At 60.3% G+C, this 56,697-nt stretch carries 60 protein-coding genes and 2 tRNA genes (2 of these 62 cut by a window edge); 16 read left to right on the top strand and 46 right to left on the bottom strand.

Going from position 1 to position 56,697, the window contains the following annotated elements; genetic code table 11:
* Positions 1-1,574, bottom strand: the start of a protein-coding gene (locus EH165_RS08280; RefSeq protein WP_124799046.1) for an ATP-dependent helicase. It extends 1,714 nt beyond the left edge of the window; the window shows 1,574 of its 3,288 coding nt (coding positions 1-1,574); its start codon is at positions 1,572-1,574; the stop codon falls past the left edge of the window.
* A gap of 85 nt (positions 1,575-1,659) precedes the next feature.
* On the opposite strand from EH165_RS08280, the gene EH165_RS08285 reads away from it, so the two are divergent.
* Positions 1,660-1,974, top strand: coding sequence for an MGMT family protein (locus EH165_RS08285; protein WP_124799047.1), 315 nt, complete (start codon positions 1,660-1,662; stop codon positions 1,972-1,974).
* An 87-nt stretch (positions 1,975-2,061) separates the two neighbouring features.
* A complete protein-coding gene (locus EH165_RS08290; RefSeq protein WP_124799048.1) occupies positions 2,062-3,141 on the top strand; it encodes a DUF4192 domain-containing protein in 1,080 nt (359 codons plus the stop codon).
* Position 3,142: 1 nt separating this feature from the next.
* On the opposite strand, the gene EH165_RS08295 is transcribed toward EH165_RS08290, so the two are convergent.
* From EH165_RS08295 to EH165_RS08310, 4 genes are all read right to left on the bottom strand, one after another.
* On the bottom strand, positions 3,143-3,976 hold the full coding sequence (locus EH165_RS08295; RefSeq protein WP_206425864.1) for a TIGR02569 family protein: 834 nt from the start codon (positions 3,974-3,976) through the stop codon (positions 3,143-3,145).
* A 125-nt stretch (positions 3,977-4,101) separates the two neighbouring features.
* Positions 4,102-5,301 carry a molybdopterin-synthase adenylyltransferase MoeB gene (gene moeB, locus EH165_RS08300; protein WP_239020492.1) on the bottom strand — a complete coding sequence of 400 codons (1,200 nt, stop codon included), beginning with the start codon at positions 5,299-5,301 and terminating at the stop codon, positions 4,102-4,104.
* Between the two features lie 48 nt (positions 5,302-5,349).
* Positions 5,350-6,255, bottom strand: a complete 906-nt coding sequence (locus EH165_RS08305) for a DUF3152 domain-containing protein (RefSeq protein WP_206425865.1) — start codon at positions 6,253-6,255, stop codon at positions 5,350-5,352.
* A gap of 432 nt (positions 6,256-6,687) precedes the next feature.
* A complete protein-coding gene (locus tag EH165_RS08310; protein ID WP_124799050.1) occupies positions 6,688-7,698 on the bottom strand; it encodes an alpha/beta fold hydrolase in 1,011 nt (336 codons plus the stop codon).
* A 167-nt stretch (positions 7,699-7,865) separates the two neighbouring features.
* On the opposite strand from EH165_RS08310, the gene EH165_RS08315 reads away from it, so the two are divergent.
* The 3 genes from EH165_RS08315 to EH165_RS08325 all read left to right on the top strand — a co-directional run bounded on the left by EH165_RS08315 (position 7,866) and on the right by EH165_RS08325 (position 10,579).
* Positions 7,866-8,147 carry a hypothetical protein gene (locus EH165_RS08315; RefSeq protein ID WP_124799051.1) on the top strand — a complete coding sequence of 94 codons (282 nt, stop codon included), beginning with the start codon at positions 7,866-7,868 and terminating at the stop codon, positions 8,145-8,147.
* Positions 8,147-9,745: an alpha/beta hydrolase gene (locus tag EH165_RS08320; RefSeq protein ID WP_124799052.1), complete on the top strand. Its 1,599-nt coding sequence runs from the start codon at positions 8,147-8,149 to the stop codon at positions 9,743-9,745. The genes EH165_RS08315 and EH165_RS08320 overlap by 1 nt, the downstream gene beginning before the upstream one ends.
* A gap of 213 nt (positions 9,746-9,958) precedes the next feature.
* Positions 9,959-10,579: a TetR/AcrR family transcriptional regulator gene (locus EH165_RS08325; protein ID WP_124799053.1), complete on the top strand. Its 621-nt coding sequence runs from the start codon at positions 9,959-9,961 to the stop codon at positions 10,577-10,579.
* Between the two features lie 106 nt (positions 10,580-10,685).
* Here the strand turns inward: EH165_RS08325 and EH165_RS16180 are convergent, their stop codons facing one another.
* Together EH165_RS16180 and nucS are read right to left on the bottom strand one after the other, a co-directional pair.
* Positions 10,686-11,054: a DUF3107 domain-containing protein gene (locus EH165_RS16180; RefSeq protein ID WP_239020493.1), complete on the bottom strand. Its 369-nt coding sequence runs from the start codon at positions 11,052-11,054 to the stop codon at positions 10,686-10,688.
* A gap of 24 nt (positions 11,055-11,078) precedes the next feature.
* Positions 11,079-11,741, bottom strand: a complete 663-nt coding sequence (gene nucS, locus EH165_RS08335) for an endonuclease NucS (protein WP_124799054.1) — start codon at positions 11,739-11,741, stop codon at positions 11,079-11,081.
* Between the two features lie 62 nt (positions 11,742-11,803).
* Here nucS and EH165_RS08340 point away from each other — a divergent pair, with 62 nt between their 5' ends.
* Complete coding sequence (locus tag EH165_RS08340) at positions 11,804-12,706, top strand: sucrase ferredoxin (RefSeq protein WP_124799055.1); 903 nt, start codon at positions 11,804-11,806, stop codon at positions 12,704-12,706.
* 13 nt (positions 12,707-12,719) lie between these two features.
* On the opposite strand, the gene murA is transcribed toward EH165_RS08340, so the two are convergent.
* Positions 12,720-13,979 carry a UDP-N-acetylglucosamine 1-carboxyvinyltransferase gene (gene murA / locus EH165_RS08345; protein ID WP_124799056.1) on the bottom strand — a complete coding sequence of 420 codons (1,260 nt, stop codon included), beginning with the start codon at positions 13,977-13,979 and terminating at the stop codon, positions 12,720-12,722.
* Between the two features lie 66 nt (positions 13,980-14,045).
* Here murA and EH165_RS08350 point away from each other — a divergent pair, with 66 nt between their 5' ends.
* The gene (locus EH165_RS08350) at positions 14,046-14,618 is read left to right on the top strand and encodes a cob(I)yrinic acid a,c-diamide adenosyltransferase (RefSeq protein ID WP_124799057.1); all 573 of its coding nucleotides are present in this window, start codon (positions 14,046-14,048) and stop codon (positions 14,616-14,618) included.
* 37 nt (positions 14,619-14,655) lie between these two features.
* On the opposite strand, the gene EH165_RS08355 is transcribed toward EH165_RS08350, so the two are convergent.
* The 24 genes from EH165_RS08355 to argS form a co-directional block, all read right to left on the bottom strand.
* Complete coding sequence (locus EH165_RS08355; protein ID WP_124799058.1) at positions 14,656-15,099, bottom strand: DUF2550 domain-containing protein; 444 nt, start codon at positions 15,097-15,099, stop codon at positions 14,656-14,658.
* 24 nt (positions 15,100-15,123) lie between these two features.
* Positions 15,124-15,510, bottom strand: coding sequence for a F0F1 ATP synthase subunit epsilon (locus EH165_RS08360; RefSeq protein WP_124799059.1), 387 nt, complete (start codon positions 15,508-15,510; stop codon positions 15,124-15,126).
* 171 nt (positions 15,511-15,681) lie between these two features.
* A complete protein-coding gene (gene atpD, locus EH165_RS08365; RefSeq protein WP_124799060.1) occupies positions 15,682-17,100 on the bottom strand; it encodes a F0F1 ATP synthase subunit beta in 1,419 nt (472 codons plus the stop codon).
* A gap of 1 nt (position 17,101) precedes the next feature.
* The gene (locus EH165_RS08370; protein WP_124799061.1) at positions 17,102-18,037 is read right to left on the bottom strand and encodes a F0F1 ATP synthase subunit gamma; all 936 of its coding nucleotides are present in this window, start codon (positions 18,035-18,037) and stop codon (positions 17,102-17,104) included.
* A 45-nt stretch (positions 18,038-18,082) separates the two neighbouring features.
* Entirely contained in the window at positions 18,083-19,726 is a 1,644-nt protein-coding gene (gene atpA, locus EH165_RS08375; protein ID WP_124799062.1) for a F0F1 ATP synthase subunit alpha, read from the bottom strand.
* Between the two features lie 80 nt (positions 19,727-19,806).
* Entirely contained in the window at positions 19,807-20,628 is an 822-nt protein-coding gene (locus EH165_RS08380) for a F0F1 ATP synthase subunit delta (RefSeq protein ID WP_124799063.1), read from the bottom strand.
* Positions 20,628-21,161: a F0F1 ATP synthase subunit B gene (locus tag EH165_RS08385; RefSeq protein WP_124799064.1), complete on the bottom strand. Its 534-nt coding sequence runs from the start codon at positions 21,159-21,161 to the stop codon at positions 20,628-20,630. The genes EH165_RS08380 and EH165_RS08385 overlap by 1 nt, the downstream gene beginning before the upstream one ends.
* 52 nt (positions 21,162-21,213) lie before the next feature.
* Complete coding sequence (gene atpE / locus EH165_RS08390) at positions 21,214-21,459, bottom strand: ATP synthase F0 subunit C (protein WP_124799065.1); 246 nt, start codon at positions 21,457-21,459, stop codon at positions 21,214-21,216.
* A gap of 135 nt (positions 21,460-21,594) precedes the next feature.
* Complete coding sequence (gene atpB / locus EH165_RS08395) at positions 21,595-22,404, bottom strand: F0F1 ATP synthase subunit A (RefSeq protein ID WP_124799066.1); 810 nt, start codon at positions 22,402-22,404, stop codon at positions 21,595-21,597.
* Between the two features lie 111 nt (positions 22,405-22,515).
* The gene (locus tag EH165_RS08400) at positions 22,516-22,863 is read right to left on the bottom strand and encodes an AtpZ/AtpI family protein (protein ID WP_124799067.1); all 348 of its coding nucleotides are present in this window, start codon (positions 22,861-22,863) and stop codon (positions 22,516-22,518) included.
* Between the two features lie 139 nt (positions 22,864-23,002).
* Complete coding sequence (locus EH165_RS08405; protein ID WP_124799068.1) at positions 23,003-23,488, bottom strand: Cg1360 family ATP-synthase-associated protein; 486 nt, start codon at positions 23,486-23,488, stop codon at positions 23,003-23,005.
* Complete coding sequence (locus EH165_RS08410) at positions 23,481-24,722, bottom strand: glycosyltransferase family 4 protein (protein ID WP_124799069.1); 1,242 nt, start codon at positions 24,720-24,722, stop codon at positions 23,481-23,483. The genes EH165_RS08405 and EH165_RS08410 overlap by 8 nt, the downstream gene beginning before the upstream one ends.
* Positions 24,723-24,753: 31 nt before the next feature.
* Entirely contained in the window at positions 24,754-25,404 is a 651-nt protein-coding gene (locus EH165_RS08415) for an L-threonylcarbamoyladenylate synthase (RefSeq protein ID WP_124799070.1), read from the bottom strand.
* Positions 25,405-25,482: 78 nt separating this feature from the next.
* The gene (gene prmC / locus EH165_RS08420) at positions 25,483-26,358 is read right to left on the bottom strand and encodes a peptide chain release factor N(5)-glutamine methyltransferase (protein WP_124799071.1); all 876 of its coding nucleotides are present in this window, start codon (positions 26,356-26,358) and stop codon (positions 25,483-25,485) included.
* Between the two features lies 1 nt (position 26,359).
* Positions 26,360-27,445 (bottom strand): peptide chain release factor 1, encoded by a 1,086-nt coding sequence (gene prfA / locus EH165_RS08425; RefSeq protein WP_124799072.1) that lies wholly within the window; start codon positions 27,443-27,445, stop codon positions 26,360-26,362.
* 99 nt (positions 27,446-27,544) lie between these two features.
* Positions 27,545-27,757 carry a 50S ribosomal protein L31 gene (gene rpmE / locus EH165_RS08430; RefSeq protein WP_124799073.1) on the bottom strand — a complete coding sequence of 71 codons (213 nt, stop codon included), beginning with the start codon at positions 27,755-27,757 and terminating at the stop codon, positions 27,545-27,547.
* A 177-nt stretch (positions 27,758-27,934) separates the two neighbouring features.
* Complete coding sequence (locus EH165_RS08435; protein ID WP_124799074.1) at positions 27,935-28,327, bottom strand: PPOX class F420-dependent oxidoreductase; 393 nt, start codon at positions 28,325-28,327, stop codon at positions 27,935-27,937.
* Between the two features lie 126 nt (positions 28,328-28,453).
* The gene (rho, locus tag EH165_RS08440; RefSeq protein ID WP_239020494.1) at positions 28,454-30,727 is read right to left on the bottom strand and encodes a transcription termination factor Rho; all 2,274 of its coding nucleotides are present in this window, start codon (positions 30,725-30,727) and stop codon (positions 28,454-28,456) included.
* Positions 30,728-31,003: 276 nt separating this feature from the next.
* A complete protein-coding gene (gene thrB / locus EH165_RS08445; RefSeq protein WP_124799076.1) occupies positions 31,004-32,008 on the bottom strand; it encodes a homoserine kinase in 1,005 nt (334 codons plus the stop codon).
* The gene (gene thrC / locus EH165_RS08450) at positions 32,008-33,105 is read right to left on the bottom strand and encodes a threonine synthase (RefSeq protein WP_124800405.1); all 1,098 of its coding nucleotides are present in this window, start codon (positions 33,103-33,105) and stop codon (positions 32,008-32,010) included. Before thrC ends, thrB begins: the two co-directional genes overlap by 1 nt.
* A 77-nt stretch (positions 33,106-33,182) precedes the next feature.
* Positions 33,183-34,490, bottom strand: coding sequence for a homoserine dehydrogenase (locus EH165_RS08455; protein WP_124799077.1), 1,308 nt, complete (start codon positions 34,488-34,490; stop codon positions 33,183-33,185).
* On the bottom strand, positions 34,487-34,708 hold the full coding sequence (locus EH165_RS08460) for a hypothetical protein (RefSeq protein WP_124799078.1): 222 nt from the start codon (positions 34,706-34,708) through the stop codon (positions 34,487-34,489). The genes EH165_RS08455 and EH165_RS08460 overlap by 4 nt, the downstream gene beginning before the upstream one ends.
* Positions 34,705-36,123, bottom strand: a complete 1,419-nt coding sequence (gene lysA / locus EH165_RS08465; RefSeq protein WP_124799079.1) for a diaminopimelate decarboxylase — start codon at positions 36,121-36,123, stop codon at positions 34,705-34,707. Before lysA ends, EH165_RS08460 begins: the two co-directional genes overlap by 4 nt.
* Positions 36,120-37,784, bottom strand: coding sequence for an arginine--tRNA ligase (gene argS / locus EH165_RS08470; RefSeq protein ID WP_124799080.1), 1,665 nt, complete (start codon positions 37,782-37,784; stop codon positions 36,120-36,122). The genes lysA and argS overlap by 4 nt, the downstream gene beginning before the upstream one ends.
* A gap of 73 nt (positions 37,785-37,857) precedes the next feature.
* On the opposite strand from argS, the gene EH165_RS16515 reads away from it, so the two are divergent.
* Positions 37,858-37,983 carry a hypothetical protein gene (locus tag EH165_RS16515; RefSeq protein ID WP_277870488.1) on the top strand — a complete coding sequence of 42 codons (126 nt, stop codon included), beginning with the start codon at positions 37,858-37,860 and terminating at the stop codon, positions 37,981-37,983.
* Positions 37,974-38,048 (top strand) — tRNA-Arg (locus tag EH165_RS08475). Before EH165_RS16515 ends, EH165_RS08475 begins: the two co-directional genes overlap by 10 nt.
* Before the next feature lie 66 nt (positions 38,049-38,114).
* On the opposite strand, the gene EH165_RS08480 is transcribed toward EH165_RS08475, so the two are convergent.
* The 3 genes from EH165_RS08480 to EH165_RS08490 form a co-directional block, all read right to left on the bottom strand.
* Positions 38,115-38,387, bottom strand: a complete 273-nt coding sequence (locus EH165_RS08480) for a hypothetical protein (protein ID WP_206425866.1) — start codon at positions 38,385-38,387, stop codon at positions 38,115-38,117.
* Between the two features lie 59 nt (positions 38,388-38,446).
* Positions 38,447-39,331, bottom strand: coding sequence for an MYG1 family protein (locus tag EH165_RS08485; RefSeq protein ID WP_124799081.1), 885 nt, complete (start codon positions 39,329-39,331; stop codon positions 38,447-38,449).
* An 80-nt stretch (positions 39,332-39,411) separates the two neighbouring features.
* Entirely contained in the window at positions 39,412-40,245 is an 834-nt protein-coding gene (locus EH165_RS08490) for an alpha/beta hydrolase (protein ID WP_124799082.1), read from the bottom strand.
* A gap of 246 nt (positions 40,246-40,491) precedes the next feature.
* Here EH165_RS08490 and ku point away from each other — a divergent pair, with 246 nt between their 5' ends.
* The 3 genes from ku (at position 40,492) to EH165_RS15430 (ending at position 42,373) form a co-directional block, all read left to right on the top strand.
* On the top strand, positions 40,492-41,505 hold the full coding sequence (ku, locus tag EH165_RS08495; RefSeq protein ID WP_124799083.1) for a non-homologous end joining protein Ku: 1,014 nt from the start codon (positions 40,492-40,494) through the stop codon (positions 41,503-41,505).
* Positions 41,506-41,523: 18 nt separating this feature from the next.
* On the top strand, positions 41,524-42,144 hold the full coding sequence (locus tag EH165_RS08500; RefSeq protein ID WP_206425867.1) for a VOC family protein: 621 nt from the start codon (positions 41,524-41,526) through the stop codon (positions 42,142-42,144).
* 73 nt (positions 42,145-42,217) lie between these two features.
* Complete coding sequence (locus EH165_RS15430) at positions 42,218-42,373, top strand: hypothetical protein (protein ID WP_164479162.1); 156 nt, start codon at positions 42,218-42,220, stop codon at positions 42,371-42,373.
* A 139-nt stretch (positions 42,374-42,512) separates the two neighbouring features.
* Here EH165_RS15430 and EH165_RS08505 read toward each other — a convergent pair whose 3' ends face one another.
* Genes EH165_RS08505 through EH165_RS16185 form a run of 3 tightly spaced genes read right to left on the bottom strand, consistent with a single transcriptional unit; the run spans position 42,513 to position 44,194 of the window.
* Positions 42,513-43,097 carry a DoxX family protein gene (locus EH165_RS08505; RefSeq protein WP_124799084.1) on the bottom strand — a complete coding sequence of 195 codons (585 nt, stop codon included), beginning with the start codon at positions 43,095-43,097 and terminating at the stop codon, positions 42,513-42,515.
* Positions 43,098-43,109: 12 nt separating this feature from the next.
* Positions 43,110-43,484 (bottom strand): nitroreductase family protein, encoded by a 375-nt coding sequence (locus EH165_RS08510; protein ID WP_239020496.1) that lies wholly within the window; start codon positions 43,482-43,484, stop codon positions 43,110-43,112.
* Positions 43,485-43,486: 2 nt separating this feature from the next.
* Positions 43,487-44,194 carry a nitroreductase family protein gene (locus EH165_RS16185; RefSeq protein WP_239020497.1) on the bottom strand — a complete coding sequence of 236 codons (708 nt, stop codon included), beginning with the start codon at positions 44,192-44,194 and terminating at the stop codon, positions 43,487-43,489.
* Between the two features lie 289 nt (positions 44,195-44,483).
* Between EH165_RS16185 and EH165_RS08515 the strand changes: the two genes are divergently transcribed.
* The 3 genes from EH165_RS08515 to EH165_RS08525 all read left to right on the top strand — a co-directional run bounded on the left by EH165_RS08515 (position 44,484) and on the right by EH165_RS08525 (position 47,271).
* The gene (locus EH165_RS08515; protein WP_277870490.1) at positions 44,484-46,013 is read left to right on the top strand and encodes a sensor histidine kinase; all 1,530 of its coding nucleotides are present in this window, start codon (positions 44,484-44,486) and stop codon (positions 46,011-46,013) included.
* Positions 45,992-46,645, top strand: coding sequence for a response regulator (locus EH165_RS08520; RefSeq protein ID WP_239020498.1), 654 nt, complete (start codon positions 45,992-45,994; stop codon positions 46,643-46,645). The genes EH165_RS08515 and EH165_RS08520 overlap by 22 nt, the downstream gene beginning before the upstream one ends.
* Before the next feature lie 149 nt (positions 46,646-46,794).
* A complete protein-coding gene (locus EH165_RS08525; RefSeq protein WP_124799087.1) occupies positions 46,795-47,271 on the top strand; it encodes a universal stress protein in 477 nt (158 codons plus the stop codon).
* 98 nt (positions 47,272-47,369) lie between these two features.
* Here the strand turns inward: EH165_RS08525 and EH165_RS08530 are convergent, their stop codons facing one another.
* The 8 genes from EH165_RS08530 to EH165_RS08565 all read right to left on the bottom strand — a co-directional run bounded on the left by EH165_RS08530 (position 47,370) and on the right by EH165_RS08565 (position 54,500).
* On the bottom strand, positions 47,370-48,431 hold the full coding sequence (locus tag EH165_RS08530; RefSeq protein WP_124799088.1) for a TerC family protein: 1,062 nt from the start codon (positions 48,429-48,431) through the stop codon (positions 47,370-47,372).
* Positions 48,432-48,567: 136 nt separating this feature from the next.
* The gene (locus EH165_RS08535; RefSeq protein ID WP_124799089.1) at positions 48,568-49,791 is read right to left on the bottom strand and encodes a PucR family transcriptional regulator; all 1,224 of its coding nucleotides are present in this window, start codon (positions 49,789-49,791) and stop codon (positions 48,568-48,570) included.
* A gap of 144 nt (positions 49,792-49,935) precedes the next feature.
* Positions 49,936-50,256 (bottom strand): histone-like nucleoid-structuring protein Lsr2, encoded by a 321-nt coding sequence (locus tag EH165_RS08540; protein ID WP_124799090.1) that lies wholly within the window; start codon positions 50,254-50,256, stop codon positions 49,936-49,938.
* Between the two features lie 83 nt (positions 50,257-50,339).
* A complete protein-coding gene (locus tag EH165_RS08545; RefSeq protein ID WP_206425868.1) occupies positions 50,340-51,818 on the bottom strand; it encodes a DHA2 family efflux MFS transporter permease subunit in 1,479 nt (492 codons plus the stop codon).
* A 571-nt stretch (positions 51,819-52,389) separates the two neighbouring features.
* Complete coding sequence (locus EH165_RS08550; RefSeq protein ID WP_124799091.1) at positions 52,390-53,283, bottom strand: peptidoglycan-binding domain-containing protein; 894 nt, start codon at positions 53,281-53,283, stop codon at positions 52,390-52,392.
* 126 nt (positions 53,284-53,409) lie between these two features.
* Positions 53,410-53,481: transfer RNA gene (locus EH165_RS08555), tRNA-Val, on the bottom strand.
* Positions 53,482-53,544: 63 nt separating this feature from the next.
* Positions 53,545-54,009, bottom strand: coding sequence for a peroxiredoxin (locus EH165_RS08560; RefSeq protein ID WP_124799092.1), 465 nt, complete (start codon positions 54,007-54,009; stop codon positions 53,545-53,547).
* 59 nt (positions 54,010-54,068) lie between these two features.
* Positions 54,069-54,500 carry a DUF3052 domain-containing protein gene (locus EH165_RS08565; RefSeq protein ID WP_124799093.1) on the bottom strand — a complete coding sequence of 144 codons (432 nt, stop codon included), beginning with the start codon at positions 54,498-54,500 and terminating at the stop codon, positions 54,069-54,071.
* A gap of 318 nt (positions 54,501-54,818) precedes the next feature.
* On the opposite strand from EH165_RS08565, the gene aceE reads away from it, so the two are divergent.
* Positions 54,819-56,697, top strand: the 5' portion of a protein-coding gene (gene aceE, locus EH165_RS08570) for a pyruvate dehydrogenase (acetyl-transferring), homodimeric type (RefSeq protein WP_124800410.1). The gene runs 872 nt beyond the window's last position; only the first 1,879 of its 2,751 coding nucleotides appear in the window; it begins with the start codon at positions 54,819-54,821; the stop codon falls past the right edge of the window.

Genomic DNA, 56,697 nt, shown 5'->3' on the forward strand with positions numbered 1-56,697 from the left:
GGAATCGGAGCGCCCGCCAACACCGAGGCAAGCAAGTCTGTCGTGCCGCCTTCGTCAGGTCTGGCAACTTTGAGCGCGCGTCGCAGCCGCCGAAGAGACAGCAAGTCCAGGCCAGCCAACGGTGACGTCATCAATTCAACCGCTCTCGGACCCGTCAACGACGCGGGAGTCGTTGCGGCCTCGAGCACCATCAGGAGCGCAGATACCGTGGCATCGGCAACCATCGACCGGCTGTCCGCGGGTTGAGCGAGCGGTACGCCCATCACGGTAAAGGCCCTGCGCAAGGCTGGTAGCGACGCCTGCGGGGATCGCACCAAAACAGCCATCTGCGACCAGGCAATGCCCTCGCGAAGGTGAGCCCGGCGAAACCCGTCCGCGATATAGGACGCTTCCGCGGCTGCACTGGAAAATACTCGCACGTCGATCAAGCCGACCCCCGCAGATTCCACGCCCGCTGACTGCATGCCCCCAGGCCCCACGCCAGCAGGCCCGAGCGCGGCCGCCAAAACCGGCTGACCAGGTTCCCGGTCCACGCTCTGAGTGGGCACCACCACGAGCGCGCGATGTTCCGCAGGGCCGGGAAGTAGCGCGGCGACCCTACGCGTTGCCCGGGTGATTTCGGCTGACATCCGCCGCCCCTGCGTCAAAGCCACCGTCCTATCTACGATGACGTTTTTCATCGCAGCAGGATCAGATCCGCGAAACGCGTAAATCGATTGGTCGGGATCCCCCACGACCATGAGCTCATCCGCTCCCGTGGCGAGGGCCGCGATGACAGCAGCTTGTGCCGGGTCAACATCTTGATACTCGTCCACAAAAATTCGGCGGATCTGAGCTTGTTGCACTGCGAGTATTTCGTCATTCTTCAACAGGCCGAGTGCCACCCCCATTAATTCGGCCTGGTCAAGAGCCTGACCCTGGCGTGTGGTGCCCGTGCGTAGATCCAGAACCTTGGAGTATTCGGTGGCAAATTGACCAGCTGCCACCCACTCCGGCCGCTCCTTCCGGCGGCCCCAACTGATGATGTCTGCTGGTGCCAGACCAGATTCTGTGCTGCGCGCCAACAGATTTCGAAGCTCCGCGGCAAACCCGCTCATCCCCAATGCCCGGTGCAGGAACTCCGGCCATGGCCCGCCTCCCTGGTCGACGTGTCCGGAAAGCATTTCGCGAATCATCTGATCCGACTCGCCCGCTCCGAGAAGCCTGGGCTCCTGCTCGCCCATCCGCCTGGCCTGCGTGCGCACCAGGGAATAGGCATACGAGTGCAAGGTCCGCACCATCGGCTCTCGGGTGGTGATCCCTAAACGCGACACCATTCGGGCCGTTAACTCCGCGGCCGCTCTCTTTGAAAATGTCAACACCAAAATCTGACTCGGATTGACGCCGCGGTTGATGACCCGATCCGCCACACATTCCACCAAGGTGGCGGTTTTGCCTGTGCCAGGCCCTGCGAGCACGCGCAGCCGCGGGCTTATGTTGGCGATGATGTCGGCTTGCTCCGGTGTAGGCGTCATTACAGTGGGCACGCGACGACTTCGCGTCAGAACATGCGTCACTGCAGCGGGAGTCGACATACGAACATCAGACCACGCAGCACCGACATCGCATTATTCGGCCAAAACCTCAGCGTTGTGCAAACGACTCGTTCAGGAGGAACGAATGGACATTCCCCTGGCGCGCAGGATGTTGGATATTGTTGCGTCGATCCCGCCGGGTTCCGTTGCGACCTACGGTGAGATTGCAGTGTCAGCTGGAAGTCGGTCGCCCCGGTTGGTGGGTCGAGTGCTGTCGGAGATGGCCGATGACGACCTGCCCTGGCATCGAGTGCTTCCCGCGAGCGGAAGACCCGCACCGCACATAGCCGCCGAGCAGTTGGCGCTACTGGCAGCTGAAGGCGTCTTGGCCGTTGACGGCCGCATCTCGGTGAAGCAGTTCCGTGACCGTCGTGCCGGGCCTAGCGGCCCGGGTCACTAGCCAGCATCAGGTATCCACAAGCACGTTTTGATCCACATCGTCACACTCCGAGCTCCAGGGTTGACGCCAAGGCAGCATCGTGAAGTGATGACAACCTCATCAACTCACACAGATGTCGTACGGGTCAGCGGAGCGGAAGGCGTCATCGCCTCGGTCCCCTATCTCCTCGGCTTTCACCCCCGCGAGTCACTTGTACTGCTGTGCATGCGTAATCCGCGCAATCGGATTGGGCCAGTAATGCGAATTGACTTGCCTGCACCCGACGCACCCCGCGAAGAGCGCTCCGCACTCGCGTCGTACGTTGCTCTGCAAGCTCGCGCGCATGCTGATTCGGTGGTGCTTATCTGTTACACCGATGGCGAAGACACCGGACCAGTGTCACGTCGGCGCTTTGCGCAGCACGCGTTGATGCAGGACTGCCGGCGAGCGATCAAAGGCGCTGGGATCCGAGTTTTCGACCTCTACCTGGTTCGTGAGAAAACTAGCCTTTCGTATCAGCAACATCGGCCAGGCACCCCTGGGTACCCGCTGCTAGCGGAAAGCAATTCAGAGATCGCGAAGTTGAGTAGCGCGCATGCCTGTGCCGGGCGTCGCGTTTTGGCCGACCGCGACGCATTGCGTACCTCCATTGCGGGACCGGTTGGCGGCATTGCTCAAGATGCTGTGGACCAGATTGCTCGGGCTCAGTCCCGACGCGTTGATCATGCAGCGCGTTCACCACACGCCAGCCGGGCTCCGGCCAACACTGAAAATCTGAGTACCAAACTCCACCAGGCACGATCACTACGGGTCGCCGGAGATCCCCTGGGAGAGGAGCTAATCGCCGACTTGGTGGTGGCATTCGATGACCCGCTACTGCGGGACCAAGCTATTTACTGGGCTTTGAAAAACCATGACGAGTCTGTGGTGGCTCTCTTTGTCGATCTTGCGGTCTGGACCCCCTCAACGGCATGCGCCCAAACATGCGCGGTGCTCGCCGTGGTCGCTTATCGGGCCGGTGATGGTGCGCTGGCCCAGGTCGCGCTCGACCGAGTGTTTGCTGCTGATCCCCACCATCGGCTTGGCGGTCTTCTTCTAGCGACGATGCAGGCGGGAATTGAACCAAGGCACCTCGACGGCATGCTTCTTGACCAGCAATTCGTCTGTGACAGAGAAGAATCCGAATAAGTCAGTGAGCGCCGAGCCCCGGCAGATTCTCATTCATCATGGGTTCCAGCAGTTGCACTGCTGATAAGACACCGACAAGAGATTCCGACGTACTCCTCGGGTGCGCAAGGCTGATCGCCAGCCGAAACATCAAGGCGCGTCGCAACATTTGGCGCCAGTGGGTTTGTTGCTGCAGCGCCGCCGCCATCTCCGGGTCGGCGCCGCCCCATGCAACGGCATCGACGACGGCCACTGCGCTAGCCCACAGGGGTGGGCGCCAAAACGGAGTGATATCGATGACGGCGGGCGGCGCCGATCCCGCGAACAACACATTGCCCACAAGATCGCCATGCACGACCTGGGATGGCAAATCCACGTCATGACGTCCGGCAGCGAGAGCGGCGAAGGTGTCGGCGCCAACGCCTTCGCCCAGACCTTCGGTGGAGGCTGCACTTTCACCCCAGGAAATTCTATCGGCCCAGGAGTAGAGGCCCTCTGCATGATCAAGAAACTTGGGCCGTGGCAGACCTGCGAGCGCGCGATGCAGTTCCACACCCACAGAAATGATTTCGCCGAACCTGGGTGCCGGGCGCCCTGAGACGAAGCGCTGCGCACTCCACCCGGAGACTACCCACCGGCCGTCAGAGGACCTCACGGGCCGAGCAATCCGAATCCCATCGACGCGCAGCTGCTCGAAGGCCGCCGCCAACCAAGACGCTTCTGCCGCGTTGTCCACCGGCTTCAACACCACATCCCCACACCGGAATGCCAGAGAGCGACCACCAGGCAGATGCTGAGGTTCAGCGGCGGCGACGGCAAAGGCCGAGCGCACATGTTCAGGGGGCGGGCTGGTCACCACAATGACGCTACCGGTACACCTTCGTTGCCAAAGCATCAGCCGCGTTCCCCGCGGATCGGTTCGCACACACCGGCCACACCCAGAATTGCGCCAGTGGCATTCCCGCCCTCTGGAGTGCGACCCTAATACGTGGGCAAACTCTGATCGAGGAGCGAAATCCACTCCAGAATTCCACCCTTCAAATGGGTCACATTACACAGACCTGCCTCTTGCAGGACCTGCACCGCGGAGGCGGAGCGTGCCCCGGATTTGCAATACACCACGAGGTCTCGGGAAGCCGCGAGATCGCGCAATCGCGGCATTTCGCGGCCACTCGTTATCTCCCCCAATGGCACCAGCACGGCACCCGGCAGCGCCACGATGTCGAACTCAGCGGATTCTCGGACGTCAATGAGCCACGGTGGTTGTTGGCTGTCCAGCAATAGGCGCAGCACCTGCGCTGCGACTTGCGAATCAGGACAGGCCATAGTGGTTGCTTCGGGGTCGATCTCGCACAGCTCTTCGTAGTCCGCAAGGTGCGACACGGGCTCACCCTGAGGGTCTGGGCGTACATGGATTAGGCGATGGGACATCTCCAATGCGTCGTACACCAGAAGACGGCCGAGCAACGGCCGACCAATCCCGCAAATCATCTTGATCGCCTCAGTAGCCATCGTGGAACCAATTGACCCGCACAACACCCCTAGCACTCCACCTTCAGCGCAACTCGGAACGGATCCGGGCGGCGGGGGATGCGGGAACACATCGCGATACTGAGGTCCGTGATTGGCCCAAAAGACGCTCACCTGTCCCTCAAATCGGAAAATCGATCCCCAGACGTACGGGAGCCCCAAAATTACGCACGCATCATTGACGAGGTAGCGGGTTGCGAAGTTGTCTGTGCCATCTACGACCAAGTCATAATCGCCTAAAACCTGCAGTGCATTGGTCGCATCGAGCCGCAGCCGATGCTCTACGACAGTCACCAACGGGTTGATGGCGCCAATTGACTCAGCCGCTGATGTGGTTTTAAGGCGTCCCACGTCGGAAACCGTATGGATTACTTGGCGTTGCAAGTTAGATTCTTCAACAATGTCGAAGTCGACGATCCCGATGGTTCCGACACCGGCCGCGGCGAGATACAGCATGACCGGCGCGCCGAGTCCCCCGGCGCCCATCACGGCGACCTTCGAGTTCTTGAGTCGCCTTTGACCCGTTCTACCTATCTCCGGCAATAGCAGATGCCTCGAATACCGCTGGATCTCTTCACGGGTGAGGTCCGCGCCCGGGTTCACCAGTGGTGGTAGGACCTCGGCCGCTGCAGGCTGACTGATAGTTGACACAAGTCTAGTGTGCCGCAACCGGGTCCCCGGAAGGAACTCCTATGGGTGCTAGCCGGTGGCTGTACTTTGCCCCTCGCCGCCGAGTGGATCGGGCCAAGGGTTGGCCTTACACACCTTGCCGTCGGCCTGGACCGCACCGCCAAATGGGGCCAGGTCGTCATCCGACACGCTCCACGACTGCTGCATCATCACCGGTGCAAGCCCGCCATTGGTTCCACACGGCTGGTGACCGAAATTTAACGCGTGTCCGACTTCGTGGTTGATGGCGTATTGCCGGTAGGAACCCAGGTCGCCGTTGTAGGCGGTCGCACCCCGGACCCAGCGGGCGTCATTGATCACGACGCGGCTGATACTGCGGGTGAAACAAGACGCCTCCAGCTGAATATCGAACCCGCAGAGTTGGCGAACTGTCATCTGGCTTGTCAAGCTCACGCGGAAGTCCGGCTCACCGGAGTCAATACGCTGCAGTGACGATTTAGCAGCCGGTACCGCAGGCCAGCTTCGGGGATCTGCCAGAGTCTTCTCGACCATCGTCGCGAAGTCAGCATCGCCGGCGGGCACAACCACACCGTTCTCTATTTCAATTGTGTACGTCTTCACATTCGGCGACGTGCCAATGACCGCGGAGGTCCCTGGAACTATGCGGAATGTTCCATCGCCAGCTGCGGAGAATTCACCTCCGGGTGGGAGAGCACCCGCCGTCAAACCCGTGGCGTACGCGCCGTTCGGATCGGGAGCTTGTTGCAGAGCAGATTCGGTAGGTGGCGCAGTGACAGTGACCGGGGGCATCACGGACACCACGACGGTGTCACTTCCCGAAACCCCCACAGTCTGGACGACGGTGCTCGCAGCAATGGTCTGGGCAGCTGGCTGGGCGACCTTTTCTGTTGGTGGGGAAACGGCAACACTCGCCGCGATCTCGACGATCACCAATACCGTCGCGGCAATGAGCAACGGCAAAACGTAGGCGCGCCAGCCATACCGATGGAAAAACCATCCCAGGGAGCTGCGGCGCTTGAGTTGGCGAACCGGTCTCGTTGGCCGGCGCGGAGGGGACCCGCGATCCTTCATCGGATCCAGTTGTGCCCGGAGCGGTTGCGGAGCTTCGTAGAAATCATCTCCGATGTGATCCCGGCGGTCCCGTCCTGAACGTGAACGGAGCGCACCGGTTTCTCCTCGAGCGAGCACGGGGGAACGCGAGGACGACCGTTCAGCGGGTCGATAAGGAACGCGGTCAGCAGGAAGCCGGGGACGGCCAACTACCGGGCCGGCGGGCCGAGATGTCGGCGGCCGGCGCGGCGGATCATTGCGAGGAGTGCTCACCATTTTCAGGTTGCCATATCTATCGCATCGCCCATGCGCGGCGCGCCCGTCACTGACAGTCCTTCACTGTGACCACAGAGCGAGCATTGCTCTCGCCGTAGCGTCCGGCAGCTCCATCTGGGGTACGTGTCCGGCACCTTTCATAATCAGTAGGCGAGCGTTTGGAAATGCTTCAGCGGTGCGGACAGCTAGCCGGGCATCCACCAACCGATCTCGAGTACCCCAGATAACGAGAGTGGGTACCTTCACCTTTTCCGCTGCGCGCCAGAACTTCCGTTGCGGGCCGGAAAGGTATTCGCGCATCAGACCTTTGAGCTGCTCGATCATGGCGCTGTGCGCCCACGGTAGCTCGGATCGCCACTCCAAATCCGCCGCAGCGGCTTCGAGATCGGATGCCAGCGCCACACTGGGATCACCGAAGCACAGGGCAGCCATCCCGGCGGCACGATCGGCTGCGGAAATAAGGGCCAACTGATTGGCTACAACCCTGGTGCTGCCGGGCAACAGGAGCATCGCGAGCCGCGGGTCTGCCCCGCGGTCGCGGACAAGCCTGAGGTCAGGCACCGCTGGCGCGATCAGCGTTAACGATTTGACCAATTCGGGGTGCCGCGCAGCAAGCTGACAACTCACATACCCGCCGTACGAGTTCCCGACCACGTGCACTGGCACCGCACTCGTGGCCCGGATTAATTCTGCAAGCTGGGTCACCTGTGTGCGTATAGAGAAATCACCACCGAGCGGCGGATCGGACCGCCCACAGCCAGCTAGGTCGACGGCGAGACCAGTCGAGTGGACCGCCGCCAGACCGGCGACAGCAGTCCAATTGGTGGATGATCCGCCGAGACCATGGATGTAGAGGGTGGTTTCCCCACCTGGGCCAAGGCCGCCCGGCAGGCGTGGTGTTTTACGGACGAAGAGCCGCTGCCCCGAAGGGAGGTGAACCGGAGAGCCTGGCCAGGGTAGGGACGCCATATCCAATGGCGGTGGGAGCGGGTACGGCCAGCTGTTGGCATTGCTGTGTTCGGCCAGCTCGTCACGAGCTTTGGGCCCGGCGAACGTCATGGGCGAGGTCATACCTCCATGATGCCCGCAGGACCCGTCCGTGGACCAAGTGCGGACAGGAGCTAGACCAGCGGCAAATTATCCACAAGCATAAATTTGTCCACATTCGCCGCCGATCGCAGCTTCGCCAGAGAGCAAACTGCGACAGTTTTGTTTCACACACTCGCCTTGGGGGGCTTATGAGCGATCTCGAATTTGATTCCACCCAGGTTCGGTACACGGCCGAATCGTTATCCGATGTCCAGGACGTCCTCAACCAGATCTCGAGTTTTCAAGATCCCGCTCTTCCGATGGGAGCACTGTTCGGCTCCGGCGGCCTAGCGATGCAAGCTCAGGCGGTTTTGCTCGAGCGAGCCTTCGACGCCCATCAATTTGCTGCGGCCGCAGCTGCACACGCCAGCGAACTTTCGGTAATTCTCGCAGACGCCGCATTAAGGTTCGATTGCCTCGAGGGGTCCTGATGGCCCCCAGCATCGAGTATCTGGCACAGAATTGGGGCTTTCCACAACTGACCTCCGACATAGCGGACCTGAGCGCTCCACATCCCACACTGGCGGCACCTTTGATCGCCGATCTCAAGAACTGTTCGCTGGCTTTGCAGGAGGGCGTCTACCTCTGCGAGCCAGCCCTCAAGCATCTGGCGATGGGGTGGAGCGCACCCGGCCCCTCCTCAAGCGTCAACAAGTTCGAGTGGGCGCTCATCGGAAGCTCCTCCCTTGCTGGGCGGCTCGCTCGCTCTGCTGCCTCCACCGTCGAATCTGTGACATCCATTCAAAACCAAGCGTTGGCAACCATCGGCCACGCGGGGACCGAAATTGCGAGGCTGACAGATCCAGCCCCGATATCCACCCTGCAGTTCATTTGCTTTTCCAATGACGTTCCCCTGGACGCGGTGCCTCGCGTCACCCAGATACTGACAAATCTGTCGCAGACCCTGGCCACCCTCCGCGCGAGCTTGGCGCAGGCATTGACGGAATTGGTGAGCGCATTTACCGAGACCTTCGACGCGGCCATGGCTCAACTACCACCGGTGGCGGTTTCTGCAGCTGAGCCAATGCAGCAGCGGCCCTCTGATGTGGACAAGATGTTGCAGCAGCGCATGCAGGCAGATCTTCGCAGTTCTGATCCGTGGCGCCAGAGCTTTGCGGCCACGGCCGAGGCTGCACTTGACAAGGCTGAGGTTCAGGCCGGCAGTTCGATGCTTCTCGTCTATCGGCCGACTGATCCAAGCCCCCAAGGCGGCCTGGCTATCGGGCTCGGCGACATCGACCATGCCGAGCACGTGCTTGTCACGACAGGCGGCGTAGGAACTGGCCCGAAGTCCGTAGCGGGCACCATCGACCACGTAGATCGGGTATTAGAGAACGCTGCGTCACTCGATCCGAACGACACCACCGCCGCCATCATCTACCAGGGGTATGACGCCCCCTGGGCGAAGGAATTCGATATGGACATCGACATAGCCTCGATCGTCATGGCCGGTCCCCTCGCCCCCTTTGTCGCCGCCGAACAGGTGGGCGTTGTCTATGTCGCAGAGGAGATCTTACAAACGCTGAGCCCGGAAAATGTCGCCCTCCAGGGCCAGAAAATGGCCTCCGAACTCACACCCATTCTCAACAGCCTTCCCGTGGATGCCGACGTCCTGCTTGAATTGCACTCCTGGGGTTCGGTGGTAGGGAGCACGGCAGTGCTGTACGGGATGCCCGCGGATGGTGTGATCCACGTGGGCTCGCCGGGAACCGGGATGGTGACCAGCGCGGCCACGAGCAGAATAGATCCGGCGAACCAGTGGGTAATGGCCAACAAAAATGATCCAGTAGCCCATGAAGATTCGTGGCGGAAAGCCTTTGCCAAAGGACTGGGGATTCCAGCGCTTGGTGCAGTGGAGGTGCTGGGGCCCAATCCGGCAGACCCGCTCTATGGCGCACGTCTGTTGCCTACAAGCGACGAGTCTTTCGGCGCCCATGGCCTGGACACGTATATGACCCCGGCTGCCGAAGCGAACGAAGCTGCCATCCTCACAGAGCAATTTTCCATCGTCATCGAACAACCCCGGTGACGCCCTCTGGCCGGAGCCAGGTTGGCGCTGCCTATTACGAGTGCTCGAGCCCATCGATCAGGGCGTACTTCCGGAAGCGCAAGCTTGTCCCCGCAGTGTCGGTCACCAACGGAAAGTGCGCCTGATCCCCGTAATGTGGAGACAGGCCGCGTTCCCACCGGTTCAGGCTGTGCAGTGCATCCACTGCTTGCAAAAAACAGAATCGAAGGAACGATGACGGAACAGTTCACTCGCGCAACGCCTCGGTTGAACAGGGCCGCTCGTCGTGCCCAGTTGCTCTCGGCAGCGAAATCCGCCTTTGTCAGCCAGGGCTATCACTGCGCAGCCATGGACGACATCGCTGACCGCGCGGGAGTTTCGAAACCTGTTCTCTACCAGCACTTTCCGTCTAAATTGGAACTCTACCTCGCATTGCTTAGTGAGACAGCAGACGAATTGGTGGCCGCACTTCGTGCCGCTATCAACGAAACGGACGACAACGATGTGCGCGTGCACCGCGCTGTCGAAGCCATCTTCAGATACGTCGGAGGGGATAGCCAAGGTCACCGCCTGGTTTTCGAGTCCGATCTCGCTGGACAACCCGAGGTGGACCGCATCGTCGACCATATGACAGAAGCCTGCGTGGGTGCGATAACCGAAACCATTACCAACGATACCGGCGTGGACACGGCGCATGGCAGGTTGTTGGCTGCGGGTCTCGTGGGCCTATCTCAGGTGAGCGCTCGGTATTGGCTCGCCCAAAGCGGCGAGGTGCCGCAAGAGGAAGCAGTCGAGATGGTTTACACATTGGCGTGGCGCGGAATCTCACGGTTTCCACGGCAAATTAAGGATTAAGACTGAGAAGCCGCGCGGTGGAGGGTGTTTCGCCTGCCACCGCGCGAGCCTAAATCTTTGTGCGTGAAAAGGGGCTGCAGATCGAGCAGCCGTTGCCTACCCTCGGTCAATCAGCAACCATGAAGCCAACTCGCCGCGAGTCTGCAGGGGCAATCTCCACATACGCAATCTTCGCGCTAGGAATCAAGACCTTGCGGCCCTTTTCGTCGACGAGAGTCAACGTCGAGCTTGGGTCTTTGAACGCGTGTGCTACCTGAGCTTCGATTTCCTCAGGGCTGGCCGTGGAATTCACCACGAGCTCGCGCCCGGTGTCCGCAACACCAATTTTGACGTCCACTTTTGACCTCCAATAAGCAACTGTGATCCCGCATCGGCCAGAAGCGGCCGACCGTGATTCCAGGTTATCCGCAGGCATCAGCGCGACCTGACTCCCCCGTTGCGCCGAGAGGTGAAACACTTCGGTTGCCTCAGTCACCGCCCCCGATATCACCTCCCCCGCCTAGAACAGCCGCACACTCGGGTCATCGACACCACGCATTGCCTCGTAATCCAGGACAACGCAGCGGATGCCCCTGTCTTCGGCCAGAGTGCGCGCTTGTGGCTTAATCTGCTGCGCCGCAAATACTCCCGTGATCGGCGCCAGGAGCGGATCACGCCCAAGGAGATCCAGGTACCGGGTCAGCTGCTCGACGCCGTCTATATCCCCACGTCGTTTAATCTCCACCGCCACCACTTTGTTATTCGCATCGCGACACAACAAGTCCACTGGACCGACCGGTGTCGGAAACTCCCGGCGGACCAAGGTGAACCCTGTGCCCAGCAGCTCTACTTGATCAGCCAGCAGCTCTTGCAGGTGAGCTTCAACACCGTCCTTCACCAGGCCCGGATCAAAGCCTAATTCGTGCGACGTGTCGTGCAGAATTTCTTCCAGTGTGATGACGAGCTGCTCGCCAGCCTTGTTTTGTACGCGCCATAGGTGGGGCGCTTCCTCGACCAACCAGCAAGGCGGACTCATCCAGTTCAGCGGCTTGTAGGCGCGGTCGTCGGCGTGGATTGACACCGACCCGTCTGCCTTGATCAGCAGCAGCCGGGTGGCAAGCGGTAGGTGAGCGGTCAACCGACCCGCGTAGTCAACGGAACAACGAGCTATTACCAGGCGCACCATCGCAGCTTAACGGCTCTCGCGCCGCACTCGTGGACCCTCATGTGCGGCAGGATGGGGGGATGATCGAGTGCAGTAGGACCGAGTCCGCGCCTGACCTGTTGTGTTCACGGGCCGACCTTGAAGCTGGCGATGATCTTCGCGGAACAAGCTCCCGATTTGCTAGCTTCGTTCTCATCGACCACCGCCGCAATTGGTCCTCAAATGTTGCGGAGGAATCCGCGTCTATCGTTTTCGGTCAGGACGCGGCCACGCTATCGACGCTGACCGATGACGGCCTGCGACCCTTCGCCATCCGCCCTCTGGGTCGCTCGGCTGACCAAGACCCATATGCGCAATTCGTGGGAAGAATCGGGCATGACGGACTGCTCGTCGAACTTCCGGCCGGGTCCGTGCCGACGGCTGAGAGCATCGTGGCAGCGACGCTGGCTCCAGCAGTCCCCAGCGCGCCATTATTTGCAGTGTGCACCAACGGAAAGCGCGACAGGTGCTGCGCGATTCAGGGGCGACCTGTGGCGGAGCGCCTTGCTCAGGAGCTCCCGAGTTCGAAGATTTTTGAGATAAGCCACATCGGCGGTCATCGCTTCGCCCCAACCATGCTCGTGCTCCCCTCCGGGTACTCCTACGGCAGGCTCACGGAGGAACTCGCACTCGAAGTTGCGCACGCAGCCATCTCGGGACTCGTCCATCCTGGCGGCCTACGCGGCCGCGCTGACCTGTCGCCAGCCGCGCAAACCGCGGACATCATCTGGCGCACTGAGATTGGCCCAGCACCCCTCGACGACGTCATCATCAACGAAGAGGTCATTTCCTCTGACGACAAGAATTCCTGTGTCGTATCCGCACAGGTACGAGGTCGCGCGCGCCACATCCGTTTGACGAGATCGCATGGACCACAAATTCAGGAAACACTCTGCGGCGGTAAGCCTTTCACTGCGGCCCAATGGCAGATGGCTGCTCTCTGAGCAGGACCGCAGATCAGCCGGTGGTGAGGTGACGGCGCACCGTTGCGCCCAAGGAGACCAAGTCTTCGACGAAGTGGGGGTATCCACGATCGATGTGCCAGGCTTCATTAACCTCTGTTTCCCCTTCGGCCACCAAACCGGCTAGAACCAGTCCAGCACCGGCACGAATATCTGTAGCCCAGACCGGTGCGCTTGAGAGGCGCTCGCGACCCGTTAAGGAAGCGTGATGCCCGTCAGTGCGAGCATCGGCGCCCATCCGCACTAATTCGTCAACGAACCGAAAGCGCGCCTCAAAAACATTTTCCGTTATCAATGAATGGCCCTGCGAAACCGCTGCCAGGGTCAACGCCATCGGCTGCAGGTCAGTTGGAAACCCCGGGAAGGGCAACGTGACGAAGTCAACACCGCGCGGCCTGCCGTCCATCTCGACAGTGAATGTGTCTACTCCGGCGCTCACTACGGCCCCAGCTCGTACCAGTCGCTCCAGTGGTGCAGCCAGATGATCGGGGTTCACTCCTTGCACGGTAATTGCGCCACGCGTGATCGCTGCGGCATATGCCCATGTTCCACCTACAACGCGATCTCCCACCGTCCTGTGGGTGACTGCGTGCAATTCACTCACCCCCTCTACCGTGATGGTGCTCGAGCCGGCGCCGTCTATTTTTGCGCCCATCTGCGTCAGCATGACGGCAAGATCGACAATTTCGGGTTCTCGGGCGGCATTTTCGATAATGGTGGTTCCCACCGCTAAAGAGGCTGCCATCAAGAGGTTCTCGGTTGCCCCCACACTCGGAAATTCCAGATCAATCGCCGCACCCCGCAGTTCTGTGGCGCTTCCGACCACGTGCCCGTGTTGAATGTTCATCGTTGCACCTAGAGCACGGAGGCCGTTCTGGTGCATATCCAAAGGGCGTGAGCCGATAGCATCGCCGCCGGGCAATGCCACCCGCGCGCGACGCAAGCGGCCCATCAGGGGACCCAACACTGCAACGGAAGCACGTAGCTTCGCAACAGCAGGGAAGTCGGCGATGTAGGACGGTTCCGCGGGCGTGGTGATCGTGACTGTGTCGCCAGCGATGACGACTTCACTGCCCAAACCCCTGAGCACATCCGCCATCAAGGGCAGGTCTTGAATATCCGGGCAGTTTGTCAACACTGTGGCGCCTTCAGCGAGAAGCGAGGCCGCCATCAACTTCAACACGCTGTTCTTCGCTCCGCTGACAGACACCACCCCCGCAAGCCGGGCTCCGCCTGTAACGATAAATTGCTCCACGGGAATCAACTCTAGTGGCCGCCACTCCCAGCACGGGCCACTCACCACTCACCGTAGGCTCAAGACATGGCCGTTCACCTCACCAAGATCTACACCCGCACCGGCGACGAGGGCACAACCGGGCTCTCGGACTTCAGCCGAATCTCCAAAACCGACCCAAGACTCGCCGCATATGCGGACACAGACGAGACAAACGCGGCTATCGGAGTCGTTTTGTCATTGGGCAATCCCAGCACCCACATTGCTTCCACGCTTCGACGATTACAAAACGAGCTGTTTGACGTCGGGGCTGACCTGTGCACGCCTATCGCAGAAAACCCTGCCTACCCGCCGCTGCGAATTACTAGCGACTATATCGACCGCTTGGAATCAGACTGCGATTCGTACAACGATTCTCTAGCGAAGTTGGATTCCTTCATCCTGCCGGGCGGTACGCCCGCGAGCGCGTTACTTCACGTAGCGCGCACGGTGACGAGAAGGACCGAGCGCAGCGTGTGGGCGTTGATGGAATTTGATGGTGCGCGCACGAACCCGTTGACAGCGACCTACCTCAATAGGCTTTCCGACCTGCTCTTCATCCTCTGTCGAGTGGCGAACCCGGAAGGCGACATCAAGTGGGTTCCGGGCGGCGACCGCTAACATCCGCTTCTGGGCCAAGACTCGCAGCCAGAGGTGCCTACGGAGAACGCTTATTGGAAGTCGGCTGATTACTCGGCGGCAACGATTCGATCCACGACAGCACTCCGGTGGTGGCTTGCTCAGACATCGCGAGCTCAAATGCGCCCCTGCTATCCGTACACCGAATGATCACTGCTCCGATGGGCAGCAGATCGGCCTCGGTCCCTGCGGGCGACCGCCGCTCTCCCAGCATCAGCTCACCTCTTCGCAAGATGCGAGACGCGATGGGAAACGGGGAGAAGGACCGGTACAGCAGAAGATCGGAGTCGTCGAACTTGGCAAGACCTAAATACCAGCCCTTGCTATCGGCATCGAGACTGTTGCGCCAGCACATGTCTATCGCGCCCGCCCGCGACAGCGTGAACCGCCTGATTGCAATAAAGACGATGACAAGGACAGCCAAGATCAGCAGCGAAAGGCCGCCGATCTCTAGGCTGTGCATGATCAGATCCGTCCTCGAAGCTTCTTAGACCTGTTGTCCCACAGCCATCAGCTGCGCACGAGCTCGAAGCAAATCCGCCGATTCGACCGATGTCTCATGCCTGCGAGCGACGTCATAGGCCGCGCGCGCGGCATTGATATCAATTTCATCAGCCAGTTGGGCGTCTTCGGCCAAAATGGAAACTTTTGTTTTGGTAACGGAGAGGAAACCGCCGTGGACGGCCACGCCAGTTTCCGTCCCATCAGGATGAATAATTTTGGCGCCGAAGCCTTCCTTCAGCTGAGCCAGCAACGGAGCGTGACCCGGCAAAATTCCAATATCGCCTTCGGTGGTGCGCGCAACGATGGAAGCCGCGGGTCCAGACCAGATCTCGCGCTCTACTGCTACCAGTTCAACGTGCATTTCCGCCACGGAAACCCCTTTTGCTGCGATGGCGGCTGCTGGCCCTCACGTGAGGACGAGCAACCGAGACGTATTTCGATCCTATCTGACTACACACCGCACAGTTACGCCCATCGGGTGACGTCGCGAACAGCTACCGCGATGCCACCCGATGGAGTACCGATCAACCACCGCAAGAAACTACTTCTGAAGCTCCTTGGCCTTGGCTTCGACGTCATCCAAACCACCGACGTTCAAGAACGCCTGCTCTGGAATGTGGTCGTAATCGCCCTTGGCAATGGCGTCGAACGCCGCGATGGTGTCGGCCATCTCTACGTAAGAGCCATCCATGCCCGTGAACTGCTTCGCAACGAAGAAGTTTTGGCCCAGGAAGCGCTCCATCCGCCGTGCACGTCCTACCAGTAACTTATCCTCTTCCGACAGTTCGTCCATTCCGAGAATCGCGATGATGTCCTGGAGTTCCTTGTACTTTTGCAGGATCCGGACCACTTCTTGCGCCACGCGGTAGTGCTCGTCACCGACGTACTGCGGATCCAGGATCCGCGAGGTCGATGAAAGCGGGTCGACGGCGGGATAAATACCCTTTTCCGTGATTGACCGTGCGAGCTCTGTTGTTGCGTCGAGGTGCGCGAACGTCGTTGCCGGCGCGGGGTCGGTGTAATCGTCTGCAGGCACATAAATGGCCTGCAGTGATGTGATCGAGTGACCGCGGGTGGAGGTGATTCGCTCCTGCAGCTCACCCATTTCATCTGCCAGCGTGGGCTGATAACCCACGGCAGAGGGCATCCGGCCAAGCAGGGTCGAAACCTCAGAACCGGCCTGCGTGAAGCGGAAGATGTTGTCGATGAACAACAGCACGTCTTGGTTTTGCACGTCCCGGAAGTATTCCGCCATGGTCAAGGCCGACAGTGCGACGCGCATCCGAGTTCCCGGCGGCTCATCCATCTGCCCGAAGACCAGCGCGGTGTCGTTAATAACTCCGGACTCGGTCATTTCGGTAATGAGGTCGTTGCCCTCGCGGGTGCGCTCCCCAACGCCGGCGAACACCGAGGTTCCACCGAAGTTCTTGGCGACACGGGTGATCATTTCCTGGATGAGGACGGTCTTACCAACACCTGCACCACCAAACAGACCAATCTTCCCGCCCTGTACATACGGAGTAAGAAGGTCGATAACCTTGATCCCGGTAACGAGCTGCTCCGTCTTACCCTCGAGTTGATCGAAAGACGGCGGGCGTCGATAGATCGGCCACCGTTCGACGGAGTCCGTGCTTCCGGGGGCATCAAGGCACTCGCCGAGCGCATTGAATACGTGCCCCTTCACCGCTTCGCCCACAGGCACCGAGATGGGCGAACCCGAATCAGATACCGAGGCGCCACGAACGAGTCCGTCGGTCGGCTGCATGGAGATGGCTCGGACAACGCCGTCTCCCAAGTGCAGAGCAACCTCAAGCGTTAGTGTGCGGGTGTCGCCAAGACCTGTGACATCGGTCTTAAGCGCATTGAACAACTCGGGGATCTCGCCCCGAGGGAACTCGATGTCGACGACCGGGCCAATAACCCGGACTACGCGACCCGAAACAGCAGTTGCGGCAGTCATGTCAGTTTTCTTCACTTCCTGCAGACGCGAGGGAGTCGGCGCCGCCGACAATCTCGGAGAGTTCCTGGGTGATCTGAGCCTGGCGAGCCTGGTTGGCTTCCCGACTGAGTCTCTTGATGATGTCGTTAGCGTTATCGGTGGCCGACTTGCATGCCGCGCGACGTGCCGCCGACTCGCTCGCCGCTGAGTCAAGCAGAGCGGCGTAAATCCTGGTGTTCACGTATCTGGGGAGCAATGCATCGAGCAACAGCTCAGACTGGGGCTCGAATTCGTACGAAGGGAGGGCGCCCTGCGTGTGGTTGGCCTCATCCGCATCGACATATTCGACCTCGAGGGGAGCGATCCGTGACGCCTGCGCCACCTGCGAGATCATGGAACGGAACTGCGTGTTCACCAAATGCAATTCGTCGATGCCCTGCGCTCCGTCTGCTGTGATGCCTTCGGAACTCACGAGGAATGCTTCGATGACAGTCTCGGCGGCCTTTTCCGCGTCAATGAAGGTGGGCTTCTCGGAGAAGCCCGTCCACGAAGCGACAACCGGCTTCTGGCGGAAGCTGTAATAGCCCAAGCCTTTCCGCCCAATGATGTACAGCACCGGAGTTTTTCCCTCGGAACGCAATAAGGAGCTGAGTTCCTCAGCACGCTTGATGGCGTTGGCGTTGTATCCACCGCACAGTCCGCGGTCGGAAGTGATGAGCAAGATGCCGGCACGGGTCGGATTTGGCCGCTCGTTCAGCATGGGGTGATCAAGCGTCGAAGCAGAAGCTAGCGCGGAAAGCACTTCGGTGATGAGCTTCGAATAGGGCTGGGAGGCTCGCACTGCCGCTTGCGCCTTCGCAATACGCGACGTCGCGATCAGCTCTTGCGCTTTCGTGATTTTCTGGGTCTTCCGAACGCTGCGCTCGCGGTTCTTCAGATCCCTTACCTGTGCTGCCATCTCATCCCCCTTCCGAGGTTTTCGCAGGTATCAACATCATCGGCGTCAGCTGCTCCGCTTGGCGCTACGAACCTGGACCTTTTCCTGGCCCAGCTCCTTCGCATCCATGGCAGCAACCTCAGCCTCGCGGCCAAGGATGGTGCCGTCAGAGGTGGTGAATCCGGCGGTGAAGTTCTCAATGGCGGAAACAAGGGCGGCTTCGGTTTCGGCGTTGAGAAGGTTGGTGCTTGCGATGGTTTCGTAAGGTCCGCTGCTGGTGTGCCGGATCGACTCCAGGAATTCAGATTCGAAGCGTCGAATATCTGCAACCGGGACCCGGTCCAGATGCCCCTTGGTTCCAGCCCAAATCGCCACCACTTGCTCGGCGACGCTGTACGGCGCGTACTGCGGCTGCTTCAACAATTCAACCAACCGAGCCCCGCGATCGAGAGCGCGCTTCGATGTAGCGTCCAAGTCTGAACCGAAAGCTGCGAAGGCTTCCAGCTCGCGATATGCCGACAGGTCAAGCCGCAATGTGCCCGAAACCGACCGCATTGCCTTCACCTGGGCGGCGCCGCCGACGCGGGACACGGAAATACCAACGTTGATGGCAGGACGGACGCCCGAGTTGAAAAGGTCGGACTGAAGGTAGACCTGACCGTCGGTGATGGAAATGACGTTTGTCGGGATGAACGCCGAAACATCCCCCGCCTTGGTCTCGATGATCGGGAGCCCCGTCATGGACCCGGCGCCCAATTCGTCCGACAGCTTCGCACAACGCTCGAGCAATCGAGAGTGAAGGTAGAAGACGTCGCCGGGGTATGCCTCGCGGCCCGGCGGGCGCCGGAGTAGCAACGAAATAGCCCGGTAGGCCTCAGCTTGCTTTGACAGATCATCAAAAATGATCAGAACGTGCTTGCCGGCATACATCCAATGCTGACCGATCGCCGAGCCCGTGTAAGGGGCAAGCCACTTGAAGCCAGCAGAATCAGAAGCTGGAGAGGCGACGATCGTGGTGTATTCCAGGGCGCCAGCCTCTTCCAGAGACTTACGCACGGCAGCGATGGTTGTGCCCTTTTGGCCAATGGCCACGTAGATGCAACGAACCTGCTTGTGGGGATCACCGGAATCCCAATTCGACTTTTGATTGATGATGGTGTCGACACAGACCGCAGTCTTACCGGTCTTTCGGTCACCGATGATGAGCTGCCGCTGACCTCGGCCAATCGGGGTCATGGCATCGATGGCTTTGATCCCGGTCTGCATTGGCTCGCTGACGCTCTGGCGCTCCATCACCGACGCAGCCTGCAACTCCAGCGGGCGACGGGTTTCGGCGACGATCTCGCCCAGACCGTCGATCGGGTCACCCAGTGGGTTAACCACGCGGCCCAGGAAGGCGTCGCCTACGGGGACCGACAACACCTCTCCGGTCCGAGTGACCTGCTGGCCCTCTTCCAACGTATTGGCATCGCCGAGGATGACCGCACCAATAGTGCGCACATCCAGGTTCAAAGCCACGCCAAGAACCCCACCGGGGAACTGGAGAAGCTCATTGGCCATCGCCGATGGCAAGCCCTCAACCGTGGCAATTCCGTCACCGGTGCTGGCGATGATGCCTACTTCTTCCCGAGTTACCTCAGGTGTGTAGCCAGCAACATAGCCATCGATCGCGGAGCGGATCTCATCAGCGGAGATCGTCAACTCGGTCATCGCGTTCCCGTTCTCGTGTTAGTTCTCGTGATGTAAACAGATGTGAAAAAAGCACTACGTGTCATGGTCGTCAACGTGGGTCAGCCAGCCAACTTCGACCGCAGTGCCGTCAAACGACCGGCGACACTGCCATCAATTACCTCATCGCCCACACGCACGACCAACCCGCCCTGAATCTGCGGATCAACCACGACATGGGCAGCTACCGGTCGGCCGTAAACCCTGACCAGGCCCGCGGTCAATCGATTGCGCTGCTCCAGGTTGAGTTCCACTGCGCTGGTAACAACAGCCACCAATTTGTCCTTGCGAGCGGCGGCTTGGGTAACCAACTCGCCGATCCCAGAATTGAACGACCGGCCACGCGGGTCCCGAGCAAGCTCGGTCAGCAGAGCCACCGATAAGGGATGAGCCTTGCCCTCGAGCAGCCGCGCCACCAATGCTGCTCGATCTGCTGGCTGCGCCAGCGGGTCGTCGAGGACTGCGCTCAGATTCGGACTGGCATCGACGATGCGTCCGAATCTGAATATTTCGTCCTCGATAGCGTCCAATTCTCCTGAGCGCTCTGCGCGTAGGAAAAGGGCGATTCGACCGAGCTGATACAGAGCTTCGGCCAAGTCGCCGCCTGTGGACCACTCGCTTCGTGCCACGACGTCAAGAACCTTGGCCGCAGCCGAGCCGACCTTGCCACCGAACAATTGGGCAACTATCCCCGATTTTGCATCGGCCGCCGTCGTGTTGTCGGACAAGGTCCGCCGCAGCGACGGCGCTTTTGACAATGCTCCAGCTACTGCTGAAAGGTCCTGGCCAAGAGCGCCCAGCCCGGTGTCATCCAGCGTCGCTGCATTGGACAACAGAGCATCCGATGCTTTGCTCAGGGATTGGCGGGAAGCGAGGTGGCGCATCAGCTTTCCAGCTCCGCGAGGAAACGCTCGACTGTTCGCTGTTGACGCGCTTCGTCTGTGAGCGACTCCCCCACTACTTTGCTAGCGAGGTCCACTGACATCCGCCCAAGATCAGAGCGGAGTTCCGCAATAATCGTGGCGCGCTGGGCGGCAAGCTGCGAGCGACCCGAGGCGGCAATCCGCTCTGTTTCGGCATGTGCCTGAGCAAGTAGATCCTCGCGGATGGAGTGAGCCGACACGCGGGCTTCCTCGCGGATTTTCGCTGCTTCTTCACGAGCCCCCGCGAGCTGCCGCTGGTACTCCTCCAAAGCTGCACGAGCTTCCTTCTGCGCGGCCTGCGCCTCTTCGATGCCACCCTCGATTGCTTTCGTTCTTGCTGCATAGGCCTTCTCGAACTGAGGCCACGCCAGTTTGCTAAGAACGAAAACGAGAATCGCAAAGCACACAAGCCCGATGATGATTTCACCGATGGGCAGACCGAGGACCTGAGTCTCGCCTTCTGCTGCTTCGTTGACTAAAGCCAGGTTAACCATTGGCGATCACACTCCTTCACTCATGGTGACGCGGACGGACGAACTGCCCGGATCAGCTGGTGGGGAGAATGAACGGGACGACGAAGCCCAGAAGTGCCAGAGCCTCCGATACCGCGAAGCCAAGGAAGGCGTACGTACGCGTGAGTCCAGCGGATTCCGGTTGGCGAGCTGTGGAGGTGATGTAGGAAGCCCACACGATACCTACACCGATGCCGGGGCCGATCGCTGCAAGACCGTAGCCGATGGAACCGAGGTTACCGATGATTTGGACATCGGCGAGATTGGAAACGACGGACATTGGAGTCTTTCTCCCTTTCGGTGGGACACATCTGAATCGCTGGTCTCGCCGGTGCGAACCAGGTAAAACTGGCAAAATACGGTAAAAAATCCGTGTGCTCGTTGGTCAGCTCTGCGTCTGGCCGATGAACAAGATTTAGTGCGAGTCCGCCAAGGAGGACTCGAGGTAGATAGCAGCTAAAAGAGTGAACACGTAGGCCTGGAGAGCGCACACCATGAGCTCGAAGAACACCAAACCAACGCTGGCGATGCCGGGGAGAACGAAGAGTGCGTATCCAGCGCCACCGGATTCAAGCTGGTAGAGCACGCCGGTGGCAGCCACCACGACCAGCATATGGCCGGCAAACATGTTGGCGAACAGACGCACCGACAACGTGAACGGACGCAAGATGATGTTTGAAAGAAATTCAATGGGAATCAACAGGATGTGCATCGCCACGGGAACCCCAGGGATCACACAGGACAACTTGAGGTATCCCAAGAGGCCGTGCTTCTTGATGCCTACGTAGTTATAAATCACCCAGATGATGGCAGCAAGGAGAACCGGGATCGCGAAGTGCGAGGTCACGGGCAGCTGGGCGAGTGGGACTAATTCCCACAAGTTCATTACCAGTACGAAAACAAACAGTGATGCCAAGAAGCCGGCCCACTTTTTACCGTGCTGGCCCAGAACTTCGATGGCAATTCCGTTGCGGACGAATCCATAAATGGATTCTCCAGTGAACTGAAATTTGCTGGGTAATATTGCCGCCCGGCGTGCAGACGCGACGAAGAAGGCAATGATCAAAGCGGTTCCCAATACCAAAAGAACCATTGCTTTGACGGAGGCGATGACGGTGCCGTCACCAATCTTGTCGAAGAAAAACGAGTGCTCGACACTAGGAGTCGTGAACTTTTCGTCTCCCTCGGCAAGGAATTGTCCGACGACGGTCAGGCTCAAGGACACTCGATCTCCCCGGGGTACTGGCCGGTGCGGCCTGTGGTGGTCGGTAGGTGGTGGTGCGTCTATGGAGGTCTGTCTGTGGTGCTGTCAGCAAATCACGCCTGCGCGTCAGTTCTACGCTGAATCTCTCTGAACCGAGGTAGTCGAACTTTCGCTGTTAGCCACGTTCTTTCTGGCCAGCTGCGCGTACCTCCATGCACCCGGATCAGTGAGTGAAGTCTTCGTCGGTGCTTGTGAGTCATTTAGCTCTGGCGCTTTGCCGAACCTGGCGACTACTGCGTAAATCCCCAGACACATCCCGGCGATCAGACCCACCGGCGCCAGAAACGATGTTCCCAGCAGACGATCTCCGAGCCATCCCAGGAAACCCCAGATCAGGAAACCGCCGATCAAGGTTGTCATGACGGCCCAGCCATCGCTGTTGCCGCTACGAGGCGAAACAACTTTGGTTCGTGTCTTCATGGCTTAGGAATCGTATCAGTAACCATCGGGTAAACCCGCACCGCGGGTAGCAGGTTTCTCTCTTGGCCCGAACGTGTCAGCTAGGTGGATTCCTAGCCGCCACAACACATCTGACTCCTGAACAGGAGTTGATACGGTGTCATTTCGGATCAACATAGAAGATCTTGGTGGTCCAAATGTAGCGCATGTGCGCGCCCAGCCAGACGAAGACCCCCAAGCCCACAGTGCCAGCCATCCAGCGCGTGTCCACGAATCCGTCGCGCGGCATCACCGTCAGCACTACGCCAAGTGCGACGATCTTAATGACGTACGTAGCCAGAGCAGCCGGCATCACTAACTTCAGGCTCTTCGCACCCAATTTTGCGATCACGACTGTTGAGGCGGTGAAAAATAACCCAACGATGAGCGCGCCGATCAGCGCGCCGGTTGCCGCTCCGGCTCCGCACACCGCACCCGCGACGCTGATCACCACCACTCCGAAGGCACCCAGGGCGATCCAGCACACCCGAAGATGACCAAGGGACCACACCCCACCGGATCGGCTGCGCGCCGCCGCACGCTCGACTGCACGAAGATCCAGAGCGGGAGGGCCAGGCTTTTTTGTCTCTTCGTTATCTTCAAACATCTGTGCCTTCTGCCTTTGTCCTGCTGGGTGATGATCGCTTCTGCAGGTTGATGGAACCACCCAGGGCTCGCGCGTCCGCTTCCAGCCGCTCGCGACGCTGCTTACGGGACTGGGCCCGCAGCAACGGCTGTACGGACACCACGAGCGCCAGCGCCACCGATGCCAGCCACCAATAAATCATGTCCTGCCATCTGGCAACCAACGCCAAGGACACCGCTCCCCCAGCCACGACGAGCGCCCACAAATAGAAAATAAGAACGGCCTGCCTGTGTGAATGGCCGATGGCCAGCATGCGGTGGTGCAGGTGCCGCTTGTCGGCTGTGAGAGGGCTTTTGCCAGCCATAGTTCTTCGAATAACGGCGAGGAGAAAATCGAGCACCGGGATGAACACCACTGCCAAGGCAACAATGAGAGGGGCCAACAGAGCGATGTTGGTGCGGAGCCCAAAGAGCGAAGGGTCGACTTTGAAAGATGCACTGCTGATCGCCGCTGCCATCAGCAAGCCAATGAACATAGCTCCCGAGTCACCCATGAATATCTTCGCCGGGAAGAAGTTATGCGGCAGGAAGCCAATGCAGGCACCCGCCAGGGCCGCCGCCATCAGAGGTGGTGGGGCTGCCGACGCCGCAGTAGATGTCGTGTACTGATGCACGGAGAAGATAAAGGTTGCTGCCGCGGAGATGAGCGCGACACCGGCCAGCAGACCATCGAGGCCATCAATAAAGTTCATCGCGTTGATCAGCAGCACCGTCAGAAGTACGGTAATGATCACCTGCTCATTTCGCCCGAAAACGAGCGTCGTTGGCCCATCTTCCGCTGAACCCGGGAGTTGGATGATCAGCCACTGGACCCCGAATACCACCAGGAGGCCCGCCGCCAATATCTGACCGGCAAGCTTGCTAATGGCATCAAGATCAAAGCGGTCGTCGAGCACGCCTACGAGGCAGATGAGCCCCCCTGCGATCAGCACGGCGAGGATTTCGGTGTTTCCCGCGAAAGCGTCTTTGAGGGTCGGTAGGTTACGCGCCATCAAGAACGCTGCTGCCACACCGATGTAGACCGCCACCCCGCCAAGCCGCGGCGTGGGAACCGAGTGCACATCCCTATCTCGGATTGGGGTAACAGCACCGATCTTTCTTGCCACTATCCGCACAATCCCGGTGACGACGAACGTGACAGCTACCGCCGTGGCGAATACGAGTGCATATTCACGCAGTGGGATGGCGCTGTTCACAGTGCCAGCCTAACCGGCGCGCTTCGCACCGTCAGCTCGCAGACGGCAGCGCGATATCCGGTGCGACCTCACGAACTCGATCCAGGGATACCGCGCCTTCGCGCCGAACCACCGGAATTTCGCCCGTTAAATCGATAATCGTCGACGCAATTCCAATGTTCGCGCGCCCGCCGTCCAGGTACACGCCAACCTTGTCCCGCAGCTGGGCCTGCGCCTCGCCAGCCGTAGTCGCAGCGGGCGAACCGCTAATGTTTGCGCTCGAAACCGCCATCGGTCCGACCGCGCGCAGAAGTTCCAGCGCCACCGGATGCAGAGGCATTCGGACCATCACAGTATTGCGGCTATCCCCCAGATTCCAGGAAAGCGACGGTGCATGCTCCACGATCAGCGAGAGTCCGCCTGGCCAGAACGCTTCCATCAGTTTGCGGGCGATCGGCGGAACTGACAGCACCAAGCCGTCCAAAGTGGCCCACGATCCGACTAGTACGGGTACCGGCATCGCCGGTCCGCGGCCTTTAGCTGCCAGTAGGTCTCGCACCGCAGACTGATTAAACGCATCAGCGCCCACACCGTAAACCGTATCCGTGGGCATCACCACGAGCCTGCCACCGCGCGCGGCGGTGATGGCCGCATCGAGACCGTCGCGACGGGTCACCGGGTCGATGCAATCAAAAACACTCACGCGATAATCTTCCTATCCGAAAAATTTTCTTTCTCCCGGCGCGGCTTGTGGTCGCACCGGACTGCTGCCAGTGTGGCATCAGCGCTGTAGGCGAACCCGCTGGGCGGTCACGAAACGGGGACGGCCCGCAAGATCGTGATGTTCGGTGACGTCTGCCAGGATGCGGCGGGCAGAGAGCAGAGCCGGAACCGAATCACCGTGGGTGTCGTCGTGTTCGATAGCCAAATAACCACCGGGTTTAAGAAGTCCCGCGGCCACCGAAATGAGCGGCTTGATGGCATCGAGCCCATCTGCGCCGGCAAAAACCGCTTCGTGCGGATCGTGATCTGCCACTTCCGGCTCGACCTTTGTGCCCTCGGGGACATAGGGGGGATTCGCGGTGACAAGATCAGCTACCCCATCGAGGTCGGTCAAAAGCCGTTCGTCGGTGAAATCGCCGCCTCGAATGTGGATGGGTGTGCCGCCACCAGCTCGATGTCTGTCGGCGTTGCGCCTCGCCCACGCAAGTGCGCCAGCCGAGCGCTCTACGGCATACACCGTGGCGTCTGGACGCGCAACTGCGATCGCGAGTGCAATCACCCCGCTACCGGAACACAGGTCCACCACCACCGGAGCTTGGATCTGCGCGAGGCTCTGCACAGCCCAGGCAAGCAGTACTTCGGTTTCCATCCGCGGAATGAAGACACCGGGCCCCACCTCGACGGTGACTGATCCCAGGTGAGCCTGCCCTGTGAGGTACTGCAAGGGAATCCGGCGCGCCCGTTGGGAGATAACTTCGCGGTACCGCTCAACCCACTCCCCTTCGACCAACGGGGTGAGACCGAGCCTGGTGCGCTCGATTCCCAGCAAGTGGGCAGCGAGAAGTTCGGCATCGACCTGGGCGGAGGGAACCCCGGCATCACCCAACACCTGAACGGCAGCCATGACCGCCACGCGCAGCGATTCTCTTGCCATGTCAGTGGCTCCCGGCCAATCGTTCGTTGCGGTCTGCGGTTTCGAGTGCGTCCAACACAGCATCGAGGTCGCCCCCAAGCACCGCGTCGAGGTTATAAGCCTTATATCCGACGCGGTGATCGGCGATGCGATTCTCAGCAAAGTTGTACGTACGAATCCGTTCCGAACGATCAACAGTGCGCACCTGTGAACGGCGTGCATCGGCCGCAAGGGCGTTGGCCTCGTCGCGGGCAGCCACCAGCATCCGTGACCTAAGGATTCGCATAGCCTGCTCTTTATTCTGGAGCTGAGATTTTTCGTTTTGGCACGAGACCACAATGCCGGTGGGAATATGCGTGATGCGGACTGCGGAGTCGGTGGTGTTGACAGATTGGCCACCTGGTCCTGACGAGCGGAAGACGTCGATCCGCAGATCGTTGGCGTCAATGGTGACGTCGACGTCCTCTGCTTCGGGTGCAACGAAAACGCCCGCGGCGGAGGTGTGGATTCGTCCCTGCGATTCGGTCACGGGCACGCGTTGGACGCGATGCACGCCACCCTCGAACTTCAGCTTGGCCCACACTCCATCGGCTGGGGCTGGGGTGCCCTTAGCTTTCACTGCAACGGTTACATCCTTATAGCCGCCTAAGTCTGATTCGCTGGCCGAGAGAATTTCGGTTTTCCACCCATGCCGCTCCGCGTAGCGCAGATACATCCGCAGAAGGTCACCAGCAAATAATGCTGATTCGTCACCGCCCTCACCTGCCTTCACCTCGACGATGACATCTTTGGCATCATCCGGATCGCGGGGTGCGAGCAGGTCGGAAAGGTCTTCTTCCAGCCTGAGCACCTGCGGCTTCAAAGTTTCTACCTCGGCGGCAAATGATGAATCCTCTGCAACAAATTCAAGAGCCGTCGCCAAATTTTCCTTGGCGGTTTCGAGTTCGTTTGCGGTCCGAACGATCGGCGCAAGTTCGGCATATCGGCGTCCGAGCTTGCGGGCGAGGCCCTGATCAGAGTGGATCGCCGGGTCTGCGAGACGCTGCTCTAGTTCGGCATATTCCCTGATCAGCTCTGCGGCTGGCTTGTCGGGCAGTGACGATGTCATCGAAATCGACGATCCTTTACTCAGCGGGAAGGCAGTTGTGAGCAGAAAACAACAGCGCCCGTCCGGTCAGTGATGACCAAACGGGCGCCGTGGAAGAAGCTAGCGGGAGCGCTTGCCGTAGCGAGCCTCGAAGCGGGCTACGCGGCCGCCGGTGTCCAAAATCTTCTGCTTGCCGGTGTAGAACGGGTGGCAGTTGGAGCAGACTTCGACGGTGATGCTGCCGCCCTCTTTGGTCGAACGAGTGGTGAATGCATTGCCACAACCGCAGCTAACAGCGGTGTCGTGGTACGCGGGGTGAATGCCGGCCTTCATGGTGTTCCTTTTCCTGGTGGTCGCCGGATCGTGGACGCGGGCGCGCGCACGGGAACCGGAACCGGATGTATGGACTCGAGTGTGCCAGAAGCTCACCTAATAATGCTAAACGTCGGCGTCCGTTCACGTTATTCCTCGCCCAGCCCGAAGGAGGTCGGCGCAGCTGGGTCACCGCAACTAGGGCATCGATATGGCCAGAGTCCCAGCAGGCCGGGGCGGTTTACGCAGCAGCCGGTTGACGAGGTTGGGCAGCTGAGTGATGCGCGCCTGGAAACCATATTTTTCTACCAAAGCTCCGAGCACCAGAGAGGTTTCGGCGTCGCCCCCGATTCTCGCCGTGGCATCCACCAGGTCGCCGATCTGTCCACCGGTGCGCGTGCACGGACTCACCTGCACATGAGCGTCCCGGCGGATTCTTTTCACCTTGCCGGCGGTGGGACTCGTCCAGACCCAGAGCTCGGTGCCAATCCGCACAGTCCATACCGGCGTAGGGACGGGAGTGCCGTCTTTGCGGAACGTCACGAGGAGCATGTACGGCGCCTTGGCAAGGACATCGAGGGGTGCGGTCATAGCCATATAGCTTAGGGCGCGCGCGAGCCAGCCGGGTGCACCCAAAATTGCCGAAAGGCGCCCCGTGTGCCTCGCCACCACTCGACGAGTGACACGCAGCGCCTTTCAGCGATGTAGCGGGAGCGATCAGTCAGTGTTCGACCCCGGCGTGGTTTGAGCGACTTGCATCAAGAACTCGATGTTGCTCCGCGTCTTGCGAAGCTGACCGAGTACTAAGTCGAGCGACTGCTGAGCATCCAACGCTGCCAGCACGCGGCGCAACTTATGGACGATCACCAATTCCTCAGGTGCCAGCAGCAAATCTTCCTTACGCGTCGACGACTGGTCGATATCGATAGCTGGGAACATTCGCTTATCTGCCAACCGCCGGTCCAGCTTCAGCTCCGCGTTTCCAGTGCCCTTGAACTCTTCGAAGATCACGGTGTCGCCAGCAGAGCCAGTTTCTACGAGCGCGGAGGCGAAGATGGTCAGCGAACCGCCGTTTTCGATGTTGCGTGCGGCGCCGAGGAAGCGTTTCGGCGGGAACAGCGCCGTCGAATCGACGCCACCGGACAAAATACGTCCCGAAGCGGGCGCGGCCAAGTTGTATGCGCGGCCGAGGCGGGTGATGGAGTCGAGCAACACCACCACATCTCGACCCATTTCGACGAGCCGCTTGGCCCGCTCGATGGCCAATTCAGCCAGCTGGGTGTGATCTGACGGCGGCCGGTCGAAGGTGGAGGCAATGACCTCCCCCCTGACGCTGCGCTGCATATCCGTTACTTCCTCGGGTCGCTCATCAACGAGGACCACCATGAGGTGGCATTCCGGATTGTTGGTGGCGATGGCATTGGCGATCGCCTGAAGCACCGACGTTTTTCCGGCCTTGGGCGGCGACACGATCAGTGCGCGCTGTCCCTTACCCACCGGCATCACCAAATCGATGACGCGGGTCGTGAGGATATTCGACTCAGTTTCAAGTCGCAGGCGCTCGTTCGGATACAGCGGCGTCAGCTTGGTGAACTCGGGGCGATCCTTCGCAAGCTCCGGATCCAGCCCATTCACGGTGTCAAGGCGGACCAGCGCGTTGAACTTCTGCCGGGCGGCTTCTCCATCCCGCGGCGCACGGACGGCGCCGGTGACGTGATCGCCGCGGCGGAGTCCGCCCTTTCGCACCTGTGACAGCGATACGTAAACGTCGTTGGATCCGGTCAGGTACCCGGAAGTGCGGACGAACGCGTACGAATCGGAAACATCCAAAATTCCGGAGACGGGAAGCAAGACGTCATCTTCGCGAATTTCGACATCGGTGGGGCCTTCGGTGAAGCGCTCGCGCCCCCGCCGGTTGCGATCCCGGTCGCGGAAACGGCGGCCACGACGTCGACCATTTTCATCCAAGTCGTCGTCATCGCCCTGGCTGGACGAATTTTGACTGTCCCGGTTTGCCGTGCTGCGGGACTGGTTGTCCCGGCTCTGGTTGTCCCGGTTCTGGTTGTTGCGCGGATTATTGCGGTTCTGGCCATCCCGGCTTTGGCCGCCCTGGCCATCCCGGCTTTGGTTTTCCCGGTTGGTCCGGGTGTTTTGATTCGAAGTGCCGCTGATGGTTCCCACGGCGTTATCGAGAACAGTTTCCAACGCGCCGAGATTGTCAGCTACTTCGCTGGCGCCGCCACCGACCCCGCTATGGCTGCCTGCGCCATGAGGCGTCTCGGAGTGAGCGCCTGCGGGGTGGGAGCTTGAGGCGTTAGTGCCTTCGGGCGAATCGCCATAGCTATCGGTGCGATCGCGCCGGTTACGCCTGTTCCGCCGGTTGGTCCGGTCGCGGCTGGATGGCACCTCTTCGGACATGCCGCTGGTTGCTCTGTCGTCAGCAGGTGCCGACGACGAACTGCCGGTGTCCACCCGTGCCGTAGAACCGGCATCGGGGGCGGATGCAGCCGCCGCGCTGGGGAAAAGAATCGGTTGTTCTGGTTGCGCGGCAGGTCCGGCAGCGCGTGTTGCGGAGCCGCGCCGCGTTTCACTGCGCGGGGCTTCACTGCGCGGGGCTTCACTGCGCGGGGCTTCACTGCGCGGGGCTTCACTGCGCGGGGCTTCACTGCGCGGGGCTTCGTCATGAGCCGCCTGTTGACGCGTGGACGGCGTCTGGTTCGTTTCAGGTTGCCGCAAATCTGCAGCGGAAGTTGCCGAGAGCCGACCTCGTGCTGCGGGCGCGGTATCGCTTGCACCCTGACGCGAGGCCGAGCTGCTGCCGGCACTTTGACGTGCCGAGATAGCGGCCACCAGATCGGCCTTCTTCATCCCTGAGGTGCCCTTGAGCCCCAATTGTCCGGCGAGGGACTTGAGTTCGGGTAGAACCATGCTCGACAAACCGGATCCGCGCTTGGCGTTCGGGGATTCGAGCTGCTCCGTGGTCTCGCTCACGAAGATCCTTCCTGTCCGCCCGGACTTTTCTCCGGCGGGTATGTGCGTCGCCATGAAATGCGACGGCAAGTCCTGGCCCAAACCGGGCAAGGTATGAGGTGATCACCGAAGATGCACCTGAGCTGAACAAGCCTGCGCCGTAGGGCGAAGTGAGTTCAAACTGGCGAATGTGACGAGGCGCTTGACTGCAACCTCAACGCGGGTTCCCGGCGGTTACCCACCCTGCCGGCGATCAGTCCCTACTGTAATCACAACATTCGCGCTACCACAACACCGCTAGGGCGTGTCGTTTTTCCCCGGGTCAATCGCAGAGCTGGCGGAATATGCTGGACCTGCTTCGTCGCCGGTCGTGGCAGCTTTAACTATCGCGCCCGCCGCGTCCACACCAAGCCTGTCACTAGTGAACCCCTGGACGCCGTCCCACGGCGCCAGGTCAAGTGCCCCGGTCGACAGCGCGAGAACCGACGGACCCGCGCCAGAAATGACTGCTGCAACCCCGGCAGATCGCAGTCGCGCGACCAAGTTCGCCGACGCAGGCATGGCAGAAGACCGGTAGCTCTGATGCAGTAGGTCGACGGTTCCGTCCATCAAATAGGAAGGATCGACGGTGAGCGCGTGCAGCAGGACCGCGGTAGCCGCCGAGTTAGCCGCGGCATCACGGTGAGAGATGTTCATTGGCAACATATTTCGGGCCGCTTTGGTCGAACTGTGAGTCTGCGCGCTGAACACCACCAGCTCAATAGTGGGGTGCACCTGCGCGCGGATGGTCTTGACCGCCCGCTCGACGGGCGTCCACGACACAGTCAAACCACCAAAAATCGCCGGCGCGACGTTATCTGGATGACCCTCCATTTCGGTTGCCAGTGCAAGGATGTCGTCATCGGTGAGCGCCTGCGCGGCGGGCCCACCCAGCGCTCGAGCCAGCATCATCCCGGCGACGGTCGCCGCCGCGGACGAGCCTTGGCCGCCCCCGTGCGGAATCCGATTGACGCACTCGAGAGCCAGCGCGGGGGCGCTCTCCCCCGAGCGGGCAAACACTCTGGCGGCCGCTCGCAGAACCAGGTGCCTATCGTCCAACGGCACCGTGCGCGCGCCAACACCGCGCACCCGAACTTGGGATGGGCCTTCGATAATGTGCGCGGTCACTTCGTCGTAGCGCGCCATGGCAAGTCCGAAGCAGTCATACCCCGGCCCGAGGTTCGCCGAAGTGGCAGGCACGCGCACCGTTACTCGATACTCGCCGCCTCTCGCATCTGGTTGCGACGTCGATACAGACGCCATCACTGCAGTCCCAGTGCCTCGGTGACGGCGCCGGCATCGACTGGCACCACGACAGGATCCGTCAGCGTAGACAACGCTGTGGCCGGATCCTTCAGTCCATGGCCGGTGACCGTGCAGACAACCAGCGAGCCCGGCGCAAGTCGGCCATCACCCGAGGTGAGCAGCAAGCCGGCGACCGAGGCCGCAGAGGCCGGTTCCACGAAAACGCCCTCCCTGCTGGCGAGCAGGCGGTAGGCAGCAAGGATCTGGTCGTCGGTGACGGCGTCAATCAAGCCGTGTGAGCTGTCCCGCGCATCGATGGCTTGGGTCCACGAAGCGGGAGAGCCGATCAGGATAGCGGTGGCGAGGGTTTGCGGGTTCTTGACGGGGTGCCCGAGAACTAACGGGGCAGAGCCAGCCGCTTGGAAACCGAACATCCGCGGTAGCTGATCAATCAAACCATCAGCGTGATACTCCTTGTAACCCTTCCAATATGCCGTGATGTTGCCCGCATTACCGACCGGCAGTAGGTGCACATCGGGCGCACGGCCCAGGACGTCGCAGATTTCGAAGCTCGCCGTCTTCTGCCCCTCGATACGGACGGGGTTGACGGAGTTGACCAGGGCAATTTCTGGATGATCAACCACGACTTTGCGTGCCAATTCCAAACAGTCGTCAAAATTTCCCTGCACCTGCAAGATCTTTGCGCCGTAGGCGACCGCCTGCGCCAGTTTCCCAGCGGCGATCTTTCCTTGCGGAATCAGGACCGCGCTAGTGATCCCCGCGCGGGCGGCATAGGCAGCGGCGGAGGCGGAGGTGTTTCCCGTTGACGCGCAGATGACGGCCTTCGCCCCGTTCGCGAGAGCGTGAGTGACGGCAACCGTCATCCCGCGGTCCTTAAACGAGCCGGTCGGGTTCGCCCCTTCGATCTTGAGATACACCTGCATCCCGGTTATCTCGCTCAGCGCAGGCGCGGGGAGCAACGGGGTTCCCCCTTCAAAAAGGGTAATAACCTTGGCGCCGGCCGGGATCGCGACTCGGTCGGCGTAAGCGGTGATGAGTCCGGGCCACCGGGTATGCGTGGCGCCAGCCAGGGGCGAGGCAACGGTTTTCGTCATATGTTTGTCTTCCACGTGCGAAGGGTTATGCGGATTGCCAGCAAAATGCGAGGGATGGTGCGGGCGGGAACCTGCACCTATTCAGCGTTGGCCACCCGCATCACCGAGTTCACTTTACGGACCGCGGTCATTTCTCCGAGTTCGTTCACGGTTGCTGCCAGCGCGGAGTCGACTCCGGTGTGTGTGACGACCACCAAGGTGGCATCGTTGCCGGTCCCCTGCTGGCGCACTGTCGAGATCGAAACACCATGGTCAGCAAAGCATTTCGCTACCTGGGCCAAGACTCCCGCTCTATCGTCCACGTCCATCGAGATGTGATACATGGTGGGAACGTCACCTATCGGCTGCAGCGGCAGATCCGCGTAGGCCGATTCACGAGGGCCACGACCCCCTACAAGTTTGTTCCTCGCGACGGTAACCAGGTCACCCATCACCGCGGATGCTGTGGGGGCCCCGCCGGCGCCGGGGCCGTAGAACATCAGCTTCCCAGCAGCTTCCGCTTCGACATACACCGCGTTATAGGCACCGTTGACGCTCGCCAGCGGGTGGGTACGCGGCAACATCACCGGGTGCACCCGGGCCGAGATGCGTTCCCCTGAACCATCGCTGACGCGTTCGCAAATTGCGAGAAGCTTTACGGTGCAACCAATCTCGTCAGCCGCGGCAATGACGGCAGCGGAGACCTGTGAGATGCCCTCGCGATGCACGTCATCGACCGACACCCGGGTGTGGAACGCGAGGGAGGCCAAGATTGCGGCCTTCGACGCTGCATCAAACCCTTCGACATCTGCCGTCGGATCTGCCTCGGCATATCCGAGCCGGGTAGCCTCTGCGAGCGCATCGTCGTAGGAATCACCACTGGCATCCATCGCGGACAGGATGTAATTGGTAGTCCCGTTGACAATCCCCATGATGCGCGAGATGCGGTCTCCGGCAAGGGATTCGCGAATCGGGCGAATCAGCGGGATCGCGCCGGCGACGGCAGCCTCGAAATAAAGGTTGGCGCCGCTCGCATCGGCTGCCTCATAAAGCTCCGGTCCGTGCGCTGCGAGCAGTGCCTTGTTCGCGGTAACCACGCCAGCGCCGCGGTTGAGGGCCGTCAGTAATAGCTCTCGGGCTGGCTCAAGACCGCCCATTACTTCGATGACAACATCGATGGTGGGGTCCGCGGCCAGCGCGGCGGAGTCCGTCGTTAGGAGCGAGGGATCGACCGCTGGGTAGTTGTGCGGGCTCCGCACCGCGACGGCAGCGACAAGCACCGGAGCGCCTACCCGAGCCGTGATCTCGTCCGCCTGTTCGGTCAACAGCCGAAGAACCTCCGACCCCACGACGCCGCAACCCAACAACCCCACCCTGATGGTGCGATCGAACGGTGGCGCGCTCATCTGGAACCTCCGGGGCGACTCGCCTTGAGCCACATCCGAATGGCGAACGCCAGGAGTGCCAGCACCACCAAGACGACCAGTACAGCAATAACTGCCTTGGTTCCGGGTGACATGTTGGGGTTGATCAGCAGCACGATGATGAGTACCGCGCCCAGCGTCAGCAGGCTGATGCCGGGGATCAGCGAAGGCTGCTTGGGTGCTTGTTTTGGATTGGTCACCAGGTCTCCAGACGCATGAGGTCGTTGTCGGTTTCGCGGCGCAGGACTGTGCGGGCCACGCCGTTTTTCACGGCTACTACTGCTGGCCGAGGCACCCGGTTGTAGTTGCTCGCCATGGCATAACAGTAGGCACCGGTCGCTGCGACGGCGATCAGATCCCCCACTGCAAGATCATCAGGCAGGTAGCAGTCTCGAACCACGATGTCGCCGCTCTCGCAGTGCTTTCCCACCACGCGCGACGAAATCGCCGGGGCGGTCGAGGTTCTCGAGGCAAGGACGACGGTGTAATCGGCGTCGTATAGTGCTGTCCGGATATTGTCACTCATGCCGCCATCTACGGATACGTAGCGACGGGTGTGGCCCCCATCCAAGGTGACATCCTTGATGGTTCCGACTTCGTACACCGTGATGGTCCCGGGGCCAGCGATGGCCCGGCCAGGCTCGACAGCAATCTTCGGCGCCACGAGTCCTGCGGCTTGGCACTCGCGACTCACGATGTCCTGCAACGACTTCGCCATCGCGTCGGGCGGGGTCGGATCGTCATCCGAGGTGTAAGCGATGCCGAGCCCCCCGCCGAGGTCCAGCGTGCGGATGCTTGCCAGCAATTGCGGGTGTTCGGCGGTGATTGATCCCAGCAACCCCACCACGCGGTGCGCCGCGACCTCAAATCCACTGGGATCGAAGATCTGCGAACCTATGTGGCTGTGCAGGCCCATCAGAACGAGGCCACGGCAGGCAACGATGCGCCTCACGGCCTCGGCAGCATCCCCCGCCGCAAGTGAAAACCCAAACTTCTGGTCCTCATGCGCTGTGGCGATGAACTCGTGGGTGTGCGCCTCGACGCCGACGGTAATGCGCGTCATCACCGGAATAGGGTCGGCGTTCTCATCGCGGCCTTCGGCGATGTCTACCAACCTAGCAATCTCGTAATACGAATCGACGACGATGGCGCCGACTCCTGCGTCGACTGCGGTTCGCAGTTCGGCATCGGATTTGTTGGAGCCATGGAACGCAATGCGCTCGGCGGGGAATCCAGCCCGTAGTGCTACCGCGAGCTCACCGCCCGTGCAGACGTCGAGGCCGATGCCTTCCTCACTCAGCCATCGCGCTATCTCGCCACAAAGAAAGGCTTTTCCGGCGTAGTGGATGGCACTTGCCGAGCCGAATGCGTCGGCGAAATCGTGGCAACGGGAACGGAAGTCGGCTTCATCGATCACCATCACCGGCGTGTCGAACTCTGCGGCAAGATCGCGCACATCTTTTCCTGCAACCATCATCGATCCGTCGAGGCTGCTGCGAGAAAGTGATCGCGGCCAGACTTTGGGGTCCACGGCGTTCAGATCCGAAGCCGGTGCGTAGCCGTGCCGCTCGGGAACAACCTCGCCGTGCCGCGGTCCTGCCGGATGCGCTCTCACATCCGCTCCGGCGCCGTGATGCCCAGAACGCCAAGACCGTTAGCCAGTACCTGGCGGGTAGCCGCACAGAGCTCTAGGCGAGCGTAGTGTGCCGCACTCGCGGGCTCATCCCCCAGGGGAAGCACTCTGACCGCATCATAAAACCGGTGGTAGGTGCCAGCCAGGTCCTCCAGGTAGCGAGCAATCCGATGGGGTTCACGCAGTTCCGCGGACGTGGACATCACCTTCGGGAAGGCTGCAAGCTGGGCGACCACGTTGGACTCCTGCTGGGTATCGAGCACTGCCGGATCGAACTTGGGCGCGTCCTCCGAGCCGGGAACGAGCCCAAGCTCGGCCGCATTGCGGGCCAGCGACGCAAGCCGCGCATGGGCATATTGGACGTAATAGACGGGGTTGTCACTCGACTGTTTGGTCCATAGGTCCAAGTCGAGATCCACCGAGGTGTCAACCGAGTAGCGGATCAATGCATACCTGCCAGCGTCGACTCCCACCGCGTCGATCAAATCGTCCAGGCTCACCGTCGTGCCCGCACGCTTACTCATCCGGACGGGCTGTCCGCCTGCCACCAAATTCACCATCTGTCCGATCAAAACCTCGACGCTGGCTGGATCATCGCCGAAGGCGGCGGCCGCTGCCTTCAACCGAGAAATGTAGCCATGGTGATCAGCGCCGAGCATGTAGATACACAAGTCAAATCCGCGGCTGCGCTTGTCCAAGAAGTACGCCAGGTCGCCGGCAATGTAGGCGGGGTTGCCGTCGCTCTTAATGACCACCCGGTCTTTATCGTCTCCGTATTCGGTGGACGCAAGCCACCAGGCGCCATCCTTTTCGTAGAGCTTTCCGGAGGTCTTCAGCCGGTCGACCGCCCGTTCAACGGCACCGGAGCTGTGCAACGAATCTTCGTGGAAATAGACGTCAAAGTCGGTGCGGAAGCTGTGCAGCGTTGCTTTGATTTCGGTGAACATGAGGTCGACACCGACCTTGGCGTAGACGGCCATCGCAGCTTCGTCATCCATGCTGGTGACGTGCGGAGCCACTGCCGCGACGTGCGCTGCTATATCGGTGATGTAGCTTCCGGCGTAACCGTTTTCCGGGGTTTCCCGCCCGCGTGCGGCAGCCAGCAACGAAGAGGCAAATCGGTCGATCTGCGCCCCAGCGTCGTTGAAGTAGTACTCGCGCACCACGTCAGCTCCCTGCGCGCTCAGGACGCGTCCCAGCGCATCGCCCACCGCAGCCCAACGAGCTCCACCGATGTGGACGGGACCGGTCGGGTTGGCCGAGACAAATTCTAGGTTGATCTTCTTGCCCGAAAGGGCGTCGCCGTGGCCGTATTCAGCGCCCGCTGCGAGAACCTCGGTGACCACGGCGCCAGCAGCCGCCGCGTCCAGCCGAATATTGAGAAAGCCCGGCCCTGCGACCTCGACCTCGCTAATTCCGTCAACCTGGCGCAGATGATCTGCGATGAGCTGGGCTACCTCGCGCGGCGGGCGGGCGAGGTGCTTCGCGATCTTCAGCGCGACCGATGTCGCATAGTCGCCATGTTCGCGCGAGCGGGGTCGCTCGACGGTGATTTCTTCAGTCGCGGCAATCACCCAGCCGCCGGATGCGGCTGCAGCGCTCAGGGCAGCATGGATGGCAGCGGATAGCTGTGCGGGGTTCACACCCCTATCTTAGGAAATTTCCACCGCCTGTTTTACCGGTACTGGACAGTTCTCGATGCGCGATACGTCACCGATGACGACAGCACACACCCACGCGGGGCTTCCCGGCGTGGGTGTGGATTGGACCGCGCGCGGTGGCGGCATTGTTGGCTCCGGCGACTCCTTGCTTCGGGTAACATTATTTTTCGCGCCCCCGTAGCTCAGGGGATAGAGCACCGCCCTCCGGAGGCGGGAGCGCAGGTTCGAATCCTGCCGGGGGCACCAAAGCCCGAGGCGCACTAGCCACACCTACCAACTCCCGATGCCTATTCAGATGTCCGGTACCTCGCGCTAGGCGACGTTTTCCCCCGAAATCGCGGGGCGAGATATTTTGCGACGAACATCTGTGGCCCGTAACCAGATGTGGCGAACCGACGCGGTGTCTCCCGGAGTTTGTTGCCAGGCAACCATGACGTGGCCCGCAGTCCAGCGGATTGCGTGGCCAGGCCACCACTCTTCGTCCTCGCCGCTCAGTACCAGTCGCAAAATAACGGGGATCCGGCCCATTGCCCCGTTGGGTATGTGAGCCGGCATCTCCTCGTTGAGATACCAGGGAGCAGCCATACTGCTATCGAACACGTGTTCGGAGATGCAGTCAAGAAGGAAAGGCTGGCTGGGAAGAATTAAGTATTCACTGAGTCCGCGATGGCAAGCCTGAGAAGCTCTTCGGCCCCGGTCCGGCTCTGCGCCGCAGCGATGAATCCAGCTTTGTGACAGAACACCGCGTCCGACACACCCGTCTCCGCGCCGAGTTCGGCTCCGGAGAGCCCACGCCATGCTTGCGGGAAAGGCTTCCTGGAGCCAAATTGGGATCCGTTGGGCCGCACGGTCTGAATTGTCCAGCCGCCGTTGGTATTTGGGAACATCGTGTACAGCAATTCTGGCTGCACTGAGGCAATCCGCCCGTGTGGGACGAATGCGTCGAGCACTAGGTATCTGGGATCGGGCGTCGCCTGATAGCGCTCCAGGAACAACTTCTCCGCAGCCTCATCTTGCGAAAATTTCGCCTTCAGACGCAGGAGAATCTGGGTGGCAAGCTGGACGGCGACGTCGAACTGATCATCGAAATTGGCCTCGCCCAGCCCGTCGATCGGATTGAGAAGACCCAACACACTCGAGATGTCGAACGGAAGGGTGTTGAACTCGTTCAGGGTGTAGAGGTCCTGGCCGTTATCTACAGCATCGATGGATTCGACCAGTCGAGAGTCGATGCGTCGACTCACCTTTTCGTCGCCGTCGCAAAATTGCGTTCCGTACTCGCGCCACAAAAGCCCAAATGCCGAGTAGAGAATTCCGTTCGTCCGGGCGCCGCTGCTGAGCTGGTGGTGGTCGAATCGTCTGGATTCAACATCGAATATGCCGCCGACGTCGAGAACGATGTCGGCGGCAGCCAGCACAGTCTCATCTCGAGTCCGGACCACGGTGGCGTCAGGATGCAGATGGCGTAAAAGCGCCACGCCTAAAACGTCGTCTGCGTGGAATTTGCCGTTGTGGGTAGCGATGATCACGGATCCAAGCCTAGGCACCGCTGACGCGGGAACCTATTTATCGCATCTCACGCTGAGCCCCTTGAGAGTGCGCAGGCAGCTCAGATCCGCCCCCGCAGCGGCAGCCAGGCCAACACATCTTGGATGCGAGCATCCCAGTAGTCCCAATCGTGCCCTCCTGGGCCGAAACCTGCAGTGACGGGGGCGCCCTTTCTCCGAGCTAACGCAAGGAATTTTTCATTCTCCTGAATCAAGTTGTCCTCGGTGCCACAGCACATATACAGCTGCGGCATCACAATCCCCGAGAGGCCAGCGGGGCGCTCTGCTATCTGGCCTGCTGCCTGGTCAAAATTTTGCACAAGCCAGCCCACATCATCATTGGTGCCTTCTATCAGGGTATCCCCGAAAATGCGATCAAGCAGGTCCTTCTTCGGGTCTCCGGGGCGGGGACGCGTCGCCATGCCCAGGGATCCAGAAATGCTCGCAGCGGCGGCAAACCGTTCCGGCTGCCGCAACGCCCACTTGAATGCGCCGTATCCACCCATCGAAACGCCAGCGACGAACGTATCCTCGCGACTGCTCGAGACCTTGAAAAAACCGTCGACCAATTCTGGAAGTTCCTCCGACAGGAAGGTCCAGTACTTATTTCCGTAGATCTCGTCAGCGTAAAAACTCCGGTGCACCTGCGGCATCACGACGGCAAGGCCTAACGAGGACACATATCGCTGAATGGAGGTGCGACGGATCCAGGCAGTGTCGTCATCGGTAAATCCGTGAAGGAGATAGAGAACCTGAGGGTTGGGCGGAGCAACGGTACTTGTACTAACAGGTGCCTCCGACGCGTCTTGGCTCGGAGCGCGCTGCGGCAATATCACCGACATCGAAGTGCTGAGTCCGAGCACCTCGGAGAAGAAATCGCATCGAATGTGGGCCATTTTTTGTACACCACTCCCATTTCCTTCGGTGGATGGCCAGAATAACCTGATCTGGCGCGACTTCGACTGCCGCCGTATTCGTCCCCTCTCTCTCTCCCTCGCCCTCGCCCTCGCCCTCGGCAACCTGGCCATCCGACGCCCGAGTCGGATGGCCGTACACAGCGGCGCCCGGTGCAGCCGATACGTCTCCCGAAGAAATCCTGCGTATCGCTGGCGCTGCATCAGCAAGGCCGTCATCATGGACCGATGAGACCTATTTGGACGGGATCAGTCGCATTCGGGCTCGTTAACGTGCCGGTCAAGTTGTACTCGGGCACCGAGGACCATGACGTTCGGTTCCATCAAGTCCACGCAGCAGACGGCGGACGCATCCGGTACAGCAGAATCTGCGAATTGGACGGCGAAAAGGTGGATTTTGCCGACATCCAGAAGGCTTATGAGGCGTCGGATGGCCGAGTGGTCGTCGTCACCAACGAAGACCTCGCGAGCCTTCCCATCAACACTGATAAGGAAATCCAAGTTCTGAGTTTCGTTCCTTCAGAACAGATCGACCCGATACTGTTCGATAAGAGCTACCTCCTCGAACCGGCAGGGGCCTCCATCAAGTCTTATGTCTTATTGGCTGAAGCGTTGGCCGATGTGGACCGCGTCGCGATCGTGAACTTTGCACTACGTCAGAAGACTCGGCTTGCTGCCTTACGCGTTCGAGACGGAGCGCTTCTCGTTCAAACTTTGCTGTGGCCCGACGAAGTGAGGGCGGCCGAATTTGACTCGTTAGACCGCGACGTGAAGATATCCCCCGTCGAAAGAAAAATGGCCCGTTCGTTGATTGACAGCTTCGCCGATGATTTCCATCCTGAGGAACACGCCGACCGCTACAGAGAGGAACTGCAGCAGTTGATCGACGCCAAACTTGACGGCGGCGAGGCTTTTACGAACGAACGGCCTGATTCGGACGGAGAGGACGCCGAGGTTCTCGACCTGCTGGCTGCGCTGCAACGAAGCGTGGACAAGAACGCCGGAACATCACCTTCAGTCAGGACGCGTCCCGCGACGTCCGCAGCTCCCAAGCATCCAGCAGCCAAAACTGGGGCTAAGGCCAAAACTCCGGTGAGAACCAAGCCCGCGGCGAAGACCCCTGCCGCCCAGAGTGCTCCAGCGAAGGCCCGAGCGGCCGCCGCAGCGCCCGGCGAGTCGCCAACTGCGGCTGCCGCCGAAAAGCCGACGCCTCGCAAACGGGCAACAAAGAAGTCTGCCTGAGCTACGAGAGGAGATCACATGGATACCGCCATGGAACGATTGGACCACCTGGTGCTCGCCACCCCCGACCTACTGGCCACCTCGGATCTGCTGGCCCGCCAACTGGGCGTCACCCCCTCACCAGGGGGTAGCCACGCGGGACGTGGAACGCGAAACCTGCTTGCTCGTTTAGGCTCTCGAAGCTACTTAGAAATTATTGGGATCGACGAGGATCAGCGGGACCACCTCGGGCCCCGCCCCTTTCGGGTCGACGAGATTGACACACCGACAGTGGTGAACTGGGCCGTGGGCGTTCCAGACACGCGCGGCGCGCGGCTCAACGCTGTGAACGCGGGCTATGACCCGGGGCCAGCCTCGGCAATGCAGCGCATCCGACCCGACGGCGTCGTGCTGTCCTGGTTGCTCACAATGCCAACGTCGGCCACCACCCCGTTCCTCATCGACTGGCTGGGGTCCACGCACCCGGCCGAAGATGCCGCGGCCGGGATCACCCTGATCAGCCTTCGCGTGCGGCACCCGGATCCGAAAACGGTTTCCCGCCAGATCCGCGCGTTAGGAATTGCGATGACGGTCGAACAGGGACCCGAAGCGCTGCTCGTGACGCTGTCGGGCCCGCGCGGGAACCTCACTTTTGGCTAAGGATTTGCACGCTCTCGCGACTTTCTGATCCCCGACTGCATACCGAAACGCCGGAGTGGGCATACTGACTGACATGGGAATGCTCATTGTGGTCTTGTTGGTAATCTGGCTCGCCTTCGCAGTACTGGGGTTCGTGATCAAGGGCCTAGTGTGGCTCGCAATCATCGGCCTCGTACTGTTTGTGGCAACCTCGATCTGGGGTTTCGTCAAGGGTAAAACTAAAGCGTGATGCCCGAATAGCGGGCAACTCCGCGAGAAAGTCGTAGGCACTGGCAAACGTCAGTACCGAGAAACGAAGCATGCAGCAGGGGCCGATTGATTCTCGTCCGCCCCTGCTGCATTTGCTGTTGACCCGCTTGCATGTGCTGTTATCTCAACCAAGCGTTCTTGAGGACGAAAGACATTTTCGCCCAGCGCGCCCCCAGGCCCCACATGTTGCCCGCGTTCGTGGCGGCCACCACGAGAAGCGCGACCGCATACAAGAAGTGGTAGTCGACCAGGGGGTTACTGGACCCGGTCGGCTCCCCTGCCACATTGAACCTGGCGACGGGGTACTCCGCGATCCACATCAATGCCATGAGCAAAATTCCCACCGCAGCGGCAAGTCGCAATCCAATTCCCAGGATCAGGGCGACCCCTACGACCAGCAAACCAAGCATGAAAAGCGTGTCAGCCCACCATGTTCCGGCGATGCTGTGGAAGGTCGACTGCAGTGGGCCGACATCGACGGACTTGAGAAATCCATTGGTGGGCGAACCGCCGTTAATCCAAGCCTTGGCGCTGGTGGCCGAATAGCCCAACCCGAATGCCTTATCCAAGAAGGCCCACAGGAAGATGAATCCTGTCGAGACCCGAAGCAAAACCAACGTCCAAGTCGCCCAATGGCTCAAGGGCTTCGCTGCGAGGTCCGGCTCCGAACTATTACGCGGTGCGGTGGGAGCGATGATTGACATGATGCCTCTTCCCTAGTGGTTGAGATCAGCATCCGTCTCGCGGCTCTGAGAAACACCCGGCAAAAGGTCCCTTTCCGGCGGGACCAAGGTCCCATCCCCTGCCGGCGTCAATGCGATCACCCCTGCCTCGGCAACCATTGTCGCGCTGGCGGCCCGTCGAGGTGTGGCAGGAACCGGGCCGCCAAACCCGACGCGTAAGACAGCTTGTGGGTAGGCAGGTTCTGCCAGTACCGATTGCACGCTGTGCCTCGCGCCCGGTACTTCTACGAGCTGCGATAGAAATGAGGCTGATAATCCGAGGCTGGTCGCGGTCAGTAGCACTCGTTGCATCGCGATACCCGCAGTGACTTGACTCAACGCGTTGTCAGCCCAGCTCGCCAGCACCACAATTAAAGGTTGCTGCTCAAAGTCCTTATTTGGCAGGCGTTCCGGTCGTCCTGTTGGGCCGAAGTCACGGAAGGTCCAGGTATCGTTCGCTGCTGGCGGCGGGCCCGCCGATCGCAGTGGCACTCCGTCGGCCCCCCTACCCGCCCTGTCCAGTTTTTCCACTCCTGCAACCACAGCGGATCTGCCATCTGCAGGTGATGCGCGTCCGCCGACCACTGGCGCAGGCTTGCCAACCTCGCTGGGTCATCAATAATTTCTGCCGTCGCGCCCTCGAGTTGCGCGGCCCTGACCAACTGCCGTCTGTGCATTGGCTCGATGTCGGTTTCAAGGAACGGTCGCCGGTTGGTCCTGCGATGCACAATCGCACGCTCCAGCTCTGCAGACTCCGGGCTGAGTCGGCCAACCCCATCACTCTCGATGCTGGCGATCGGACCATCAACGCCAGCCGGAAATAGCGTCACCCGAGCAGCGACGCCCGCGCGTCCCACCGCCAGTCGAAGGTTCAACAAAGCTGCCCCACAGGATAGAAGCATCTCGCGACCATCCGGGTCGGTGCCCGGCAGCGCCCTCGAGTGATCCGCATGCAGTTGGATCGACGCCGTTGTCATGGAAAATTTCCATGGCTGACTGTTGTGCAGCGAGGGCGCGCGGCCTGCCGCAGTCAGAACAGTGTCCAATTGGATGAGGGTCAATCCCAGTGGAAGATCCATTGTTACCACCACCTCCGAGCGGGTTCCGACGCCGCAGCTGCTGACACCGTGCACCTCACGGTCGTCCCTTCCGCAGGTTCGGGTCTACGGTCCAAGGTCCCGACTTTGCAGACCCCGCGTTCTGCTACTACGCGTCGGGGTGGGTAAATGGGGACGAACCTGACACAGTTGACCCCGAGGGTGCCCTCGCCCCCTGCCTGAGGAGCTGATTGTTCTGAATTCACCAGAACCGGGTCTGCGCAAGCTCGTAGCCGCAAATAGATCGATCCTGGGTGAGCTGTCGCTTCCGTTGGTCCTGACCCGCGTGGTGGAAACAGCCTGCGAGTTGACGGGTGCCCGATATGGGGCGTTGGGGGTGATCGGCTCCGATGGACTGTTGGAAAAGTTTATTCATACTGGAATGGCTCCCGACCAGGTCGATGAGATCGGGGACCTGCCGCGCGGGAAAGGCTTGCTGGGCGCACTTATTCACAATCCCGAACCGATCAGATTGGCCCGACTTGCCGACGACCCGCGGTCAAGTGGGTTTCCCCCTCACCACCCGCCGATGGATTCATTCCTTGGTGTCCCGATCAAATTGCGTAATGAGGTGTACGGAAACCTCTACCTGACAGATAGTTTGGCGGGCGAGTTCACCGCGGACGACACAGATCTTGCACTCTCACTAGCGGGTACCGCCGCCGTCGCAATCGAAAATGCGCGCTTGTTCAGTGAGGCCCAGCGCAAACAGGATTGGCTTCAGGCATCGACTGAGATTACCCGTCTCCTCCTCACCGGTGGCAGCAGCGATGCGCTACGAGAAATAGCCGACAGGGTGAAGGTGCTGGCACGTGCTGACGTGGTCACGGTGGAGCTACCCGCGTCGCGATCGGGCTATTTTCGCGTCGAGGTAGCTACCGGCGTGAGTGAAGAAGTGCTGCAGGGCCATGAATACCCGGCACCGGGAACGCTTTCCCAAGCTGTCGTTGATACGGGTCAAGCCTCTCGCATTGCCAACGCCGCTGACTGCAGCGACTTGGTGAATCTGACACAAGTGGTGCCGCTCGGCCCCGTCATGGCTCTGCCACTGGCAAGCGTCACTAGTCCTCGAGGAACGTTAGTAGCCGCGCGACTGCCTGGTCGTCCTGTTTTCTCGCTCGCAGAACTTGATATGGCCACTACGTTCGCTGGCCAGGTTTCTATCGCGTTGGGATTGGCCGATGCTCAGGTAGCAAAGGATCAGCTGACACTTTTAGAAGACCGTGGCAGGATCGCCCGCGACCTTCATGATCATGTGATTCAACGACTATTCGCCACCGGCCTCACGGTTCAAAGCGTCCTGCCGTTAACCGCATCGCCTGCAACAGAGAAACTCTCCGCCGTGGTCGACGAATTGGACGCAGCTATTAGGCAGATCCGAGCGTCCATCTTTTCGCTTGAGGGAGCTCTCAACCATTCTGAATCCGTCCGCTCCGAATTGCTCGACACCATCGTGGTGGCGTCGTCATCGATGCCTGTTCCGCCCCAGGTGAGACTGGTCGGACCGATTGACACGCTCATCTCACCGGCGCTGCGGGACGACGTCCAGGCAGTGTTGCGCGAGTCGTTAACTAACGTGGTCAGGCACGCGCGCGCGGCAACGGTGACGGTCGTTGTTTCCGTCGCAGATGGAGTCTTGGCGGTGGACGTCCAGGACGACGGGGTCGGTTTCGGCTCACCCGTACATCGCAGTGGTCTCGCAAACCTGCTGGACCGCGCGGAAAACCACCGCGGCACCTTCGTGGTTGAATCCGCCCCGACGAAAGGAACGCGCCTCCAATGGTCGGTCCCGATCCCATGACCCCCATCCGAGTGTTTCTCCTCGATGACCATGAAATAGTGCGCCGCGGGATTTCCGAACTAATTTCCGCAGAAACCGATATTGAAGTAGTCGGCGACGCTGGAACCGTGGCTCAAGCCTTGGCCCGTATCCCCGCGGTTCGGCCAGATGTCGCCGTGCTGGATGCTCGTCTCCCCGACGGAAGCGGTATCGACGTCTGCCGCGATATTCGTTCAGCGATGCCCGACATCAAGTGCCTGATCCTTACCTCCTATGACGACGACGCTGCGTTGTTCGCTGCCGTCATGGCCGGCGCAGCGGGATATCTACTGAAGGAGATTCGTGGTGCCTCCCTGGTCGACGCGATCCGACATGTAGCCGCCGGTGGCTCGCTCATGGATCCGCAAGTCACCGGAAAGTTGTTGACCCGATTGCGGGACGGCGTGCCCCACGACACCAGGGCGGATTCGCTCACGGCGCGTGAGCGCGAGATTTTGGATCTGATTGCGGAAGGTCTGACCAATCGGCAGATCGGCGAGTCGCTCTTTTTGGCGGAGAAGACGGTCAAAAACTATGTGTCCTCTTTGCTGACAAAACTTGGAATGCAACGCCGCACCCAAGCTGCGGTGTTCGGTGCTCAGATAAAACCGTGAAGAGGCAATTCAACAGACCACCGCATATTTTCACCCGTTTGGCTCGGGACCTTTGGCCCTGACGTTCCGATGACGACCCGCCTAGCGTCATAGCCACGGTTCGGCGCCGGTAGGCACCGATTTCGCCCTCAGCCTTTGGGAGATTCATCATGGACGCATCGACGCGGACACCATTCATCGTTGTGGGTATTGACGGGTCACGCGAGAGTGTGTCCGCCTTACAATGGGCGCTTGCCGAGGGTCTTCGGACGGCTGCGGCGGTAGAAGTCGTGCACTGCTGGCAAGGCGACACGATTGTCGAGGCACTCCTCACGTCACACACCGAATTGAAAATCGGATCCGAATGCATGCTGGATAACCAGGTAGCGGCTGCGGTGAAGGATCTTCCCGTTTCCCCCGAAATTACCAAGGTCAGTGTCGGCGGCAAGGTCAGCACCGCGCTGCTGGAGCGCGCAAAGGGCGCAAACATGCTCGTGCTTGGGTCACACCGAACCACAACTTTGCATGACCGCGTCTTCGGACAGGTGCTTGGCGGCTGCCTTCGCAAGGCCAGCTGCGATGTTGCAGTTATTAATAGAGACGGCCATGTTGTGCAGATACAGCGGGTATCTTCAGCCGTCTCTTAAAGCTTTGGTCAACCATCTGGCCGGAGACAGAAAGCTGTCGCCCCGTCGGATCGGATCCGGCGGGGCGACGCCCTCTTGCCTATCGCAGCGCTAAGAAGCTAGCGCTGTTCGTGACTGGTTGAGGTGTCCTTGGTGGTGGTTACCTCGTCGGTAACAGTGTTCACAGCCTTGAACTGGCCCGACGCCTCGGCTGGCACTGCCATATCGGCGGTGGCGATGTCTACTTCGGACGTTTGAGGCTTCAGGATGCTCAACACGACGGCTCCTGTCAGAGCGACCACGATCACGGCAAGGCTTGCCAGCGAGGGGATCTCGGGGATCGACTCGTTGATTACCTTGTGGCCAGCCTGAAGGAAGAGTTTGATCCCGATGAAGGCCAAAATGAACGCGAGCGCCTTGCCCAGGTAGTGGAATTTGTCTAGCAGGCCGGCAAGCAAGAAATACAGCGCGCGCAGCCCGAGGATGGCAAACGCGTTGGAGGTGTAGACGATGAACGGCTCGTCGGAAACAGCAAGGACCGCTGGAACCGAGTCGACAGCGAAAACCAGATCAGCAGCCTCAATCGCGACAAGTACCGCCAACAAGGGAGTTCCGACGCGCTTGCCCGCCTCCTTCACGATGAACTTCGTGCCGCGGTACTCATCAGAAATAGGAATGAATTTGCGTAACACCCGGACTGCCAACCCCTTGCTGGGGTCAATCGTGTCGTCGTGGCCTTTGATGAGCTTCCAGGCACTCCAGATCAAAATGGCACCAAACACGAACAACACAGCGGCGAACTTGCTCACTACAGCTACGCCCAGCGCCAGGAAGATGCCACGGAAGATCAAGGCTCCCATGACGCCGTAGAACAGCACTCGGTGTTGGAAGGCTGCTGGGACCTGGAAGTAGGCAAAGATCATCGCAAAAACGAATAGGTTATCGACCGAGAGGCTCTTCTCCAAGAGCCAGGCTGTCGTGTAGTCCAGGCCCGGACCACTGCCAAAACCAATAAAGATCACGATCCCGAAAATGACGGAGACGCCCACCCAGACGCCGCTCCAGATAGCCGCTTCTTTAAATTTGATGACGTGGGCACCGCGGTGAGCGAGCAGGTCGATGGCAAGCATGATGACTACCACCGCGACGAAGGCTGCCCAGGCCCAGAAGGGGACGTTCATTGTTTCTCCTGACGAGTTTCTTGTGAGGTATGCGAGTAGTTGTGGCTGGTTCCAGCCCGCTTCACTCATCATCTAGTGTATTTTCGCGGCAGCCCAGGTATGAATTTGCCTAAAAAAAAGGCAGTTGGTTGCCGTTTTACGGCAATACTTGGGCATCCCACTCGATCAAACGGGCTCCTAGCACTGCCGTGTGCAAAGTGAACCTAGAGGTGGCATCGTCCGGGTCATGGCCTGTCAGTTGCCGTACCCGCTCGAGGCGGTAGGTGACCGCACGTACGGAGAGATGCATGGTGCGCGCAGTTGCCGCGGTGTTGCTTCCCGTAGAAAAGTAAGCGAAGAGCGTGTCAATCAGCGGCCGCGCCCCACCACGAGCGGTGGTGAGCGGCCCGAGGACCGTCCGTACCAAATCCGTCATCGCCGCTTTATCGCGTAGCAGCACTCGATAGACCAGCATTTCGGCAGCATCGATCACATCCAGCGCGCGGCCCAGCCTTCTCCCCAGATCGAGCGCCTCTTTGGCATCTTCAAAGGATGCCCGGACGCCCGCCGGACCGACGTGCGAGCGACCTATCCCCAGTTGCCAGTCACCGACTTTGGGGAAGCGGCGCAGTTGGACCTTGGTCGGGAGAACTGGGTCGCCTGAGCGAGGGGGCAGCACTGACGTTATTCCGGCTACCATTTCCGACACAGCCAACTTATCGGGCGCGGCGAAGATAGCGACCAGCGCTCCGTCCTTGGTCGCTATCAAAGCGTCTGCGTCTGCCTTCGTTCCCAGCAGTGCGCGTTCTATCGCCACCACCACAGGGCTGCCCTCTACAAAGGGCCTTTCGGATCGGACTATCGCCACAGCGTGCGGCCCGGGAAGACTGAGGCCGAACGTCGCTGCCCGTTCGACCAACCCCACGACATCGCTGCTGCCAGTGAGGAGGTCATCGATGAATTCGCGCCGCGCGGATACCTCTGCACGGATCACATCGCGCCTAGCGAGTTGGTAGCCCTCGGTCAGAGCGGCAACGACGTCGTCGGCCGCTCGCAACACAGCGTGGCCTGCACGCACGACGCCTTGTGGGTCACTGGCTGCCTGTTGCACCTCAGGCAGATGTTCCCAAAGCCGCCAAGCAGCGGACAGATACAAGTCGAGAAGTGCTCGGAGCGCCACCCCTTGCGAGGCGGCAACTCGCCCAACGTCCTTGAACCGCAGCACATCTGGTTTTCGCAGCCGGGTACCACCAGCAACGGAGAGAACAACAATCTGTAAAAAATCAGAGAGCAGATGGGGGTCTAGCCCGCCCGCATCTTTGGCGCCACCCCGCGAAACTACGTCGATGACTTCCCGCGGAATAGACGCCGAGTGTGTCATCGTCGCCCTTTCCGGAGCCTGCTTGACCGTGCTGGATTCCGGCAGGCACTTCAGTTTATCCGCCGACCACTCTTCGAAGGGGCCACCGCCCGTGAGGCACGAAATCTGTCCTCATCCTCATCGCACGCAGACGGCCCGGACAGGCTAGTGAGCTGCCCTGTATTGAGCGACCACGGATGCTGCGATCCGGCCTCGGTCCCCCACCGAAATCCCCTGATCAAGCGCCCAAGCCCGAATCAAAACCAGCTCAACCTTATTAGAGCGCACTGCACTTGTAGCTTCGAAGCTGCCGGAGCTTTTCCGAGCGGATGTCACGAATGCAGTGACCGATGCACGCAAAGCTGCCGCATTAGCATCCCCCAAGTCAATCTCATAGGATTGCCCGTCCAATGCGAACCGGATGGTCTCAGTTGCTTCGGAACCGTCAATATCGTCGACTAATGCGGTAATGACTTTGGTTGCCATGTGAATATCCTTTTAAATGTGATCAGATTTTCCTATAGTATATGCACATCCTGAGTGCGTCATGATCTGCAATGACGAATCCATCAGCCTCTCCTCGCTCCGGCCCTTTCGGCCCGGCGAGGTAGAAGGAAAACCAGCATCAGGGCGGCCACACAAAATAGGGCGCTGACCAGCATCGCGGCAGCCGCTGCGTTCGTAAACCCCGTCGCGACAGCGAGCCTGCTGTTCCCGTTAATCTCTAACGTGCCGAACAACACACTTCCAATAACGGCAATTCCAACGGCGCTGCCAACCCGCTGCAGAGCGCTGATGACCGCACTGGCGGTGCCGGCATAGCTGGATTCGACCGTGGCAACGATAAAGGAGAGATTAGGAGCGATAAATAGACCGTTGCCGATGCCAGCGATAAACAATGGGGCCAGCAGCATCCAGTTTGTCAGCTCCAACGGAGCCGTGTTGCGCAGGACCAGCCACGTCCAGAACAGTCCGATGGCAACTAAAGTTGCGCCGATAACGAGAATATTGCGACCCAGTCGAGGCACGATTTTGCTGCTCTGTGACGAGGTAATGATGGTGCCGAACGCGAAAGGCAAAGCAACCAAGCCCGACTGCAGCGGCGAGTGGCCAAGACCGGACTGCCACAGGATAGTGATTGTAAAGAAAATACTGGTGAATGCAGCAAAATACACCAGCGACAGAGTCACCCCGCCGGAGAATGCCTTGTATCGAAACAGGCTGGGCGGCACGAGGGGCTCGAGACCCCTGTTCGTGTAAGCGGTCTCCCAGAAGCCAAATGCCACGAGCAAAGCGACCCCGAGAGCTAAGGTCGCGAAGGTCCACGCTGGCCACCCTTGCGACTCGCCCTGAATTAGAGGCACCAGAAGCGCCACGAATCCAGCACTTACCAACAAGATGCCGACGGGGTCGATGCCAAACTTTTTTGTATCGGCGCGCTGCGCACGGTCTGCGGGCAGTAACTTCCACGCCGCGACGAGCGTGATAATCCCCACCGGGATATTGACGAGGAAGACCAAGCGCCAACCATTTTCTTCGCCGAAGAACTGGAAGATGAGTCCGCCGATGACAGGACCCAGCGCGGACGACAAACCGATAGCGGCGCCGAGGATACCGAACGCCTTGCCCCGTGCCTGCGGCGGGAAAAGTATTTGAATGGTCGCAACAACCCCGGGTACGAAAATTCCACCCGCGAAGCCCTGAAGCACCCGGAAGACCACCAGCGAAGTGCCGCTGGAAGCCACACCGCATGCCAGGCTCGCCAGCGTAAACAGAGCGATACCGGTGAAGTAGACCCACTTATGTCCGTACCTGTCGCCCAGACGCCCGGCAGGAATCAGTGTCAGGCCCAGCGCCAATGCGTACCCGGACACAATCCAGGACAGGACTGCGGAGGACGCGTTGAGTTGGGTTTCGATCGACGGCAGCGCGACATTGACAATCGTGGCGTCCAGAAGCGACATAAACATGCCAGCAATCAGGACTGCCAAAGCCCACCAAGTACTGCGCGGAACGTGGGTGGATGCATGACCGTGAGCAGTCGACACAGAACAACCTTTCGAGGGCGCTCACGCGCGCTCTGCGCGTGTGCCTGCGCGACTGTACATCCCGATGGGCAATCGTGCTGTCACCGCTAGGTTCTCAAGCCTGCCTCGGGGCGTTCCGGCGGCAGGATACAAATGGTTAGCCTGTAGGAAGCTGCACGAGCTCGACGATGACGTTTGAGACGTAATACCTGTTTCCTGCCGCGCGCGAAGTCATCGGCCAAATAAATTAACGATGCTGGGGAAATATTTCCGCTCGCGGACCGGCCGCCGGGCACAAGCCACCTCGCAGCACTCAACTCAGGACACTGCGCGAGTCGCGCAGGCGCTAAGCGATCACGGGAAGGGAATGAGAGCGCACTGCGCATTCATGTTCCGACTTCGGGCCTGCATCACTTTTGGGTCCTTGCGCGACGCGCTCTCCGCCCTGGGGAGATCCTGTGCAGACGCGGGGTGTCGACCCACGGGATTTCGCAAACCCGATCCGGCCTGACCAGCGATCGAAACTCAATCGTTGAGACTAGGCGACTGAGATTACCGATGACGGTTTAAGGGTGGGAACCACCACTGGCGTTTAACCTGCCCTGCAGGCTGTCCCTAGAATCGCTGTCCAGGTAACGGGTCCAACAATTCCATCCGCCTCAACACCCAAGTCGGCTTGCAGTGTGATGATCCCTGCTTCGACCTCGGGCGTCAGAAAATTTGGACGGTCCAGGGTTGCAGCGGAATAGTCCAGATATCCTTTCGTCAGGAGCCAGGCAGTGAGTTCGAATACCTCATCGCCGCTTCCCAACCCGATAGAAGGATCACGAGCCAGTTTGGGCAATGGGCGGGGCTCCAGGAGGCAAATACCCAGTTCGCCAGGATTTTGCAGAGCGCCCGCTACAAGGCTGGTGACCTGACCAGTGGTCTGCAAAGCGTTTCGGCGGTAGGTGTAGGCATCCGGGTAGATCTCGAAGGGGCCTTCGAAAATGATGGCGTGGGCGGTCGGGCCGGGACAGTCGGGCGCAAAGACTCCGATCGCCGCATCGGGGTATTGAGCTGCGATTCTGCGCTCGGCTTCGATGCCAGAGTCGGGACCTTCGAAGTTGCCCAAATCGATGATCCAACTGCCATCGCATGTCAGTGTGACGCGTCTCAACCCGGCTGTGGGCGCCGACGCCGCAGTCTCTTCAGCAGCAGCATGCGGCGGTGGGGCCGTTGAATCCGGCGCGGTAGAGGGCGGCGACGAAGCCGTGACCACCGGCGCATCGGACACTGAATCGGTGGGAACTGCGGATGAAGTAATAATTTTGGTGGTGGTCACCACGGATGTGACGGTTTCCAGGTCTCTGGATTTTGCCGTACTGGAATCGTTGGTCACCGATGGTTCGCTTGCCCTCTGCCCGGAGCCGCTGACAGACCCACACGAGGCGAGTCCGATAACAAGGACGGATGTACCGATCATGGAGAGTGCGCGATACATCATGAAATGTGCCCCCGTAATGGTGAATGCCGAATTCGACTGTTCTGGGCCAGCTCACATTCGGACGGAAATTGCTGTAGCCGACCGTTCTGCAGCGTGGGCATGCCCTACCCTAAACCAGCACTGAAGTGGGCGCGGAGGGGATCGAACCCCCGACCGTCTCGGTGTAAACGAGATGCTCTTCCGCTGAGCTACACGCCCCTGAGCCCGCCGCCATGGGCGAACCCTGGGCCCGCACTACCGTTGAGGCCCAAAGAGATTATCTCATGAACTCAAGGCCGCCACTGCACGTTTCCAGGCAGCTTGGTCTCGCGCTTCTCCCGGACCATTAACTTCGGCAAACCGGACTACACCGTCGATGTCGACAAGGAAGGTGCCCCGAAGTGCCATCCCCGGACCTTCCATGAAGACGCCGTATTGTTGGGCCACTGCGCCATGCGGCCAGAAGTCGGCCAGCAAGGGAAAGGCGTAACCCTGCGATTCCGCATAGGCCTTCAGTGAATATTTTGCATCCACCGAGATCGCAAGCACCTGAATTGCATCGTTTTGGAACGAGCCCAGGTCGTCGCGAATCGCGCACAGCTCACCCGTGCACGTCTGAGAAAATGCGAAGGGATAAAAGACCACGAGAACCGCCTGTTTGCCTCTAAATGAGGACAGAACAACGCTCTCGCCGTCCTGGTTTGAGAGAGTGAACTCAGGTGCGAGGGTGCCAACTTCTACCGTCATTACAGATTCCTTCTTAGGGGGCGTGTGCCTAGGACCTCTGAAGCAAAAGGGAGAGGGCGCTAGCTGCGAACTTTCTTCTCTGACTTTGGCCGGACCAAACGCGTCATGGTCCACTCTGGACCCACCGACGACGACGTGGTGGAAGCCAGACCCGAGATCTGCGCGGCTTCAGAAACGTCCGAGGGCTCAACATATCCGTCGCGACCAGTTTTCGGTGTCAACAACCAGATCGAGCCGCTGTCCGCCAGTGGCGTCATCGCGTCAACTAATGCATCCGTGAGATCTCCGTCGGTTTCACGCCACCAGAGCATGACCGCGTCAACTACATCATCGGCGTCCTCGTCGAGCATTTCCGCACCGATCAGATCCTCGATCTCATCGCGAAAATCGTGGTCCACATCGTCGTCGTACCCGAACTCGCCAACCAGGTTCCCGGCCGCTAGGCCGAGCCGAGCCGCTGCTACCCCCGCCGGCCCTGCTACGTCAGTCACGCCCTACCTCACCTCTCCACACGTTGATTCCCGCGGGCGAATACGCCGCGGGTCGCCCCTACCTTATTAGGCATGAGCCCCGGATTCGAACCGTATTCCTGTTAAGACCTGGTAACTATCCCGCACACGCCACACGCCGGGCCCAAATAACCCATCTACGACGTACCCCGGGGCCGGATACACAAACCCGCCAACAATGCAGGACAATGGAGAACGGCCCTGCGAACGAGCTCGGCTGAACCGAAGTGGCTTGTGCCCGTGACCCGGGTGTTGGCCCCCTGACGAGGAGATCCCTTGGCTGCGTCACCGTACGAAGACATGACCCCGGAGCGCCACCGCGTGATACGTGACGGCCTCGCGGCTCAGCTTCCAGATATTGATCCCGAAGAAACCTCGGAATGGCTGGATTCTTTCGACTCCATGGTCGATGCAAACGGACAGCAGCGTGCCCGGTACCTCATGTTGAGATTGTTGGCGCGCGCTCGCGAGAGAGCAGTGGGGCTTCCCGCGCTCACGGCCACCGATTACATCAACACCATCGCCACCGAGAGCGAACCTTTCTTCCCCGGTGATGAAGCAATCGAACGCCGCTACCGCGCCTGGATCCGTTGGAACGCAGCGATTATGGTGCACCGGGCACAGCGGCCCGGGATCGGGGTCGGCGGCCACATTTCCACCTACGCTTCCTCTGCCAGCCTCTACGAAGTGGGCCACAACTGGTTCTTCCGAGGTAAGGATGCACCGGGGGGTGGCGACCACATTTTCTATCAGGGTCACGCCTCACCCGGCATGTATGCGCGCGCTTACCTCGAGAACCGGTTGAGCGAAAACCAAATGGATGGCTTCCGGCAAGAGGTATCGCATCCCGGCGGAGGAATTCCGTCCTACCCCCACCCGCGATTGATGAAGGACTTCTGGGAGTTCCCAACCGTGTCAATGGGCCTCGGCCCGATGAATGCCATCCAGCAGGCCCGCGTCAACAAGTACCTGCACCACCGCGGTATTAAGGACACATCCGACCAGAACGTGTGGGCCTTCCTCGGCGATGGCGAAATGGATGAAGTCGAGTCTCGTGGGCTTATCCACATCGCAGCAGTTGATGGGCTCGACAACCTGACCTTCGTCGTGAACTGCAACCTGCAGCGCCTCGACGGTCCCGTGCGCGGGAACGGGAAGATCATCCAGGAACTGGAGTCCTTCTACCGCGGCGCTGGCTGGAACGTCATCAAAGTCGTCTGGGGACGCGAGTGGGACCACCTACTCCAAGCCGACCGCGACGGCGCTCTCGTCAATTTGATGAACGCCACCGCTGACGGCGACTACCAGACTTACCGCGCCAACGACGGCGCCTATGTTCGCGAGCACTTCTTCGGACGTGACCCCCGCACCAAGGCGATGGTCAAAGATATGACCGACGCCGACATCTGGAACCTGCGCCGCGGTGGACACGACTATCGCAAGGTGTATGCCGCTTACAAGGCTGCGCAGGAGCACAAGGGACAGCCGACCGTCATCCTCGCGAAGACGATCAAGGGCTTCCACCTCGGCTCGTCCTTCGAAGGCCGCAACGCCACCCACCAGATGAAGAAGCTGACGCTGGATAACCTCAAGAGCTTCCGCGACGAGCTGCACATCCCGATCGATGATGCGCAGTTGGACAAGGATCCCTACCAGCCGCCGTACTTCCACCCTGGCGATAACAGCCCGGAACTGGAGTACCTGCAGGAGCGCCGCAGCCGCCTCGGGGGTTACGTCCCGGAGCGCCGCTCGGCAGCCAAGATGCTCAAACTGCCCGGTGACGAGGTCTACACCGCCGTGCGCAAGGGCTCGGGCAAACAGGAGATCGCCACTACGATGGCGTTCGTCCGGCTGGTCCGCGATCTGGTCCGCGACCCAGAGATTGGGCCGCGCATTGTCCCGATCATCCCCGACGAAGCTCGCACGTTCGGAATGGACTCGTTCTTCCCGACGCTCAAGATCTACAACCCCAACGGCCAGCTGTACACGGCCGTGGATGCCAACTTGATGCTCGCCTACAAGGAAAGCGAACAAGGGCAGATCCTGCACGAAGGGATCGACGAGGCTGGCTCGGTGGCCACCTTCACCGCTGTTGCCACGTCGTATGCCACGCACGGCGAACCACTGATTCCGATCTATATCTTCTATTCAATGTTCGGGTTCCAGCGGACCGGTGATG

The organism is Nakamurella antarctica (assembly GCF_003860405.1).
Lineage (GTDB): Bacteria > Actinomycetota > Actinomycetes > Mycobacteriales > Nakamurellaceae > Nakamurella > Nakamurella antarctica.

What these genes read in the sequence shown, in the direction of transcription:
- EH165_RS08285 (WP_124799047.1), top strand. Translation starts at nt 1,660, where the DNA reads ATGGACATTCCCCTGGCGCGCAGGATGTTGGATATTGTTGCGTCGATC.
- EH165_RS08290 (WP_124799048.1), top strand. Translation starts at nt 2,062, where the DNA reads ATGACAACCTCATCAACTCACACAGATGTCGTACGGGTCAGCGGAGCG.
- EH165_RS08310 (WP_124799050.1), bottom strand. Translation starts at nt 7,698, where the DNA reads ATGACCTCGCCCATGACGTTCGCCGGGCCCAAAGCTCGTGACGAGCTG.
- EH165_RS08315 (WP_124799051.1), top strand. Translation starts at nt 7,866, where the DNA reads ATGAGCGATCTCGAATTTGATTCCACCCAGGTTCGGTACACGGCCGAA.
- EH165_RS08320 (WP_124799052.1), top strand. Translation starts at nt 8,147, where the DNA reads ATGGCCCCCAGCATCGAGTATCTGGCACAGAATTGGGGCTTTCCACAA.
- EH165_RS08325 (WP_124799053.1), top strand. Translation starts at nt 9,959, where the DNA reads ATGACGGAACAGTTCACTCGCGCAACGCCTCGGTTGAACAGGGCCGCT.
- EH165_RS08340 (WP_124799055.1), top strand. Translation starts at nt 11,804, where the DNA reads ATGATCGAGTGCAGTAGGACCGAGTCCGCGCCTGACCTGTTGTGTTCA.
- EH165_RS08350 (WP_124799057.1), top strand. Translation starts at nt 14,046, where the DNA reads ATGGCCGTTCACCTCACCAAGATCTACACCCGCACCGGCGACGAGGGC.
- EH165_RS08355 (WP_124799058.1), bottom strand. Translation starts at nt 15,099, where the DNA reads ATGCACAGCCTAGAGATCGGCGGCCTTTCGCTGCTGATCTTGGCTGTC.
- atpD (WP_124799060.1), bottom strand. Translation starts at nt 17,100, where the DNA reads ATGACTGCCGCAACTGCTGTTTCGGGTCGCGTAGTCCGGGTTATTGGC.
- EH165_RS08370 (WP_124799061.1), bottom strand. Translation starts at nt 18,037, where the DNA reads ATGGCAGCACAGGTAAGGGATCTGAAGAACCGCGAGCGCAGCGTTCGG.
- atpA (WP_124799062.1), bottom strand. Translation starts at nt 19,726, where the DNA reads ATGACCGAGTTGACGATCTCCGCTGATGAGATCCGCTCCGCGATCGAT.
- EH165_RS08380 (WP_124799063.1), bottom strand. Translation starts at nt 20,628, where the DNA reads ATGCGCCACCTCGCTTCCCGCCAATCCCTGAGCAAAGCATCGGATGCT.
- EH165_RS08385 (WP_124799064.1), bottom strand. Translation starts at nt 21,161, where the DNA reads ATGGTTAACCTGGCTTTAGTCAACGAAGCAGCAGAAGGCGAGACTCAG.
- atpE (WP_124799065.1), bottom strand. Translation starts at nt 21,459, where the DNA reads ATGTCCGTCGTTTCCAATCTCGCCGATGTCCAAATCATCGGTAACCTC.
- EH165_RS08400 (WP_124799067.1), bottom strand. Translation starts at nt 22,863, where the DNA reads ATGAAGACACGAACCAAAGTTGTTTCGCCTCGTAGCGGCAACAGCGAT.
- EH165_RS08405 (WP_124799068.1), bottom strand. Translation starts at nt 23,488, where the DNA reads ATGTTTGAAGATAACGAAGAGACAAAAAAGCCTGGCCCTCCCGCTCTG.
- prmC (WP_124799071.1), bottom strand. Translation starts at nt 26,358, where the DNA reads ATGGCAAGAGAATCGCTGCGCGTGGCGGTCATGGCTGCCGTTCAGGTG.
- prfA (WP_124799072.1), bottom strand. Translation starts at nt 27,445, where the DNA reads ATGACATCGTCACTGCCCGACAAGCCAGCCGCAGAGCTGATCAGGGAA.
- rpmE (WP_124799073.1), bottom strand. Translation starts at nt 27,757, where the DNA reads ATGAAGGCCGGCATTCACCCCGCGTACCACGACACCGCTGTTAGCTGC.
- EH165_RS08435 (WP_124799074.1), bottom strand. Translation starts at nt 28,327, where the DNA reads ATGACCGCACCCCTCGATGTCCTTGCCAAGGCGCCGTACATGCTCCTC.
- thrB (WP_124799076.1), bottom strand. Translation starts at nt 32,008, where the DNA reads ATGGCGTCTGTATCGACGTCGCAACCAGATGCGAGAGGCGGCGAGTAT.
- thrC (WP_124800405.1), bottom strand. Translation starts at nt 33,105, where the DNA reads ATGACGAAAACCGTTGCCTCGCCCCTGGCTGGCGCCACGCATACCCGG.
- EH165_RS08455 (WP_124799077.1), bottom strand. Translation starts at nt 34,490, where the DNA reads ATGAGCGCGCCACCGTTCGATCGCACCATCAGGGTGGGGTTGTTGGGT.
- EH165_RS16515 (WP_277870488.1), top strand. Translation starts at nt 37,858, where the DNA reads ATGACGACAGCACACACCCACGCGGGGCTTCCCGGCGTGGGTGTGGAT.
- EH165_RS08480 (WP_206425866.1), bottom strand. Translation starts at nt 38,387, where the DNA reads ATGGCTGCTCCCTGGTATCTCAACGAGGAGATGCCGGCTCACATACCC.
- EH165_RS08490 (WP_124799082.1), bottom strand. Translation starts at nt 40,245, where the DNA reads ATGGCCCACATTCGATGCGATTTCTTCTCCGAGGTGCTCGGACTCAGC.
- ku (WP_124799083.1), top strand. Translation starts at nt 40,492, where the DNA reads ATGAGACCTATTTGGACGGGATCAGTCGCATTCGGGCTCGTTAACGTG.
- EH165_RS08500 (WP_206425867.1), top strand. Translation starts at nt 41,524, where the DNA reads ATGGATACCGCCATGGAACGATTGGACCACCTGGTGCTCGCCACCCCC.
- EH165_RS15430 (WP_164479162.1), top strand. Translation starts at nt 42,218, where the DNA reads ATGGGAATGCTCATTGTGGTCTTGTTGGTAATCTGGCTCGCCTTCGCA.
- EH165_RS08505 (WP_124799084.1), bottom strand. Translation starts at nt 43,097, where the DNA reads ATGTCAATCATCGCTCCCACCGCACCGCGTAATAGTTCGGAGCCGGAC.
- EH165_RS16185 (WP_239020497.1), bottom strand. Translation starts at nt 44,194, where the DNA reads ATGGATCTTCCACTGGGATTGACCCTCATCCAATTGGACACTGTTCTG.
- EH165_RS08520 (WP_239020498.1), top strand. Translation starts at nt 45,992, where the DNA reads ATGGTCGGTCCCGATCCCATGACCCCCATCCGAGTGTTTCTCCTCGAT.
- EH165_RS08525 (WP_124799087.1), top strand. Translation starts at nt 46,795, where the DNA reads ATGGACGCATCGACGCGGACACCATTCATCGTTGTGGGTATTGACGGG.
- EH165_RS08530 (WP_124799088.1), bottom strand. Translation starts at nt 48,431, where the DNA reads ATGAACGTCCCCTTCTGGGCCTGGGCAGCCTTCGTCGCGGTGGTAGTC.
- EH165_RS08535 (WP_124799089.1), bottom strand. Translation starts at nt 49,791, where the DNA reads ATGACACACTCGGCGTCTATTCCGCGGGAAGTCATCGACGTAGTTTCG.
- EH165_RS08540 (WP_124799090.1), bottom strand. Translation starts at nt 50,256, where the DNA reads ATGGCAACCAAAGTCATTACCGCATTAGTCGACGATATTGACGGTTCC.
- EH165_RS08550 (WP_124799091.1), bottom strand. Translation starts at nt 53,283, where the DNA reads ATGATGTATCGCGCACTCTCCATGATCGGTACATCCGTCCTTGTTATC.
- EH165_RS08560 (WP_124799092.1), bottom strand. Translation starts at nt 54,009, where the DNA reads ATGACGGTAGAAGTTGGCACCCTCGCACCTGAGTTCACTCTCTCAAAC.